50 protein-coding genes and 1 pseudogene are annotated in these 45570 nt (G+C 45.2%); 34 read left to right on the top strand and 17 right to left on the bottom strand.

The annotated features are described in order from the left end of the window. Positions 1-187 (top strand): annotated as a pseudogene (locus Q0230_RS19600) (hypothetical protein); the annotation flags it as partial. 1 nt (position 188) lies between these two features. Here the strand turns inward: Q0230_RS19600 and Q0230_RS19595 are convergent. Next, positions 189-665, bottom strand: coding sequence for a Crp/Fnr family transcriptional regulator (locus Q0230_RS19595; RefSeq protein WP_298613600.1), 477 nt, complete (start codon positions 663-665; stop codon positions 189-191). Between the two features lie 125 nt (positions 666-790). On the opposite strand from Q0230_RS19595, the gene Q0230_RS19590 reads away from it, so the two are divergent. From Q0230_RS19590 to glnA, 7 genes are all read left to right on the top strand, one after another. After that, the gene (locus Q0230_RS19590) at positions 791-1033 is read left to right on the top strand and encodes a BolA/IbaG family iron-sulfur metabolism protein (protein ID WP_298613597.1); all 243 of its coding nucleotides are present in this window, start codon (positions 791-793) and stop codon (positions 1031-1033) included. A 42-nt stretch (positions 1034-1075) separates the two neighbouring features. Beyond that, on the top strand, positions 1076-1801 hold the full coding sequence (locus Q0230_RS19585) for a TIGR00730 family Rossman fold protein (RefSeq protein ID WP_298613594.1): 726 nt from the start codon (positions 1076-1078) through the stop codon (positions 1799-1801). A gap of 2 nt (positions 1802-1803) precedes the next feature. Beyond that, positions 1804-2124: a hypothetical protein gene (locus Q0230_RS19580; RefSeq protein ID WP_298613592.1), complete on the top strand. Its 321-nt coding sequence runs from the start codon at positions 1804-1806 to the stop codon at positions 2122-2124. Between the two features lie 10 nt (positions 2125-2134). Then, a complete protein-coding gene (locus Q0230_RS19575; RefSeq protein WP_298613590.1) occupies positions 2135-3094 on the top strand; it encodes a homoserine kinase in 960 nt (319 codons plus the stop codon). Positions 3095-3128: 34 nt separating this feature from the next. Continuing rightward, the gene (locus tag Q0230_RS19570; protein WP_298613587.1) at positions 3129-3365 is read left to right on the top strand and encodes a sulfurtransferase TusA family protein; all 237 of its coding nucleotides are present in this window, start codon (positions 3129-3131) and stop codon (positions 3363-3365) included. Then, complete coding sequence (locus Q0230_RS19565) at positions 3362-4519, top strand: cation diffusion facilitator family transporter (protein WP_298613584.1); 1158 nt, start codon at positions 3362-3364, stop codon at positions 4517-4519. The genes Q0230_RS19570 and Q0230_RS19565 overlap by 4 nt, the downstream gene beginning before the upstream one ends. 173 nt (positions 4520-4692) lie before the next feature. Continuing rightward, positions 4693-6102, top strand: a complete 1410-nt coding sequence (glnA, locus tag Q0230_RS19560; protein ID WP_298613581.1) for a glutamate--ammonia ligase — start codon at positions 4693-4695, stop codon at positions 6100-6102. Between the two features lie 97 nt (positions 6103-6199). Here glnA and ntrC read toward each other — a convergent pair whose 3' ends face one another. Both ntrC and glnL read right to left on the bottom strand, forming a co-directional pair. Further along, entirely contained in the window at positions 6200-7621 is a 1422-nt protein-coding gene (gene ntrC, locus Q0230_RS19555) for a nitrogen regulation protein NR(I) (protein WP_298613616.1), read from the bottom strand. Continuing rightward, positions 7608-8699 (bottom strand): nitrogen regulation protein NR(II), encoded by a 1092-nt coding sequence (gene glnL, locus Q0230_RS19550; protein ID WP_298613578.1) that lies wholly within the window; start codon positions 8697-8699, stop codon positions 7608-7610. The genes ntrC and glnL overlap by 14 nt, the downstream gene beginning before the upstream one ends. A 248-nt stretch (positions 8700-8947) precedes the next feature. Here glnL and Q0230_RS19545 point away from each other — a divergent pair, with 248 nt between their 5' ends. From Q0230_RS19545 to Q0230_RS19495, 11 genes are all read left to right on the top strand, one after another. Beyond that, positions 8948-9769: a transglycosylase SLT domain-containing protein gene (locus tag Q0230_RS19545; RefSeq protein ID WP_298613575.1), complete on the top strand. Its 822-nt coding sequence runs from the start codon at positions 8948-8950 to the stop codon at positions 9767-9769. Beyond that, a complete protein-coding gene (cobU, locus tag Q0230_RS19540) occupies positions 9756-10289 on the top strand; it encodes a bifunctional adenosylcobinamide kinase/adenosylcobinamide-phosphate guanylyltransferase (RefSeq protein ID WP_367274155.1) in 534 nt (177 codons plus the stop codon). Before Q0230_RS19545 ends, cobU begins: the two co-directional genes overlap by 14 nt. A 413-nt stretch (positions 10290-10702) precedes the next feature. Next, positions 10703-11131, top strand: coding sequence for a nuclear transport factor 2 family protein (locus Q0230_RS19535; RefSeq protein WP_298613571.1), 429 nt, complete (start codon positions 10703-10705; stop codon positions 11129-11131). Beyond that, on the top strand, positions 11128-11856 hold the full coding sequence (locus tag Q0230_RS19530) for an SDR family NAD(P)-dependent oxidoreductase (RefSeq protein ID WP_298613568.1): 729 nt from the start codon (positions 11128-11130) through the stop codon (positions 11854-11856). Before Q0230_RS19535 ends, Q0230_RS19530 begins: the two co-directional genes overlap by 4 nt. Next, positions 11853-13106 (top strand): FAD-dependent oxidoreductase, encoded by a 1254-nt coding sequence (locus tag Q0230_RS19525; RefSeq protein ID WP_298613565.1) that lies wholly within the window; start codon positions 11853-11855, stop codon positions 13104-13106. Before Q0230_RS19530 ends, Q0230_RS19525 begins: the two co-directional genes overlap by 4 nt. Continuing rightward, positions 13103-13861 (top strand): DUF1365 domain-containing protein, encoded by a 759-nt coding sequence (locus tag Q0230_RS19520; RefSeq protein ID WP_298613562.1) that lies wholly within the window; start codon positions 13103-13105, stop codon positions 13859-13861. Before Q0230_RS19525 ends, Q0230_RS19520 begins: the two co-directional genes overlap by 4 nt. Further along, positions 13858-15126, top strand: a complete 1269-nt coding sequence (locus Q0230_RS19515) for a cyclopropane-fatty-acyl-phospholipid synthase family protein (protein WP_298613559.1) — start codon at positions 13858-13860, stop codon at positions 15124-15126. The genes Q0230_RS19520 and Q0230_RS19515 overlap by 4 nt, the downstream gene beginning before the upstream one ends. Further along, positions 15098-15625 (top strand): DUF2878 family protein, encoded by a 528-nt coding sequence (locus tag Q0230_RS19510; protein ID WP_298613556.1) that lies wholly within the window; start codon positions 15098-15100, stop codon positions 15623-15625. Before Q0230_RS19515 ends, Q0230_RS19510 begins: the two co-directional genes overlap by 29 nt. Next, a complete protein-coding gene (locus Q0230_RS19505; protein WP_298613553.1) occupies positions 15603-16124 on the top strand; it encodes a chalcone isomerase family protein in 522 nt (173 codons plus the stop codon). Before Q0230_RS19510 ends, Q0230_RS19505 begins: the two co-directional genes overlap by 23 nt. Positions 16125-16187: 63 nt before the next feature. Further along, positions 16188-16688 carry a DUF3833 domain-containing protein gene (locus Q0230_RS19500; protein WP_298613551.1) on the top strand — a complete coding sequence of 167 codons (501 nt, stop codon included), beginning with the start codon at positions 16188-16190 and terminating at the stop codon, positions 16686-16688. 50 nt (positions 16689-16738) lie between these two features. Then, positions 16739-17428, top strand: a complete 690-nt coding sequence (locus Q0230_RS19495) for a response regulator transcription factor (RefSeq protein ID WP_298613549.1) — start codon at positions 16739-16741, stop codon at positions 17426-17428. On the opposite strand, the gene Q0230_RS19490 is transcribed toward Q0230_RS19495, so the two are convergent. The 3 genes from Q0230_RS19490 to Q0230_RS19480 are packed head-to-tail and all read right to left on the bottom strand — an operon-like array spanning position 17379 to position 21185. Continuing rightward, complete coding sequence (locus tag Q0230_RS19490) at positions 17379-18695, bottom strand: HAMP domain-containing sensor histidine kinase (RefSeq protein WP_298613546.1); 1317 nt, start codon at positions 18693-18695, stop codon at positions 17379-17381. The two genes, Q0230_RS19495 and Q0230_RS19490, sit on opposite strands and share 50 nt — an antisense overlap. A 53-nt stretch (positions 18696-18748) precedes the next feature. Then, positions 18749-19711 carry an aldose epimerase family protein gene (locus tag Q0230_RS19485; RefSeq protein ID WP_298613543.1) on the bottom strand — a complete coding sequence of 321 codons (963 nt, stop codon included), beginning with the start codon at positions 19709-19711 and terminating at the stop codon, positions 18749-18751. A gap of 31 nt (positions 19712-19742) precedes the next feature. Further along, entirely contained in the window at positions 19743-21185 is a 1443-nt protein-coding gene (locus Q0230_RS19480; protein ID WP_298613540.1) for a cobyric acid synthase, read from the bottom strand. Between the two features lie 135 nt (positions 21186-21320). Between Q0230_RS19480 and cobT the strand changes: the two genes are divergently transcribed. Genes cobT through Q0230_RS19465 form a run of 3 tightly spaced genes read left to right on the top strand, consistent with a single transcriptional unit; the run spans position 21321 to position 23697 of the window. After that, positions 21321-22367 carry a nicotinate-nucleotide--dimethylbenzimidazole phosphoribosyltransferase gene (gene cobT, locus Q0230_RS19475; RefSeq protein ID WP_298613537.1) on the top strand — a complete coding sequence of 349 codons (1047 nt, stop codon included), beginning with the start codon at positions 21321-21323 and terminating at the stop codon, positions 22365-22367. Further along, on the top strand, positions 22367-22966 hold the full coding sequence (locus tag Q0230_RS19470) for a histidine phosphatase family protein (RefSeq protein ID WP_298613534.1): 600 nt from the start codon (positions 22367-22369) through the stop codon (positions 22964-22966). Before cobT ends, Q0230_RS19470 begins: the two co-directional genes overlap by 1 nt. Next, entirely contained in the window at positions 22963-23697 is a 735-nt protein-coding gene (locus Q0230_RS19465) for an adenosylcobinamide-GDP ribazoletransferase (RefSeq protein WP_298613532.1), read from the top strand. Before Q0230_RS19470 ends, Q0230_RS19465 begins: the two co-directional genes overlap by 4 nt. Here Q0230_RS19465 and cobO read toward each other — a convergent pair. Continuing rightward, positions 23692-24297: a cob(I)yrinic acid a,c-diamide adenosyltransferase gene (cobO, locus tag Q0230_RS19460; protein ID WP_367274154.1), complete on the bottom strand. Its 606-nt coding sequence runs from the start codon at positions 24295-24297 to the stop codon at positions 23692-23694. The genes Q0230_RS19465 and cobO overlap by 6 nt on opposite strands. A gap of 320 nt (positions 24298-24617) precedes the next feature. Here cobO and Q0230_RS19455 point away from each other — a divergent pair, with 320 nt between their 5' ends. From Q0230_RS19455 to Q0230_RS19445, 3 genes are read left to right on the top strand one after another with little or no spacing between them, the layout of a single operon-like run. Beyond that, entirely contained in the window at positions 24618-25391 is a 774-nt protein-coding gene (locus Q0230_RS19455; RefSeq protein WP_298613530.1) for a DUF815 domain-containing protein, read from the top strand. Between the two features lie 7 nt (positions 25392-25398). Then, complete coding sequence (locus Q0230_RS19450) at positions 25399-26127, top strand: ankyrin repeat domain-containing protein (RefSeq protein ID WP_298613527.1); 729 nt, start codon at positions 25399-25401, stop codon at positions 26125-26127. A gap of 44 nt (positions 26128-26171) precedes the next feature. Next, positions 26172-26540 carry a hypothetical protein gene (locus Q0230_RS19445; RefSeq protein WP_298613524.1) on the top strand — a complete coding sequence of 123 codons (369 nt, stop codon included), beginning with the start codon at positions 26172-26174 and terminating at the stop codon, positions 26538-26540. Between the two features lies 1 nt (position 26541). Here Q0230_RS19445 and xerC read toward each other — a convergent pair whose 3' ends face one another. Genes xerC through dapF form a run of 3 tightly spaced genes read right to left on the bottom strand, consistent with a single transcriptional unit; the run spans position 26542 to position 29001 of the window. Next, positions 26542-27438 (bottom strand): tyrosine recombinase XerC, encoded by an 897-nt coding sequence (xerC, locus tag Q0230_RS19440; RefSeq protein WP_298613521.1) that lies wholly within the window; start codon positions 27436-27438, stop codon positions 26542-26544. 4 nt (positions 27439-27442) lie between these two features. Continuing rightward, on the bottom strand, positions 27443-28165 hold the full coding sequence (locus Q0230_RS19435) for a DUF484 family protein (RefSeq protein ID WP_298613518.1): 723 nt from the start codon (positions 28163-28165) through the stop codon (positions 27443-27445). Next, positions 28162-29001, bottom strand: coding sequence for a diaminopimelate epimerase (gene dapF, locus Q0230_RS19430; protein ID WP_367274153.1), 840 nt, complete (start codon positions 28999-29001; stop codon positions 28162-28164). The genes Q0230_RS19435 and dapF overlap by 4 nt, the downstream gene beginning before the upstream one ends. A gap of 127 nt (positions 29002-29128) precedes the next feature. On the opposite strand from dapF, the gene Q0230_RS19425 reads away from it, so the two are divergent. The 4 genes from Q0230_RS19425 to Q0230_RS19410 all read left to right on the top strand — a co-directional run bounded on the left by Q0230_RS19425 (position 29129) and on the right by Q0230_RS19410 (position 31971). Continuing rightward, positions 29129-29359 (top strand): sulfurtransferase TusA family protein, encoded by a 231-nt coding sequence (locus tag Q0230_RS19425; protein WP_298613515.1) that lies wholly within the window; start codon positions 29129-29131, stop codon positions 29357-29359. A gap of 72 nt (positions 29360-29431) precedes the next feature. Further along, positions 29432-30592, top strand: coding sequence for an 8-amino-7-oxononanoate synthase (bioF, locus tag Q0230_RS19420; protein ID WP_298613512.1), 1161 nt, complete (start codon positions 29432-29434; stop codon positions 30590-30592). A gap of 127 nt (positions 30593-30719) precedes the next feature. Beyond that, the gene (locus Q0230_RS19415) at positions 30720-31298 is read left to right on the top strand and encodes a DUF1269 domain-containing protein (protein ID WP_298613509.1); all 579 of its coding nucleotides are present in this window, start codon (positions 30720-30722) and stop codon (positions 31296-31298) included. An 85-nt stretch (positions 31299-31383) separates the two neighbouring features. Continuing rightward, on the top strand, positions 31384-31971 hold the full coding sequence (locus tag Q0230_RS19410) for an HdeD family acid-resistance protein (protein WP_298613506.1): 588 nt from the start codon (positions 31384-31386) through the stop codon (positions 31969-31971). 58 nt (positions 31972-32029) lie between these two features. Here the strand turns inward: Q0230_RS19410 and truD are convergent, their stop codons facing one another. Beyond that, positions 32030-33073: a tRNA pseudouridine(13) synthase TruD gene (gene truD, locus Q0230_RS19405; protein WP_298613503.1), complete on the bottom strand. Its 1044-nt coding sequence runs from the start codon at positions 33071-33073 to the stop codon at positions 32030-32032. A 7-nt stretch (positions 33074-33080) separates the two neighbouring features. Beyond that, positions 33081-34019, bottom strand: a complete 939-nt coding sequence (locus Q0230_RS19400; protein WP_298613500.1) for a prenyltransferase — start codon at positions 34017-34019, stop codon at positions 33081-33083. Between the two features lie 63 nt (positions 34020-34082). Between Q0230_RS19400 and ubiD the strand changes: the two genes are divergently transcribed. Beyond that, the gene (gene ubiD / locus Q0230_RS19395; protein ID WP_298613497.1) at positions 34083-35546 is read left to right on the top strand and encodes a 4-hydroxy-3-polyprenylbenzoate decarboxylase; all 1464 of its coding nucleotides are present in this window, start codon (positions 34083-34085) and stop codon (positions 35544-35546) included. A gap of 62 nt (positions 35547-35608) precedes the next feature. Here the strand turns inward: ubiD and Q0230_RS19390 are convergent, their stop codons facing one another. The 4 genes from Q0230_RS19390 to Q0230_RS19375 form a co-directional block, all read right to left on the bottom strand. After that, positions 35609-36247, bottom strand: coding sequence for a hypothetical protein (locus Q0230_RS19390; RefSeq protein WP_298613494.1), 639 nt, complete (start codon positions 36245-36247; stop codon positions 35609-35611). A gap of 124 nt (positions 36248-36371) precedes the next feature. Further along, positions 36372-37001 (bottom strand): response regulator transcription factor, encoded by a 630-nt coding sequence (locus Q0230_RS19385; protein ID WP_298613491.1) that lies wholly within the window; start codon positions 36999-37001, stop codon positions 36372-36374. Positions 37002-37240: 239 nt separating this feature from the next. Beyond that, complete coding sequence (locus tag Q0230_RS19380) at positions 37241-38041, bottom strand: hypothetical protein (RefSeq protein WP_298613487.1); 801 nt, start codon at positions 38039-38041, stop codon at positions 37241-37243. Between the two features lie 31 nt (positions 38042-38072). Then, complete coding sequence (locus Q0230_RS19375) at positions 38073-38531, bottom strand: hypothetical protein (RefSeq protein WP_298613484.1); 459 nt, start codon at positions 38529-38531, stop codon at positions 38073-38075. 186 nt (positions 38532-38717) lie between these two features. Here Q0230_RS19375 and Q0230_RS19370 point away from each other — a divergent pair, with 186 nt between their 5' ends. Further along, positions 38718-39344 (top strand): hypothetical protein, encoded by a 627-nt coding sequence (locus Q0230_RS19370; protein WP_298613482.1) that lies wholly within the window; start codon positions 38718-38720, stop codon positions 39342-39344. Between the two features lie 6 nt (positions 39345-39350). Here Q0230_RS19370 and recQ read toward each other — a convergent pair whose 3' ends face one another. Next, positions 39351-41159 (bottom strand): DNA helicase RecQ, encoded by a 1809-nt coding sequence (recQ, locus tag Q0230_RS19365; protein ID WP_298613479.1) that lies wholly within the window; start codon positions 41157-41159, stop codon positions 39351-39353. 171 nt (positions 41160-41330) lie between these two features. Here recQ and Q0230_RS19360 point away from each other — a divergent pair, with 171 nt between their 5' ends. From Q0230_RS19360 to glyS, 3 genes are all read left to right on the top strand, one after another. After that, positions 41331-42278, top strand: coding sequence for a TerC family protein (locus tag Q0230_RS19360; RefSeq protein ID WP_298613476.1), 948 nt, complete (start codon positions 41331-41333; stop codon positions 42276-42278). A gap of 140 nt (positions 42279-42418) precedes the next feature. Then, entirely contained in the window at positions 42419-43333 is a 915-nt protein-coding gene (glyQ, locus tag Q0230_RS19355; protein ID WP_298613603.1) for a glycine--tRNA ligase subunit alpha, read from the top strand. 1 nt (position 43334) lies between these two features. Next, positions 43335-45401, top strand: a complete 2067-nt coding sequence (gene glyS / locus Q0230_RS19350) for a glycine--tRNA ligase subunit beta (protein ID WP_298613473.1) — start codon at positions 43335-43337, stop codon at positions 45399-45401. The last annotated feature ends 169 nt before the right edge of the window (positions 45402-45570 follow it).

Genomic DNA, 45570 nt, shown 5'->3' with positions numbered 1-45570 from the left:
TCCAGCTCCAGCTCCAGCTCCAGCTCCAGCTCCAGCTCCAGCTCCAGCTCCAGCTGAGCCTAAAGCTGCTGAAACGGTAAGCTCAAGTACTGCGCCTACAGCAACTGAAACCACTCAAAATAAAAACCAAGCTGAAGCCGCTACCCCCGCCGTTGAAGAGGAAGAAAAAGAACCCGACTGTGAGTGAATTAGCTTTCTAATAATTTTTTTAAATCAGCATGTTTAGCGCTTAATTCACGGACTAATTCATCAAGACTACGAATCACAAACTCCAAAAGATTAGTAGAAATATACGGCTCTTCAATCCGTAAGCGGCTATACATTTGGCGTTTAATTTCTAAGAGTTGCGCACCGGACTCGCCGGTTTTTAAACGTACCGTGCGGGGGCGACGATCAAAAAAGGACATTTCGCCCACTAAGCCACCAGGGGAAATAGTGCCTACCGCATACTCTGCATTACCATCCACTTGATATAATTGGATGGAACCACCAATGACCATATAGAAACTCGCACCAACATCTCCAATATCCGCGAGCATTTCATTAGCGCCTAACTCCACAAAGCGCATATAGTGGACAAACTTGCTAACCTCATCTTGTGTTAAGGCAGCACAAAACTCCACACAGGTATTCTGTACCTGTCTGATTAAATCGTCGTTAGACATGATACTCCCTGACTTCCGAACAGTAGACTCAGGGCATTATATGCGCTATAAGCGAGAAAAGAGCAAGCGCTGGCTATTAGCCTTGCTAGATCAAACTTTTGAGCGATTAAAGGCATAGATTTTTCATGACTATTAGTAATGAGGCCGTCACACAACTCATCCAAACTCGGTTACCCGAGGCACAAATTACGGTGCAAGGTGATGGTTATAAATATCAAGCAGAAATTGTCAGTACGAGTTTTCAGGGCTTGAGTAAAGTAAAACGGCATCAACTCGTTTATGCAGCAGTGAATGAAGCCATTACTTCGGGGCAATTACATGCTTTGACCATAGTGGCTTATACACCCGAAGAGAAGGCTAGTTCTTAAGCATTAACGACTTCATCAATTTGAGACAAGAAGAATAAGGCTATGGATCAAGAAACACGCGCCCACCACCCCGTCTTACGCCCAATTGACGATAAGGAATTAGCCCGCGAAAGCTGGAAAATTTTCCAAATCATGGGTGAATTTGTCGAAGGTTTCGAGCGCCTAGCCCGAATTCGTCCTTCGGTTAGTATCTTTGGCTCAGCACGCACACCACGCGACCATGCCTTGTATCTATTAACCGTGGAGATTGCCCGCAAACTCTCCGACGCAGGCTTTGCCGTCGTCAGTGGTGGTGGCCCGGGTTTAATGGAAGCCGCTAACAAGGGTGCTCAAGGTGGTAAATCACCTAGTATTGGCTTAAATATCCAATTGCCCAAAGAACAAAGCGGCAATGCTTATCAGGATATTTCCTTGTATTTCCGCCATTTCTTCTCGCGCAAAGTGATGTTTGTTAAACATGCATCCGCTTATGTGGTAATGCCGGGTGGCTTTGGAACTTTAGATGAGCTAGCAGAAATCCTGACTTTAGTCCAAACTGGAAAAACCCAACGTATTCCCATTGTGTTGGTACATACGCCTTTTTGGGAAGGTTTGATTGAGTGGTTCAAAGCGACCTTAGTAGCGGAAGGTACCATCTCGCCACAAGACTTAGATTTATTTGTGTTACTTGATGATGCTGACGCCATTGTCGATTACATTTTCCAACATTATGAGCGCAATGTTTCTGGTCCCTCGGCTGAAGAAAGCGCTAATTATATGGAGCTATAATAATGAAAAATAACCGCTTAAAGTATTTGTTAGCCCTTAGCTTTCTAGCTAGTTTATCAGTTGTGCATGCTGAAACTGATGCCAGTGTCACTGAAGAAGTGAATGGCAAAGTTAAACTACAAACGATTCGTACTCAAGATCGTTTCGCTACCATTGAAGAAGAGCGCGTACAAGCGATTGCTAGTACCGTCCAGTATTTACCTGCCGATGGTGGAGCAGGTTATAGTTTAGTCGGCTCAGATATGGGTTCAACATCGGTAAAAAGCGCACATAGCGACAGCGATGAGATGATGATTCCTAGCTGGAAAGTTTTCTCTTGGTAAACGCTTAAGCATGTCTGTGTTTACACCCGTGACTACTCAAGAGCTGCAAGCCTTCTTGAGTCAATATGCTGTGGGCGAACTACAAGATTTTGTAGGTATTGAAGCTGGGGTAGAAAATAGTAATTTTTTTGTAAATACCAGCACAGGGCACTATGTCCTTACTTTGTTTGAGCAGCACTCCCCGAATGAGCTAAGTTATTTTCTAGCCGTCATGCGGCATATGGCAGGTGCAAACCTACCGATTGCTGCTCCGATTCCAACGCAAACAGGTGCACTGCTTAGCGAATGTAAAGGTAAACCTGCCGCCCTAATTACACGCTTAGCGGGTGAAACCCTTCTACAAGCCAATTTGCAGCAATGTGCCGCGATGGGTGAGCTGCTTGCTAAAATCCATTTAGCTGGACAGAGTTTTCGACTAAAGCGTGCCCCTGATCGTGGGCATATTTGGCGGATGCAAACGGCTGAGCGTTTACTGCCTTTAGTCGAATCCGAAGATCGAGTTTTATTAAGTACCAGTCTACAACGTCAGCAAACCCTGCAACTAGCTGATTTGCCGCAAGGTTTAATTCACGCTGACCTGTTTCGTGATAACACTTTATTTATTCACAATCAGCTGAGTGGTGTATTAGATTGGTATTACGCTTGCCATGACTGTTGGTTATATGATTTAGCGATTGTGGTGAATGATTGGTGCTGTTTGGAAGCAGGTGCTTTAGATCCTGAGCGACTTGTCAGTTGTTTAAGTGCTTATCAACAGATTCGTCCTTTTACTCAGTTAGAGGCCAAACAATGGCAAGTTCTCTTAGAAGCAGCCGCTCTGCGCTTTTGGCTCTCAAGACTAGTCGCTATCCTTGAACCGCGTGCTGGTAGCCTCGTTTTACAAAAAGATCCACTTGAATTCCGGCACAAGTTAGAACAGCGTCAAACCGAAGCAGCTTTGATTCGCGCTTGTTGGCAAGCCGCTGTATAATCCACGGCTTATTTAGTTTTAGCCTGAAGTTCGTATGCCCCAAACCTTCACTCTGGATGCACGGCGTTTACTTTGCCCTTTGCCAGTCATTCGCGTCCAACAAGCCATTGAAAACTTAGCTGTAGGTGATACTCTCACCGTGTATTGCACTGATCCAGGTGCTTTACATGATGTACCCGCTTGGGCGCGTATTCATGGGCATACTGTCTTAACTACTCACACTGAAGATCGGGACTATCTTATTAGCTTACAAGTGGGTATACCGACATGAACTCCGTTCCTATGCAAGCGGCTGACACCACTGACAATGCCCGTCAGAAAATCACCCAACGTGTTGCCTTTGTAGGTATGGGTGTCAATATTGTATTGGTGATTGCACAAATCATTGGTGGCATTCTCACCCATTCGCAAGCTTTGATTGCTGACGCGATGCATACTCTCTCTGATTTAGTCGGAGACTTCATCGTATTCTTTGCGGCACACCATGCTGGTAAGAAAGCGGATGCGAATCACCCTTACGGACATGGGCGCATTGAGACCTTAGCCACGGTAGTCTTAGGCTTGCTGCTGGGTGGTGTAGCCGTTGTTATTCTGCTGAAAGCGTGGGGGCGCTTAACAGGGGATGCGCCTTTAGTGATTCCGGAAGCTAGCGCAATGTTTTTTGCGGCCTTAGCCATTTTTGGTAAAGAGGCGTTGTATCAATATACTGTACGCATCGCCCAGAAGATTCGTTCTCCGATGCTCAAAGCGAGTGCTTGGCATCATCGCTCGGATGCACTCTCGTCGGTATTAGTTCTTGCTGCGATTGGTGGTGCACAACTCGGTTATGCTTGGTTGGATGCTGTAGCTGCCATCATTATTGCTGTGATGATTTTCTATATGGCGGTGCAATTGCTATTAGAAAGTACCAGCGAGCTGGTCGATACCGGCTTATCCACCGAAGAATCGAATAAGATTATTGATTACATTCATACCCTACCTGGCGTTAAAAATGTGCATATGCTGCGCACCCGGAAAATGGGCGGGAATGTTTTTGCAGACGCACATATTCAAGTTTCTCGGCATATTAGCGTATCTGAAGGGCATAAAATCGCTGAATACGTGACCCACCAGCTCGAGAATCATTTTCCAGAGGTTACTGATGTCACTGTACACATTGATCCAGAAGATGATGAAGAAGGTGAGGTCAGTATTGAGTTGCCTAGTCGCCAAGAACTCGTTGAAGCTTTAGAAGCTAACCCTTTATCCCAACCGCTACAAGTGCAATCACTTAAACTCGGCTTGCATTATTTAGATGGCAAAATCGAATTGGATGTTTATGTGCACCCAAATGCTAGTCCTGCACTGTTAAATGACTTTAGGCAAGCCTGTGCACAGCTGGGCTATATAGGCGCTGTGAAATTTTATACCGAGATAACACAATAATGGTGCATATTGATTTAATTTGCACCATTATTGTGCTTTTGCACAAAAATAGTTTCCCATTTATGCTAGAAAACAAGCCATTAGCAAATGGCATAGTGTTTGCATATCATACACACAGTTTTTCTGGTTTATTTGACCATTGACCCATTTCTGCAATTTCAGGAGACAACAACATGTCTGTACAAGACGTCATGAACCTCATTAAAGAAAAGGATGTCAAATACGTTGACTTCCGTTTTACTGACACTCGTGGCAAAGAGCATCACGTGTCTGTGCCGATCAGTGAATTCAATGAGGACATTTTCGAAGACGGTAAAATGTTCGACGGTTCATCGATTGCTGGTTGGAAAGGCATTAATGAGTCAGACATGATCCTGATGCCAGATTCAGAATCTGCTTTCATCGATCCCTTCTTCCAAGATGTTACCTTAAATATTACTTGCGGTATCGTGGACCCAGCGACCATGGAAGGTTATGAGCGTGATCCACGTTCTATTGCTCAACGCGCTGAAGCTTACTTAAAATCAACAGGTATTGCTGACACTGCTTTCTTTGGTCCAGAACCAGAATTCTTCATTTTCGATGACGTTCGCTGGGGTGCAGATACGAGCGGTTGCTTCGTGAAAGTTGACTCTGTTGAAGCGGGTTGGAACTCTGGCAAAGAATATGCTGATGGCAATATGGGGCACCGTCCCACCATTAAAGGTGGTTACTTCCCAGTTCCACCGGTTGATTCTTTCCAAGACATTCGTGCCACCATGTGTAACATCCTAGAAGAAGTGGGTGTTCCCGTTGAAGTTCATCACCATGAAGTTGCCACCGCAGGTCAATGCGAAATCGGTACTCGTTTCTCTACGATGGTGAAACGTGCAGATTGGACTCAACGTCAAAAATACGTGATCCACAATGTTGCGCATCAATATGGCAAAACTGTCACTTTCATGCCTAAGCCTATCGTTGGTGATAATGGCTCTGGTATGCACGTGCACATGTCTTTAGCCAAAGACGGTACTAATACTTTCGCCGGTGAAGGCTATGCAGGTTTGTCTGAAACTGCACTGTATTACATTGGCGGCGTGATTAAGCATGCAAAAGCACTGAATGCTTTCTGTAACCCAGGCACTAACTCTTATAAGCGCTTAGTTCCAGGCTTCGAAGCACCTGTTATGTTAGCTTACTCAGCGCGTAACCGTTCTGCTTCTATCCGTATTCCTTTCGTCTCTAGCCCGAAAGGTCGTCGTATCGAAGTTCGCTTCCCAGACCCAAGTGCTAACCCCTACTTAGCGTTCGCAGCGCTGATGATGGCTGGCTTAGATGGTATCAAAAACAAAATCCATCCAGGCGAAGCAATGGATAAAGACTTGTACGATCTTCCTCCTGAAGAAGACAAATTAATTCCAAAAGTTTGTCACTCTTTAGACATGGCTTTAGATGCACTGGATAAAGATCGTGAGTTCTTATTAGCAGGCGGCGTGTTCTCAAATGACATGATCGACGCTTATATCACTCTGAAAACTGAAGAAGTCACTCGTTTCCGGATGACGACTCATCCAGTTGAATACGATATGTACTACAGCTGCTAATTCTTAGCCTAGCTCAGTATAAAAAAGGCCAGCAATGCTGGCCTTTGTCATTTTAAAGCTTTTACGCGACCCTAGGTTGATTTAGGGTCACTTATACTTAATGCCCCTCAAATCCTAGCTCTTTTAATTTACGAGTTAAGGTATTCCGCCCCCAACCTAGTAATTCAGCTGCTTCAATTTTGCGTCCACCAGTTTTATCTAAAGCCGCTTGGAGCAAAATGCGCTCAAAAATTGGATACATTTCATCCAAGAATGCGGTGGAGCCATTGGCTAAGCGATGCGCTGCAAATTGAGCTAAAGCCTTTTCCCAATCTCCCGGAATTTCTGCTTTAGCTTGCTCGCGCTCTTGCAATTCTGAAGGCAAATCATCCATCACCACTTCTTGACCAGAAGCCATCACCGTAAGCCAACGGCAAGTATTTTCGAGCTGACGCACATTACCTTGCCAAGTTAAACCTTGTAGATAGGTCGTCACTGCAGGCGATAAAACTTTAGCATCCACATGCAGCTCTTCTGCCGCCCGCATTAAAAAGAACTTGAGCAAGAGCGGAATATCTTCGCGACGCTCGCGCAAAGGTGGATTATGGATACGAATCACATTCAAACGATGGAATAAATCTTCACGGAAAGAACCCTTACGCACTAATTCCTCAAGATTCTGATGCGTCGCTGCAATAATGCGCACATCCACCTTAACTGGTGTATGCCCACCTACACGATAAAAAGTCCCCTCAGCTAACACCCGTAACAAACGGGTTTGTAGCTCTGCAGGCATATCGCCAATTTCATCTAAGAATAAAGTGCCGGTATCCGCTTGCTCGAACCGCCCTTTACGCTGCGCATAAGCGCCGGTGAATGCACCTTTTTCGTGCCCAAATAATTCCGACTCTAAAAGTTCACTCGGAATCGCTGCGGTATTCAAGGCAATAAAGGGTTTATTCGCACGTGGACTGTGGGTATGTAAGGCTTTGGCGACTAATTCTTTGCCTGTTCCCGACTCACCCGTGATTAAAACCGTAATACTCGATTTAGATAAGCGCCCAATCGCCCGAAATACTTCCTGCATCGCGGGTGCTTTACCAATAATTTCGCCAGCAGCAAAAGCACCATCAGCTGTTAATTCGCCGACCACATGGGTGCGACTTTCTTGGCGCATTCGACAAGCACGGCGGACTAAATCAACCGCTTCATTCACATCGAAAGGCTTAGGCAAATACTCAAAAGCACCACCTTGATAAGCAGAAACGGCGCTATCTAAATCCGAATGCGCTGTCATAATAATTACCGGTACATCCGGATGACCGCTTTGCATTTTGGAGAGGAGCGTCAGGCCATCTGTGCCGGGCATACGAATATCGGTTAGGAGTACGTCAGGTTCTTCTATGCGCAAAGCATTCAAGACCTGATCTGCGCCTTCAAAACTGCGTACTTTAATCCCCGCTTTTTGCAAAGCCCGCTCTAAGACCCAGCGAATCGAACGATCATCGTCCGCTATCCAGATATGCTCAGCCTGGTTCATTTCCATCAGGACCCTCTCCTCTATCTAGGGGGATTAGAATTGAAAAACAGGTGTACCCCGGCACCGACTCACACTGAATCAAACCACCATGTTGACGCAGTAAAGATTGAGCAATCGCAAGGCCAAGACCGCTGCCATCCGCGTGCCCACTCACCATCGGTAGAAATATTTTATCGATTAAATGCGGGGGCACCCCTTCACCGTCATCACAAATATCGGTACGTAGTACCAACCTATGCCGGTGTTGTTGAATCGTAAATTGACGTAATACCCGAGTACGCAGCCAAATCGTGCCACTCTCACCGACTGCACGCACTGCGTTATTCACAATATTTAAGCAAACTTGTACGAGTTGACCGCGATCACCTAATAACTCCGGAATACTCGGGTCATAGTCACGAATAAAGCGCACATTCGCCGCACCCTCAATCTCGACTAAGTGGCGCACATATTCCAAGACTTCATGAATATTCACTGGCTCACGGCAAGGCAATTTACCCGGCCCTAACATGCCATTAACTAAGCGCTTGAGACGGTCAGCTTCGGAAATAATAATCTGCGTATATTCTTTTAATTCAGGGTTATCTAGCTCAGCCTCAAGCAGTTGCGCGGCACCGCGTAAACCACCTAAGGGATTTTTAATCTCATGCGCAATCCCACGCACTAATTCATGCACCGCTTGCTGCTGATTGAGAATTTGCTTCTCACGCACAATCCGCATTTGCCGATCAACCCGCTGAAGCTCAAGCAAGAGGCCAGTAATTTTGCGCGGCTCATATTCGTAAACCGGCGTAATAATGCAATCGACCGTGACTTGTTGCTCATCCAGCAAATACATGACTTGCTCACGCACCGCTTGTGGGTCATTCATTTGCCAAGCGAGCCTTAATTGGGCATGAAAGACATCACTATGCACCAAATAAGTGATACTAGCTCCACGCATGCGCTGCAAACTCTGCCCAAATAGCATCTCGGCAGACTGATTCATATAGGAAACGCATAGATTTTTGTCCAGCACGACCACCGCGCAGGCCATAACATCCATTAGATTATCGTAATTCATGCGTATTTTTTCCATGCTGGTTAGACTGCAAAATTAATGCCAAACAATAGAGCATTTAGGCTTAGCTACTAAGAAACGCATTATCCGTCTAAGTTTCAACGCACTAAAGCAGTGCGATTCCTTAGCCGACTCGTTTGAATAACTTGTACTAGACTTAGTGGACTAGTAGACCTCGACTCACTAGAAATACCGCTACTTTGTTTCTTTTTAGCTAAACTTAGGCACAATAGCGCCCATTACTTACAATAAGCACTGATACCTTTATGTCTTTACTATCCAAATCCTCACTTGCGACCGCTTTAATCCTACTCAGCCTAAGTGTTATGCCCAGCTTATCTGCAGCTGCAGGAGCGAATTGGCAAAAAGCGCTGCCTGCCCCAACCAAACCCAGTTTGAGTAATGTAGCGGCTTATCAACATGATTTATTTCAGTATTTTTTGAGTCACTCTTTAAGCGGTAAGGGTAAGCAAAGCTTTCAGAAAGTCAGTAAACGAGTCGCAAATAATATTACTTGGCGAGATAGCAAGGGCAGTAATGCTTATTTACGTGCCTATGCCAACTCGTATGCCTTTATTAAGAAGGTGGATTTACAGCAAATGCCTGCGACCATTCTGTTGATTCCGTATTTAGAATCGCAATGGCATGGGACTAGTGGCACACCTTCGGGTGATTATGGCTATTGGCAAATGGTGCCCGAAGTTGTGAATGAGATTCGTACCTTAGAACACGCGCCCAGTGCAATTAAAAAATCTAGCGCGAATACAATCCGTAGCAAGGCGACGCTAAGTACACAAGCTGCTCAACTGCATTTACGTCGGTATTATTTCTATTTTGCGAAAGTCGCAAAATATTCCGAATCTGATTCTTGGCTACTAACCATTACCGCTTATAACTGGGGTGCTGGCAATGTGAAGCGCTTAATGGAAGAGCTGAAAGCTAAAGGCATTAAGCCTAACTATGCTAATTTTTATCATGCTTTGTATAAAAAACAGCAGGCTAACCCGTCGGATATCTCCTTACGCGCAGCTGTCGAATATGTGCCGAGTCTCTGGCATATTGCGCAGATGATTGATGACACTTACTAAGCCTATGCAAACTTTAATTCTTGGTGGTGCACGTTCGGGTAAAAGTCGCTATGCCGAGCAATTAGCCCTGCAAAGTCAAAAATCAGTGGTGTATATCGCTACGGCACAGGCACAGGATGCAGAAATGCAAACTCGCATTCGGCATCATCAAGCCAGCCGCCCGCTTGAGTGGCTGACGATTGAAGAACCTTTATCTCTAGCCGCCACGCTTGAACAATATGCCCAACCTGAACGTCTGCTATTAGTCGACTGCCTTACCTTATGGCTTACCAATTTACTCTGTCTCGAAGAGAGCGAGCAGCGGTTACTGGCTGAAACCAATGCCTTATACGCAGCACTGCCTAACCTAAACAGTGAGGTGATTCTAGTGAGCAATGAAACGGGTTTGGGGGTAGTACCTTTAGGCGAACTGACCCGGCGCTATGTCGATGAAGCAGGGCGCCTGCATCAGCGTTTAGCCGCACAAATGCAGCAAGTGATTTTTATGCTTGCAGGGTTGCCACAGATTTTGAAAACTTAGCAATTCAAAAATCTCACCCTAATTAAACAAGACGCATGGGAAGAGCAAGAATAGCTTAAAGTGCGCAAGAAGGTATTAGCCTCAGAACTCATTACTTAAAGGAGAGGGCTTTCTATACCGAACCCATTTAATTTATGTATCTGATTATTGATTATCTGTGTAGCAATGGCATCTGAGAACCCTCAGCTTATTCCAAGCCCTTTTACTAGTCTGCACCCCGACGGTACGGTCGATTCATTTGAGCAAAAACCCCCTCAAACAATAACCCAAAGTTTAAACAAGTCAGCCAAAGTCACTTAATACGGCACTATGTCTGAATTCTAATTTAACCCTCTTCCTCACTCACTCTTCACGTTACTTTGACATAAGCCTTGCTACGGTAACTCTCACTAAAACCATGAGTGTGACGCAGCATGAGCGCAGCCTTAGATGATTTTGTCAGGGTTTACCAGCAACTAGGCAAGGATAATCTCGTAAGCTTAGCAGAGGCTTATAGTCCTGATGTGATCTTTCAAGACCCTTGGCACAAACTGCAAGGCTTAGCTGCCTTACAAGCTTATTTTGCCAATCTATACACCAACCTCAGCTATTGCCGCTTCACGATTCATCAGGTTCAAGAAAATACCACTGATGCTAATGCCTTTGTCTTGTGGCAGATGGATTACGCACACCCACGTTTAAACAGTGGCAACAATATTCAAGTTGATGGGGTCAGCCACTTACAGTTTGCCGAGAAAGTCACTTACCAGCGTGATTATGCGGATATGGGGCAGATGCTGTATGAGCATGTACCCCTGCTGGGTGCGGCGATTCGTTTCTTAAAACGGAGAGCAACCGCATGAAACAGGTATTAATCACAGGTGCAACTTCAGGTATAGGGCAACAATTAGCACTGAATTATGCGGCTCAAGGCTATCAGGTTTGGGCGTGCGGGCGTAATCAAGAAAAACTCGCTGCACTCAGCCAACAATCGCCCCATATTCAAAGCTTAGCTTTCGATGCCACCCAACGCGAGCAAGTGCTAGCTGCGGCTCAGCAGCTCAACGATCCGCTGGACTTGGTTATCTTAAATGCAGGGAATAGTCGCTATATTGACGATGCTTTGCACTTCGACAGCTTGCTATTTGAAGACCTAATCCGTACCAATCTGCTCAGCGTGGCTTATTGCTTAGAAGCCTTTAACGCCAAGATTAAACAGGGCGGACAATTGGCTTTAATGGGTTCTAGTGCAGCCTTTTTCCCGTTTACCCGTGCTGAAGCTTATGGCAGCAGCAAAGCCGCTATTAACTATCTCGCATCCTGCTTAAGTGTGGATCTCAAAGCGCATCAGATTGATGTTAGCTTGATTACCCCGGGTTTTGTAAAAACCCCGCTCACTGATAAGAATGATTTTCCTATGCCCATGCGTATTTCGGTCGAACAAGCCGCCGAGGCGATGATGCAAGGCTTGGCAAAACGTAGAAAACTGATTTACCCACCACGCTTATTTGTCGGCACACTCAGTCTGTTAAACAAACTGCCGTATGGTTTAAAAATCTGGTTGGCGCAAAGGATGGTACGCACATGATGAATATAGCGATTATTGGCTCAGGCATTGCGGGCTTGACCTGTGCGCATACCCTGCATCCCCAGCATGCGATTCAAGTCTTTGAAGCCAATGAGTATATTGGTGGGCATACGGCGACCATTGATCTCGAATTGCAGGGCAAGGCATGGGCGATTGATACAGGGTTTATTGTCTTCAATGACCGCACCTATCCACGTTTTCAAGGCTTATTAGATAAGCTCGGTGTCCCTTATCAGGCCACGGAAATGAGTTTCAGCGTTAGCAATGCACAAACCGGTTTGATCTATAATGGGCATTCGCTCGCGACTTTATTTGCGCAAAAACGCAATCTACTTAGCCCTAAATTTTATGGATTGTTGGCAGATATTCTGCGCTTTAATAAACAGTGCAAAGCCTTATATGACACCGATATTCCTGCTGAGCTAACTCTAGGCGATTATTTACAGCAACAGCAGTTTTCTGCCTATTTTGCCGAGAATTATATTCTGCCGATGGCAGCAGCAATCTGGTCAGCTAGTTTGGGAGAGATTGAGCAGTTTCCGCTTAAGTTCTTTATTCAGTTCTTCCACAATCATGGTTTATTAAACGTCAGTGACAGACCGCAGTGGTATACCATTCAAGGTGGTTCTAAACAGTATATTCCTTACTTCACCCGTGGCTTAGAGGATCGTTTACACGTCAATCAGGCGGTGCAAAGCGTGCAGCGTTCAGAGCAAGGTGTGGAACTGCTATTTAAAAACGGCGAACGCCAACACTTTGATAAGGTGATTTTTGCCTGCCACAGTGATCAGGCTTTGTCGCTATTAGCACAAGCTTCTGCGCTTGAACAAAGTGTATTAGGCGCAATTCCTTATCGGGACAATGAAGTGGTGTTGCATCACGATGCCAAGCTGTTACCGCCCATTCCTGCCGCTGTTGCCAGTTGGAATTATCACCTAGATAGCAATAAGGCTAAGCCTGCCTCGGTCACTTATAGCATGAATATCTTGCAGAACCTGCCTGCTGATGCGCCGAGCTTTTGTGTCACTTTGAATAATACCGCTGCGATTGATCCTAATAAAATTCTACGAAAATTCTGCTATAGCCATCCTGTGTTTAGTCAAGCCATGGTCGCTGCTCAGCAAAGAAGAGTTGAGTTACAAGGTCAGCAACACAGCTATTTTTGTGGGGCATATTGGTATAACGGTTTCCATGAGGATGGCGTGCGCAGTGCCTTAGAGGTGTGTCAGCACTTAGGAGTACAGCCATGAGTACCACCACCAGTTTAAACAGTTGTCTTTATTCAGGTGAGGTCGGGCATTTTCGCCATACGCCTGTGAAGCATGGCTTTCAGTATAAGATTTTCCTGTTTTGCTTGGATTTGGATGAGCTAGACAAGCTACCGAGCTTAGGCTTCTGGTTTAAGGTCAATCGTGCTGCATTGATGAGCTTTAGAACCCAAGATTATCTGTATCGGGATGGCAAACTCACTAGTGAAGCGGTTTGGCAAAAGGTAGAAACCTTAGGTGGCGTGAATCAACAAGGTAAGGTGTTATTCGTAGGGCAGGTGCGCTGTTTGGGGGTGTATTTCAGCCCTGTGAATTTCTATTACTGCCATGATCAGCAAGGTGAATTGCGCTATTTATTGGCGGAAGTCAGCAATACCCCGTGGAATGAGCGTCACTATTATTTAATCGATGCCAAACACCAAACACCAATGGATAAACAGTTTCATGTTTCCCCGTTTATGAATTTAGATATGCAGTATCACTGGCGCTTTTCTGCGCTGACTGAACACTTGCAACTGCATATTAGCAATCAAAAATCAGGACAAAAACTATTTGATGCCACGCTCCAAATGGAACGTAAGCCCTTGACTCAACAGTCTTTACGCACCCAATGGTTACGCATCCCTGCGATGACGATTAAAACGGTGGCAGCGATTTATTGGCAGGCTGCCAAGCTGTATTGGAAAAAAGTGCCTTATGTTCCTTATGCGCGTCCTACACAGGAGAGTTCACCATGAAAACCGTTGAGACTAGCTTAACACAGGAAAACACATCACTGCGTTGGCGTGATCAAGTTGCGCAGAAAGTCTTATTTAAGCTGTTAAGCCAACTGCAACACGGTTATTTAAGTATTCAGGATCAAGAGCAATTGTATACCTTTGGGCAACAAGGACAGGGTCTACAGGCGCATATTAGCGTGCATAATCGTGCGATTTATAGCAAGGTCTTGCTTGGTGGTGGCTCTTTAGCCGCAGGAGAAACTTATGTGCAAGGCTGGTGGGATAGCCCTGATGTCACCAAAGTGATTCGTTTACTGCTTCGCAATCGTGCAGTATTAGACCGTCTGGATCATGGATTTTCTTTCTTCAGTCAGTGGGGGCATCGCATCGCCCATACCTTTAAGCCCAACTCTAAGCAGGGTGCTAAGAAAAATATTGTCGCGCATTATGATCTGGGCAATGAGTTTTATAAACTGTTCCTTGATCCCACCATGATGTATTCCAGTGCGATTTTCCCCAAGGCGGAAATGAGTTTATATGAGGCGCAGGTGTATAAATTGGATAGCATTTGCCAACGCCTTGCCCTCAAACCCAATGAGCATTTATTAGAAATCGGTACGGGGTGGGGTGGCATGGCGGTGTATGCGGCAGAACATTATGGGGTGAAAGTCACCACCACCACGATTTCAGAGGCGCAATATGCCTATGTACAGCAGTTAATTGCCCAAAAAGGCTTGCAAGATCGTATCACTTTACTCAAACAAGATTACCGCGAGCTGACAGGGCAATATGACAAATTAGTCTCGATTGAGATGATCGAAGCCGTCGGGCATCAACACTTGCCGACCTTTTTTCAGCAATGTCAGCGCTTACTTAAACCCCACGGACGCTTATTGATTCAAGCGATTACCATTGCCGATCAACGTTATGATCGTTATCGCCATCAAGCTGATTTTATTCAACGTTATATTTTCCCTGGTGGTTTCTTGCCGTCGATTCATGCGATGAGTGAACAGATCATGCGTCATACCAGTTTAAAAATTACCGGCTTGCATGACATGGGTTTGGACTATGCGCATACCTTGAAACTCTGGTCACACAACTTACAAGCTCAACAAGATCAACTCGCCGCACTGGGCTTAGATCATGCATTTTATCGTTTATGGCAATTCTACTTGCATTACTGCGAAGGCGGTTTCCGTGAACGCCTAATCAGTACGGTGCATTTGGTCGCAGATCAACCTGAGTATGCTTATGAACACCCGACCTTATGTTTGGATTGACGCGCTGTGGTTTCAAGCCCTGTGGTGGCTGATCGCCTTACAGCGTGATCAAGCAGGCTTGCCGATCTTAGCTTTATTACTGCTGCATCTCATGTTATTTCCACAGCGTCGTTTAGCTTTAATTAGCGCACTCTTATTAGCACCATTAGGTTATCTGACTGATGTGGTGTGGGTACAGAGCCAACTATTGAGTTTTAATAGTGCTTATCGCGTTCCGCTTTGGATGTTGGGCTTATGGGTTGGGGTGATTTGGAGTCTGTCATGGAGTTTGCACTGGTTGAAACACCTCGCAATCTATTGGCAAGCCTTGATCGGTGCACTAGGGGCAGCCTCTAGTTATTACGCCGCTGCACAGCTGGGTGCTTTACAGTTTGAAACAACTCTTTGGAACAGTTTGTTCTGGATTACAGTGATGTGGGCGTTGCTGTTGCCCAGTTTAATGTATGCGATGACTTATTTAGAGAGGAGATTCATGGATGTACAAACCTCAATATCTTAATTATTTGAAGGCTTTAATCATTAGTCTGTTGCTACTTGGCGCTACAGTACAAGCTAATCCACAACGCTTAAAACCTGTGGGTGAGGCTACCATGACATGGTGGGGTTTTCCACTGTATCAAGCCACTCTAAAAACCCCGACTGGCGAATATCAAGAGCGCAAATACCCGCTTTATTTGGAATTAAGCTATGCACGAAAAATTAAGTCTGAGTGGATTTTGCAAGCCACCGATCAACAATGGCAACACTTAGGGGTAGCTGAGGAAAAACGCCAAGCATGGTTAAGTGACTTAGCCGCCTTATTGCCTGATGTGCAAACCGGTGATCGTTTAGCCTTGTATATGCCGTCTGCCCAACAACATCAGTTTTATCACAATGGCAAAGTGCTAGGGCGGGTGAATGATCCTGCCTTTGCCGAACAGTTTTTAGCAATTTGGTTGTCCCCGCGTACCAGTCATCCAGAGATACGCGCCCAATTGATTCAAGCCGCCCATCCCTAAACAGGAGTCCTTATGAAATCGCTCTATCAACGCTGGCTTATCGTAATTACAGGAGTAATTGTTATGTTAGGACTGAGTAGTTGTAGTCATCTCAATCTTGAACAAGCCCCGACGAATGACGAAAAACTATTATTAGAAGACTATTTCAATGGTAAAACCCGCGCACATGGCGTGTTATTAGATCGCAGTGGTGCACCACAACGTTATTTTGTCGCCGATATTCTCGGTACATGGAATGCACAAACGCAAACCTTGGTTTTAGATGAATCCTTTGTGTTTTCCGATGGTGAACGCAGTAAAAGGCTGTGGACGATTAAAAAAGTCGGTGCGAATCAATACACAGGCGGTGCAGCAGACGTGGTAGGCGAAGCACAGGGCAAGATCAATGGCAATGTGTTTAATTGGACTTATACCCTCCAAGTACCCTACAAAGGTCGCACGGTTAATGTCGATTTAGATGATTGGATGTTCTTAAGCAGCAATAATGTGTTATTAAACCGTGCGATTATGACTAAATTTGGCTTCAAAGTGGGTGAATTAGTCTTGAGTTTTGAAAAATTATAAATCCGCCCTACTATAACACTATCATCCCCACTGAATGTCATGCAGCACCCATGTTAGTGTTATTGGTTGAAGATCATCGTTTACTGGCACAAACCATCATCGACTACCTCAATAGTGAGCAGATTGAGGTAGACTATGCTGCCCACGGCTTACAAGGTTTACACCTTGCCACCACTAACACTTACGATGCGATTTTATTAGATATTAACCTACCTGAAATGGATGGTTTTGAACTCTGCCGCCAGCTACGTCAGCACTTTGCGATTGATATTCCTATTCTAATGCTCACGGCGCGTGATCAACTGGATGATCGACTCACGGGTTTTGAGCAAGGCGCGGATGATTATTTAATTAAACCTTTTAATAACAAAGAGTTAGTGGCTCGACTCAAAGCCTTAATCAAACGTTATCGCGGGGAGGTTGCGCCAAAACGCTTGCAATGGGGCGATTTAGTGTTAGATACCGGCACACAACAAGTGTGGCGCGAAGGTAAGGAAGTCATCTTGTCACCGACCTGTTTTAAGATTCTACGTATTCTCATGCGTGAATCGCCGCAAGTGGTGAGTCGCGAACAGCTACATAATGAGTTATGGGGGAGTGATACCCCTGATACCGACTCGTTACGCAGCCATATTTATAATCTACGCAAAGCGCTCGACCAACCGTTTCAAGCCGAACTGATTCAAACGGTTAAAGGCGTTGGCTTGCGTTTATTTGCGCCGGTGCAAAACGCACCTTAACACAAGTCCCTTGTTGAGGTTGGCTTTGAATAGAAAGCTGCCACTGATAACGTTCACACAAGCGTTTCACAATATCCAAACCTAAGCCATAACCTTGTTTTTCTTGGGTTTTCGGTAAGCGCTCAAAGGCTTGCTGCGCGACAATAATCTCTGCTTCACTCATCCCTAAGCCGGTATCACATACCTCTACTGCATCGGCTTGAATATGCACAGTCACACTGCCTTTGGGCGTATAATTGCAGGCATTTTGCAGCAGATTGCCTAAGACAATATTCAATACTTGGCGTGGCGCTTGCACCACTAAATGATACTCAGCCTTGAGTTGCAAACGAACTTGCTGTTGAGTGAGATGATGAGTTTGCGTGACTTGCTCTAAGAGTGCGGCGGCTAACTCATTGACTAAGACATTTTCTTCGGCGGCATGATTTTCTTCCCGCGCGAGTAACAATAAGGTTTCAATCAAGGACAGCATGTCGTCACTGGTACTTTGCATCCGCTCAATCACCCGTCGCTGCAAGGGTTCTTGCGCTTGCTTTTCCAATAGTTCCAATGAACCGCGAATCACCGCTAAGGGTGTGCGCAACTCATGGCTAACATCGCGGGTAAAGGCGCGCTCACGCTCCAATTGACGCTTCAGGCGCTGGGTAAATTCTTGTAGCGAATCGGCCAGAATACGTGCCTCATCATTCAGCGCTAATTGATTATAGCCCTCTAACTTTAAGGCATCCGGTTGATCACGGCGCACATCAAAGTCTCGCACGGTTTGCGCCAGCGACACCAAGGGCGACAAACTGTTTTTCGACCAACGATAAGCTAACCATGCTGATACATAAATCACCATCAAGGCAAGACTTAATGGCACAACACCAAAATAGAACGATAGTTTGCCCACACTTTGTTCATCAAACACCAAGAACAGACGGTCGCCCTGTTTTTCCTCCACATATACAATCGGATGGCGACCCTCAAAACTAATCCGCCTAAACCCCAAAGGTACAGCCTTTAAGCTAGCAGGCACATGGCGATAATCCCCCTGTTTGGCTATATAACCCATCAGATTATCTGTGTCGGGGGTAGGATGATTAGGGTCTTGTTGTAATAGATTCCAGTAATGAATCGCCTCGCCTTCTAAGGCGGTTTTAATCATCACTTTTTCCACAATCGTGGCAGCAATATACACACCCAAAACCGTAATCGCGCTAATAAATAGCATTTGCAGAACAAATACTTTGACCAGTTTGCGATAAATTCCACTGGTTTTGGGCATAGATTAACCCCTATCTCCTTCCTAACCTACATGCTCTAAAAGCTTAGGTGCTTTCATACTTGACTAAAACAATATCGAGTCACCTGCCGATAACTCTGCTTCGGCTCAAGTTCAGCACTGGGGAAATGCGCATGATTGGGCGCATCTGGCCAAGCTTGTGGCTCTAAAGCTAAGCCTGCATAAGCAGGATAAACATCTAAATGCGCACCATCATAGAATTGCAAGCCAGGCTCGGTCGTTGCTAAGCGCATCCTTATTCCCTTTTGTCCTTGGAGATAAGCGACTGGTCGTAGGATTTGTTGGGAGTGAGCTGTACAAAAATTATGATCGTAGCTAGAGCCTTGCCAATTAACTGGCTTAAGCTCGCGAAAGTCAAAAGCAGTATTTTGTACAGAGGCCACTTCACCTGTTGGAATGGCCTCTGCATCAACGGGCAAATAGTGCTCAGCCTGAATTTGCAAATGATGATTCTGAATACTATCTGTGCCATCTAAATTGAAATAGCTATGATGCGCAAAATTACAGAGTGTAGGTGCGGTAGTCGAGGCTAAAAACTCCAGCTCTAAACAGGCAGAAGCTAATAAACGGTAATGCAGGGTCACGGTCAGTTCCCCTGGAAAGCCCATCTGCCCATCTGCTAAAACTAACTTTAAGCTCAAACTATTTTCTGTGTAAGCTGTGACAGTCCAGACCTGACGATCAGCACCTGCACTCCCTCCATGCAGTAAATGTTTACCTAAAAAATTAGTATCGAGTTGATAGCTGTGCCCTGCAATCGAGGCACGTCCATGAGCAATCCGATTGGCAAAGCGCCCGACATTGCCGCCAATATAAGCGGTAGAATTTAAGTAGCCCGCTAAATCTGGAAAATTTAGGACTAAAGAATAAGGCACACCCTCCAAACGCAAATCTTGCAGAATGCCACCCCAAGTCAACACGCGCGCATTCAAACCTCCACCGGCTAATTCAAAACGATGAATAGTTTGACCTTCAGGTGTAATTCCGAATACTTGCATGAATTCCTCCACTGCTAAGCTCACTCATAACTCAATGCATTAAACCTAGGATGCGTTCAATCTGCAAATCTCGCTCTAGGGTATCGGCTAAACGCTCCAATTGCTGCTCACGAATCGCATTAATATCAATAGTTTGTTCTACTGCTAAGCCAGCCCAAGTTAATAGCGCAGTTAATGCAGCCGGTTCGTCAAATAAGCCATGTAGATAGCTTGCAAAGATTTGCCCATCTTTAGACAAAGCACCATCAGCTTCGCCTTCTAAGTAAGTAGCGGGTTGATCTAAGGCCTTGCCTACACTTATCCCACAGTGAATTTCATAACCTTGGAGCTGAATGTTTGGGTCAAAGGCCAAAGTCCCATGACGATTGGTTAATTGCTTTTGCGGATGCAAAACGGTTTCAAGCTCCAATAACCCTAAACCTTGATGATAAGATTCAGCACCTTCAATCCCATGTGGATCATAAATACCGGTTCCCAGCATTTGTAAGCCGCCACAAATACCAATCAGCTTACCACCATAGCGTAGATGCTTTTGAATAGCCGCCTCCCAACCTTGAGATTTAAGCCATTTCAAATCAAAACCAGTGTTTTTACTGCCCGGAAGAATGATCAAATCGGCAGCGGGAATCGGCTCATGATGCCGCACATAGCGAAAATCAATTTGTGGGTGTAAACGTAGCGGCTCGAAGTCAGTGTGATTGCTAATATGTGGCAATACCGGTACGACTACGCGAAAGCGCGCTTTAGATTTTTGTTGCTCCGGTATGGCATCTTCAGCATCTAAATGCAAACCATGCAAATACGGTAAGACTCCTAAAACTGGCTTGCCAGTATGCGCCTCTAGCCAATCTAAGCCGCCTTTTAGCAAGCCAATATCGCCCCGAAACCGGTTGATAACAAAGCCTTTAACCCGTGCTTGCTCGGTTACAGAGAGTAGCTTGAGTGTACCTACTAAGTGCGCAAAGACCCCACCACGGTCAATATCTGCAATTAAGATCACTGGGCAATCGACCTCTTCCGCAAAACCCATATTGGCAATATCGCCTTCGCGCAGATTAATTTCCGCGGGGCTACCTGCACCCTCAACGATAATATAGGGGTAGTCATCCACCAAACGCTGATAAGAATCGAACACCACTTCAGCTGCTTTAGGTTTATACAAGTGGTAAGCCAAAGCCTCTAAATTCACCAGTGCTTTGCCCTGCAAAATCACTTGCGCGCCAGTGTCTGTATTGGGTTTGAGCAAAATCGGATTCATATGCACGGTCGGTGCAAGGCCCGCTGCTTGGGCTTGTAAGGCTTGGGCACGGCCAATTTCGCCACCATCCGCCGTGACTGCGCTATTTAAAGCCATATTCTGCGGCTTAAAGGGGGCGACCTTGAGTCCACGCCGTTTAAAAACTCGACATAAGCCAGCGACTAAGGTGCTTTTCCCGGCATCCGAGGTACAACCCTGAACCATCAGTGTTGGCATTCCCACTCCTCAATCCTAAAAAATCAACAGACAACTATAGCAGAATTTTTCACACTAAAACGGTTACTCAACGGTACATTGCTTTCAGGGCTGTAAGCTGCCAACATGCAAAATTTACTTCCACTAGGATAGCTTATGGATTGGCTGACTGCGCCTTGTGTTACCCCGAATCAAGCCATGACTGAAATGGCAAGCCTCCGTCAAACACAACTGACTAAACCTCCCCAAGCTTTAGGCGATTTAGAAGCAGTAGCTATTCGTTTGGCCGGACTCCAAGCACGCGAATACCCGAGCATTGATCGTGTACATATCAGTATTTTTGCTGGTGATCATGGTGTAGTTGCAGAAGGTGTCTCCGCCTTCCCCCAAGCCGTCACCCAGCAAATGGTGGCAAATTTCCTGCAAGGCGGCGCTGCCATTAGTGTGCTCGCAAAATCCTTACAGGCTGACTTAGAAATTGTTGATACTGGTATTCTGGAACCACTACCTGCTCGAAATGGTTTAATCATTCAACGCGCAGGAAACGGTACAGCCAATAGCGCGCAAACTGAAGCGATGACGCAAGCCCAATTGCAACTAGCGCTACAAGCAGGCTATGAAGCTGCTGAACGTGCATCTGCCAGCGGTGCAGATTTATTCATTGGCGGCGAAATGGGCATTGGTAATACCACGCCTGCTACAGTCTTATATTGTGCTTTACTGAAGCTTAGCCCAGAGACCATGACGGGCGCTGGTACAGGCTTAGATTCAGCAGGGATTGCGCATAAAACGCAAGTCATCAAACGTATTCTGCAACGTCATGCAGCCTGCTCAGAGGACGCTTTAGCGTGGTTACGTTGTGCGGGTGGCTTTGAACTTGCCGCTTTAACGGGTGCTTATCTGCGTGCTGGTCAATTAGGCTTACCCATTTTATTGGATGGCTTTATTACCACCGCAGCAGCTGTAGTAGCGTTGCACTTACAACCAACACTGAAAGACTGGCTGTTTCTCTCGCATGCCTCCGCCGAGCGTGGGCATAAACAAGCGATTGCCAACTTAGGTTTGCAGCCTTTATTAGATTTAAATTTGCGCTTAGGTGAAGGTAGCGGTGCCGCGATTGCTGTGCCCCTCTTAAGACAAGCTTGCCTATTACATAATCAAATGGCGACTTTTGCCGAAGCTGCAGTGGCTGGCAAATTGTAATGAGTGTGACACAAATTGATGTGCTCCGGCATGGACGGGTATTAACACCTAATTTATTTTGTGCGCCCTCCACTGAGCCTTTAAGCGAGACAGGTTGGCAGCAATTAGTAGCTGCAACCACTGAGTATAAGCCTGACCAAATTCTTAGTTCACCTAGCCTGCGTTGCGCTCAATTTGCCAAAAATTTTAGTGAAAAATGTACAGCTCCTTTACAACTTGAGCCACGTATTCAAGAAATGAATTTTGGGAGTTGGATAGGGAAAAGTAGTCAAGCCATCTGGGAGATGGATCAAGCCGGTCTACAACAACTCTGGTCTGATCCACTGAGTTTTACCGCGCCACAAGGTGAAAGTATGCAAGCTTTTATTCAGCGCGTTACTGAGGCTTGGGCTGAGTTCACTCAGCTTTATGTCGGTCAACGAGTGTTATTGATCACGCATGGCGGAGTGATTCGCGTTTTGTTAGCTAGAACCTTGGGGATTGGCTATGCACAAACTTTGCGGTTTGAATTGGCTTATGGACAAGCCGTGCGTTTTCGCGTGTATGCCGATGGTACTAGCAGTGTGTATGGTCTAGGTTTGGAGCGCTTAATATCTTGAAACAATTTACCACCGCATTCTTGTTAGCTATCTCACTCCTGACACGTATTCCCATCCCTAACTTACCTACGCTGTCAGATTCGGATTTTGGGCGTTCTACCTTATTTTACCCTCTAGTCGGTTTAGTCATTGGGGTGCTTTTATGCTTACCTCTTTGGCTGTTTCCTCAAGCTGACCCACTGGTGTTAGCCGCTCTGGTCACCGTGCTTTGGGCAGCCATCACCGGAGGTTTACATCTCGATGGAGTAGCAGATGGCGCTGATGCGTGGCTGGGTGGCTTTGGCGATGTGGAAAAAACCCATCGTATCTTAAAAGACCCTTTAGTCGGTGCAGCCGGTGCGATTGCCTTAGTTGCCGTGCTCTTACTCAAATTTGCCGCTTTGACTGTATTAATTAAATATCATTTGGTATGGCTGATTTTATTTGCACCTGCACTAGGACGTAATTTTGTTTTGTTACTCTTTCTCACCACTGAATATGTGCGTGCTAGTGGCTTGGCGAGTGCTGCTGTGAAAACTTTGCCTGAAAAACCTGCCTTTTGGTTAGTTCTCTTGGTTATTGGAATAGCCGGTTGGTTAGCTTGGCAAGGCTTAGTCTTAGCCTTGCTTAGCTTTTGGTTGCTGCGCCGTTTAATGCTACAACGCATAGGCGGCTGTACGGGAGATACAGCCGGTGCTTGTGTCGAATTTGGCGAAGCAGCTTGGCTAATCGGAATTGCGCTAAGCTTATAAATCCACACCCTTTTGTGCCTGCACACCGGCACGATAAGCATGTTTTTCATCATTGATTTCAGAAACGGTATCCGCTAACTCACGTAACTCGGCCGCTGCTGCTCGCCCTGTTACCACCACGTGTTGCCTAGCAGGTCGATGTTCTAAGGCCTCATACACACGTTCTGCATCCAGATATTTATAATTAATTAAATAGGTCAACTCATCCAACACGACTAAATCATAACTAGGGTCAGCTAGCATTTTTTCTGCAATCAGCCAGCCGCGCTCTGAGGTCGCAATATCCTGAGCACGATCTTGCGTATCCCAAGTAAAACCATCCCCTAAGACATGCCATTCCACATTATTTTGTTTACTGAAAAAGGCTTCCTCACCCGTATCCGTTCTACTTTTAATAAACTGAGCAACACCTACTTTCATCCCATGCCCTAAGGCTCTTGCTACCATTCCAAAAGCAGAACTGGACTTACCTTTTCCGTTGCCTGTAAGCAACACTAATACACCTTTTTCCTGACTAGCTTGCGCAATACTGGCATCAATTGCCGCCTTTTTGCGCTGCATGCGTTCCTTATGTCGCTGATTTTTCTCTAATTCGTCCACGATTTTCCTCCTATTAGCTCAATGTCAACGTTTATACAGATTCACTCGTTTATATTCTGTTGGGTAATATAAACTTTTGCGGAAAAGCTACAAAGTTGTTAATGTGCAAATAAATTAAGCGTAGATTCATTCAAGTCAGTAGCTAGCAGGCTCCACAACCTGAAGCTTCGAGTGTTCTGTATTAGAAGCTGCCCTAATTTTAGTATGCATTAAAATGATTCCCCCTCATTTTAAAACACTAAAAACCTTTTAACGGCAACTTTTTACATTAACAACTAAACTTTGGAATGATGGGGTAATAATCCTGTCAAGGAGAAGGTATGGCATTTGGTAAAACAGGCATAGATTGGCGCTCAACGATCGCAGCTGTGTGGCGATCCAACCGACATTTCCTGAAGCCAATTACTCAGGTCGAGTTAATCGCACCGGATAGCCTGCTAGGCATTGATGAGCAGAAAGCCTTGTTATACAAAAATACTGAGAACTTTCTGCGCGGAAAGCCTTCAAGTCATGCTCTTTTATGGGGAGCACGAGGCGTCGGTAAAACCTCACTAATTAAGACTTTACTGACCCGTTACCACAGCTATGGTTTAAGGATTATTGAGATACCCAAAGCAGACCTTCACTTACTTCCGGATATTACTGATGACCTGCGTGAGCATCATCATCATTTTATCCTTTATTGTGATGATTTGACGTTTGAAGAGGGACAACGCGAATACAGTTTACTGAAAAGCACTATGGAGGGAGCACTCGAAACGCCCCCAACTAATGTGCTGATTTATGCTACTTCGAATCGCCGTAGTTTATTACCCGCACAATTTGCTGCTAATTTTAATCGAGATTTACGCACCGATTTAGCACAAAGTGAGGTAGATGCTGAATTTTCCTTAGCAGATCGATTTGGTTTGTCACTTTCTTTTGAGGTCATGGATAAAGAAATTTATTTAGCGATTATTGATCAGCTTTTTAAAGGCAAACAAGTCGATCGTAATGCTTTACATGAGGAAGCGTTAAGTTTTGCAGGCGAACGAGGGGGATACAGTGGACGTACCGCACGTCATTTCCTAACCCACTACCAAATATATATGTAAGAAAACTATGAAAACTACACATTTACGCTTATCGGTAACGGCGCTTTTAGTTACCGCTTCAGTCGGTACAGCTTTTGCTGAACCTGCCGATGTTTGGTCTTCTGGTGCACCTACAGTAGCTGCAGCTGCAAAGGCCATCGCTGCAACACCTACCCCGGCTCCTGCACCTATTGTGATAGCACCTTCAGCTGCACCTGCTGTTGTGCAACCTGCTGTAGCCACTGCTCCTGCCACAGTCATGCGTTCTAGTTACCGCTATGATTCAGGTTCAACGGCTGGTTCGGTGTTACCCAATGCAGCCAGCTCAGCGCCTACTGTTGCTGTGGATAAAACACCTGTACCACAAATGAGTCAACGTGATCTAGACGAGAAATTATGGTTGTCTGCTCTAGCTGGTAACTTAAGTATGGTTATGGATCTCGTCAACCAAGGTGCAAATCCACGCATTACCACCCGTTATGGTGAAACAGCTATTCATGCCGCTGCTGCACGTGGACACATGCAAATTATTGATTTTTTAGTAAAACGCGGTGTTAGCATTAATGCACGTACTAGCAATGGTTGGACGGCTTTACATCATGCAGTGCGTTTTGGTCATGCGAATGTTGCTAACTATTTGATTCAAGCGGGTGCAAACCCTCGTGTTCAAACCAGTGATGCAGGTCAAAAAACTCCAATTGACATCGCAATGGATAAAAACGACTTAAGAATGGCGCGAATTTTGGGGTATCAATAAGAGCTGCTAAACTGATACTTTCCAAATAACCAAAGAGTCTGGATATGCGAAGTATCAGTAAAGCACTGCTAACCCTGTCTGCTGCTAGCTTGTTAATGGTGGGCTGCACCCAAGAAACTCAAAACCAAATTGGGCGAGCCATTAACAACTGGACAGGCACTAATGGCGTACTAGAAGTCTATAGTGGCGGCAAATTGATGAGACGCTTTGTTAAAATCGACAAATTGAGCACAGCAACAGGTACCGACTCTAATTCTGATCGTCCCTATCGGTTTGGTAATGGCTATTTAGATGCCAATCTAAATGGTGTTGCAGATAACAATGAAAGTTATGTTTACTTTGAAATTAGCGACTACTCAACTGATTATGTATTCTATGAGGCTCCCAAAGTAATGCCTCCTAACCCACTCTAATCTAAGGTTTTTTATGCGCTCGCGGATGAGCCTTATCATAAACCGCAGCCAACCGCTGAAAATCTAAATGAGTATAAATCTGGGTTGTGCCAATATTGACATGACCCAGTAATTCTTGCACAGCGCGCAAATCGCTGGACGACTCCAATAAATGACTGGCACAAGAATGGCGTAATTTATGTGGGTGCAAACGTTGCACTAGACCACGTTTTTCCTGCCAATAAATAAGTCGTGATTGGACATTACGCATACTAATGCGTCGCCGCTGCTGACTAACAAATAAAGCTTGCTCTTCGCTATCGCATAAATCAGAGCGCACGCTTAACCAAGCTCGCAAAGCTTCAACTGCCTGTTGCCCAATGGGTACATCGCGTTCCTTACCGCCCTTACCATAGACGCGCATCATGCCTTGGTTTAAATCTAGATTATTCACATTTAAACCAACAAGCTCTGCCAAGCGCACACCTGAGGAATAAAATAACTCCATCATCGCGCAATCACGCAGCTCCAAAGCACCTTCTGGATCAGCCGCTAGCAAATACTCCAGCTGATCGGCATTTAAAATTTCGGGTAAATGTCGAGGTGTTTTTGGGACAGGTACATCAAAGCAAGGATTAGAGTTAACTAAGTTTTCGCGTAATAGAAATTGATAAAAGCGGCGCAGGGAAGATAGCTTGCGTTGCAAACTACGGCCTTCGAGTCCGCGCCGCCGCAAAGCACTAATCCAATCACGAATATGGAAAGCTTTGACTTGAGTAACGGCAGGTGCGTGTTTGAGCTGCTCTAACCATTTAACAAAATCACCTAAATCTTGTTGATAGGCAGACAAAGTTAGAGGCGAATAACGCTTTTCGCTCTGCAAATAATGTTGATAACGCTCAAATACCTCTAAATCCATAGTCCTAAGAATGACTCGACTCAATCGAGGGGTCAACCCAAGCCTCTAAATGTAAGGATATAGCTCGCGATACTAAATCACCCAATTGGCTAATAAATAAAGTACCCATCCCTGGATGGAAGCGATCTTCGTGCTCACTGCCTAAAGCCAACACGCCAATATTGCGTGCTTCAAATAAGGGAATCAGTACTGCTGATTTAATCGCCGTATTTTCCTCACCAAACAAGAAGATTTGTTGTTTAGGGCGTAAGCGTCCACAAACGGGTTGGCGTTTCTGGAAAAGCCCAGCCATTTGCTTTAAAGCACGATCATCGGGATCAATAAAATGCAAACTGCTATCACCCGATTGACCCCGACCAATGAGACGTAAGACCACACTATCAGCCTCAAACTCCGAACACATTAAATCGCGGCAGGTTGCAACTACATCATCAAGGCTATCGCAACTCATTAGCTCTAAAGCCAAATGATGCAAACTAATAACAACACGTTCGCTTTCACGTGCAGCCCGCAGCATATCTTCCATTTGCCTTGAGAGTTGTGCTTGTCGATCCCGTTGGCGCTGAACTAAGTGTTCTAGTAAAGAGATAGCATCGCCCGTGTGGCGGTGCGGGATAAACAAGCCATCTAAAAGATCGCCTTGTTCGAGGAAAAAATCAGTATTAGTCCGGAGGTAAGCGGCTACCTGCTCGGCAGTTATGTCATGTTCTTCTAATGGAGTGCTCATACTGTCACTGTACCTGTATAAACGGTCGTTGCAGGCCCTGTCATATAAACGGGCTGTCCTTCGCCCTGCCATGCAATTTGCAAACGTCCACCAGGTAACTCTACTTGTACTTTTTCAGCGAGTAAGCCTTGTAAACGTCCTGCTACCACAGCAGCACAAGCACCTGTTCCACATGCCCGAGTTTCACCAGCTCCCCGCTCGAAAACGCGTAACCGAATGTGATTAGGATCTAGCACTTGCATAAATCCGACATTGACGCGTTTTGGAAACAGAGGATGGGATTCTAAGATTGGTCCTAACGATTCGACCGGTGCTGTTTCCGTATCTGTGACTTGTAGCACAGCGTGTGGATTGCCCATTGAAACTGCTGCTAACTGCACAGAATCTTGCCCTATCTCCACAGTATAGAGCATTTGGCGCTGTTGGAAAATGAATGGAATTTCAGCAGGCTCTAACCGAGGTATACCCATATTAACGGTAACTTGCCCATCTGCGGTTAAATCTAAGACAATCCGTCCAGATTCGGTCATAACTGGAATGTTGGTCTTCTGAGTTAGACCTTGTTCGTAGACAAAACGCGCAAAACAGCGCGCTCCATTCCCACAATGCTCGACTTCACTGCCATCCGCATTAAAAATACGATAACGGAAATCAGCCTCCCCACCTGTATAAGACTCCACAATCAAGAGCTGGTCAAAGCCAATGCCTTCATGTCGATCAGCAAGGCGTTTTACTAAAGCGGTATCAAAATTAACGGCTTGAGTAACTGCATCAAACACTGCGAAATCATTACCTAAGCCATGCATTTTAGTGAACCGGATCGACTGCGCTAGCATGTATGCCCCTTGTCTCAGTAAGTATATTAGTATACAAATATATAGCGATAAAGCGATATTACTGCTATATTAGCAATATATTATATAGTACTTTACCGATCATCTTAATCGAAATCAGGAGAGGAAAATGACCGATTTCAACACAGAGTTGGATGCCCGCGGCTTGAATTGCCCTTTACCCATTCTGCGCACCAAAAAAGCAATGACAAGCATGGCCGCTGGTGATGTCTTAAAAATAGTCGCAACTGATCCCGGTTCTGTCAAGGATATGGAAGCTTATGCTAAGCAAACAGGTAATGAATTAGTGGCTAGCTCAGAAAATAATGGCGAATATACTTTCTATATTAAGAAAAACTAAGGTTCTAGTGTTCAGTTCATGATTTAAAAGGCACTCACAGTGCCTTTTTCAGCTGAGGCGTTATAATGCAGCATGAATAAATATATGCGCCTCCGTCAGCTACTAGTTGCACGTAAAGCCCAGCATCTCTATCGCCGCCCTCGCATAACTGAAAGTCCTCAACAGCCCGTTATGCAAGTGAATGGCAAAACCATGCTGACTTTTTGCAGCAATGATTATTTAGGCTTAGCCAATCACCCCACTGTCATTCAAGCTTTCCAGCAAGCGGCTAATCAGTACGGCGTGGGTAGCGGTGCCGCGCATTTAGTTAATGGGCATTCATGCCTGCATCAACAGCTTGAAGAGGCTTTGGCTGAATTTACTAAGCGTGAACGTGCCTTATTATTTTCAACGGGTTATATGGCGAATTTAGGCCTCACCAATGCACTGGCTGAACGTCATGACACCGTTTATCAAGATCGACTTAATCACGCCTCCCTGTTAGATGCTGCTTTATTATCCGGCGCAAAACTTGTCCGTTATGCACATAATGATACTGAACAACTGAGCCAGCGCTTAGCTACACAACCGAGTGGGCAAAAACTGATTGTGACCGATGGTGTGTTTAGCATGGATGGTGACACAGCACCAGTTCAAGCTTTAGCAGCTTTAGCCCATGCTCATGACGCTTGGTTGATTGTAGATGATGCCCATGGTTTCGGGGTGTTAGGGTCAACAGGCGCTGGTTTATTAGAAGCAGACAATCTAAATCAAGAAGATGCGATTTTAATGGGTACCCTAGGCAAAGCCTTAGGAACTGCGGGGGCTTTTGTTGCCGGTAGTGCTGACCTCATTGAATGTTTAATTCAAACCGCCCGCCCTTATATCTATACCACGGCACAACCACCAGCGCTGGCGGCTGCTACCCTAGCTAGCCTAAAAATAGTCCAAACTGAAACTTGGCGACGTGAACATTTGCAACATCTCATCCAAGTTTTCCGTGTAGGCGCAGCACAGTTAGGTTTAAATTTAATGCCTTCACAGACAGCCATTCAACCGATTTTAGTAGGCGAAAATGCTAAGGCCTTAGCCATCAGCCAGCAGTTAGAACAACAAGGTATTTTAATTACCGCAATACGTCCGCCGACAGTCCCGATTAATACAGCACGCCTAAGAATCACCTTATCTGCTGCTCATACTGAACAACAAGTTGAGCTTTTATTAGACAAGCTAAATCAGGTTATTCTCTTATAGGCTAAATTTAAGTTTAAAAATTCGTTACTAAAGACTATTTACAAAATCCTAAAAGCAGACTAAACCACTAAGACAGCACAAGCTTGCGTGTGCCTTTATCTATTAGCCTTATCTTCAGGAGATTTCTATGAGCACTTTAGTGGCTATCGGTTTTGATGACGAAAAGACTGCCTTTGCAATGCGCGAAAAACTCGTTTCAATGCAAAAAGAATATTTAATTGAAATGGAAGATGCAGTCGTTGTCACTAAAAGTGCCGAAGGCAAAATTAAATTACATCAGGCTGTCAATTTAACAACCGCAGGTGCCGTAGGTGGTAGTTTCTGGGGGATGTTAATTGGTATGTTGTTTTTAAGCCCCTTATTAGGCGCAGCCGTAGGAGCTGGGACGGGTGCGTTAACAGGTGCACTGAGCGATATTGGTATTGAAGATAACTTCATGAAAGAGTTGGCAAGCTCCATGCAAACCGGCCAAGCCATGCTGTTCGTTTTAGTACGTCGTGCTACGACTGATAAAGTATTGGAGGGTTTAAAAGGTTTCCACGGCCGCATTATTCAAACTTCCTTAGCCAAAGACCAAGAAGATCAACTACGCCAAGTGTTATCCGCACCCGCTATTCAAGCACATATCGAAGCACAACAACAAGCCGCTCCAGCCGTTACCACACCTGCTGAAACGAGTACACCCAGTATTAATCTCAATCCCTAGTAACTTAATAACCGTCTTACTAGCTTGGTAGGGGAAAAGGACTTCCCCTGAAATTGTCTAAATTTTTTATTAAGAGTAAAAATTTATGGGTACGCTCTTGGCAAGTGCACTCGCTGAAACGAATGCGAAAATAGTGCGGGTCACCTCCAATTGGTATTGGTTTGTGATAGCAGGGCTAGTTTTTTTAATGGGTGGTTTTATTGCTATCTTTAGACCCGTCCTAGCTTCTTTCACAGTTGAAACGCTAATCGCCCTATTCTTCATTGTGGGTGGTATTTTACAGACCCTACAATTACTCCGTGCGGCTCGCAGCAGCTCATTTATTTGGTCTTTATTGCTGGGTATCTTATTTATTGCCCTAGGCGTTATCTTACTAACAAACCCAACCGCTGGTTTATCGAGCCTTACTTTACTAATAGTAGTTTTACTAGCTGCCTCGGGTATTACTAAAATCATTTATGCCTTTAAACTGCGCCCCCTGAATGGTTGGATATGGATGCTTATTTCTGGCTTGATCTCACTGTTATTAGCTTTTTTGCTAATGAACCATTGGGCTGCCAGTGTAGCGTTGACCTTAGGTGTCTTATTGGCTATAGAGCTGGTTAGCAGCGGTCTTTGGCTGCTCCTCATTGGATTTAGCTTTAGAAAACTCTATACAGAAATTCGCGCTTAAGGAGGATTCAAAATCCTCCTCACCTTATTACTTAATAACTAAACACTAACAATAAAGTTTAAGTAATTTTATCAGTGGTGCTGAACTGGCCTAATTGTTCTAATAAAATCGTCGCATAAGCCCCTGCAGGCAGGCTGAAACTTAAACGCAGAGTTGTTTCAGCCAACTGCTTAAACTCTAAATTAGCTACCTTAATCCGTAAAGCACGGCGCTCTTGTTTAAGTCCTTGCTTCTCTAAACCTGTACAGAAAATAGGAAATAAAGCAGCTTGTTCTAGCTCCAATTCGCGCACAACACCTTGACTCGCTAGCTCACCCCGCCCCCACAACACGCCAGTCGGATGCAAATCTAAAGCGGCTAAACGCGCTGCTAATTCAGGGCTAGCATCATCCGCAAACCAAGCACTACCCCCTTCAAACATGAACACATCACCTGTTACCCGCTGATCCCACGTATTCTGCTGAATTCGTGCTGAGAGCACATGATTAAAAATCCATGAGCGCGCTGCTGATAAGTACAGACTACGTTGATTGCGCTGCTTAGGTGTAAAACTACCTTCGAACCAGCATTGGGCTTTAGTTAAATTCCCCATATTATGCCCAAAGCGCTGCTCACCATAATAATTCGGTAAGCCACGCTGACTAATCTCAGCACAAATCGCGGCTGCAGCGGCAAAATCACCTGAACAATTGCGTAAACTCAGAATAAACTCATTGCTCAGCAAAGCACCACGGCGCAGTTTTTTATCGTGACGTTGCTGCTGAAGAATTTCAATTTCGGCTGGTAAATCAGCAAAACTAGGATCCGCTTTGCCTGGCAATTGCACACTAAACCATTGCGTAGTAACAGCGTGTCGATCTTTTAAACCTGCATAGCCCACTTCACTAGCTGGCACTTGCGCACAGCGAGCAATCTGCCCCGCAACCCAGTCGGTATTCGCACCAGTTTTACGGATTTGCAACCATAAATGCTCACCGCTACCCGATAAATCAATATCGATATGCTCATTAACAATAAAATCTTCGGGCTGCTGGCGGAATTGTCCAGTTAAAGGCGCAGCATAAGCGCGGGCGAAAGTCGCCATAGTAAAATTAGTAGTCATCTGCAAACTATACCAGCGCTAAACTTAAAGTTAACAGGCAGCCATGCAAAATTACGCTAGCAATGGTCATTTTGATAGCGGGTACTAAGCGTTCGGTTTGCACGGCATAGCGTTTTAATAAGAAAGCTGCGCTTAGGCTCAGCCCTAAAGGCAAAGCACTCACTAAAGCCAGGCTAGGCAAGCAACCGAAGATGACTAAGCATATTAAAATCAGTCCCGCTAGCAAAACATTACTTAGATAAATCCAAGCTGCTGTTTGCACACCAAAGCGCACTACCCAATGGTGCTTACCACTAGCTGCATCCGCTTTAGCATCAGGAAACTGATTAATCAGCAAAATATTCATTGCGAGTAAGCCTAAGGGTAAACCAATAAGACTTGGATACTCAGCAAGATCACTCGTTTGTACATACCAAGCCCCCAAGGGAGCCAGCACGCCAATACTGATAGCCACAGCAGGCTCCCCTAAACCACGACTATTCAATTGCAAGGGAGGCGCTGAATATCCCCAACCGATTAAGCAACCAGCCAAGCCAATCCAAAGTAAATCCAGCCCTGTTTGCCACACCAACAGTAAGCCTAGCAAAATCGCCGTTCCCAATAAACTCCACGCAAAAGCAAAGGTTTGCTCTGCACTCAAGACCTGATTTTGAATAAAACGACTCCCACCGGTGAAAGGATAAAGCCGTTCTGTATTCAGCCGGTCAGTACCGTTTTGCTCATCGTAATAATCATTAATCACATTCACACCAGCATGAATTAAGAGGATCGCTAACAGACTTAGCGCAAATAAACCGACTTGAAACACATAGCCTTGATAAATCGCTGCTGCAGTTCCCACACAAACCGGCATGAGGCTGGCTAGCAAAAAAGCTGGGCGAGTGGCTAGGCTGTAACGCACTAAAGGTGATTGTTGCAATAAAGCAAGGCTTGGTTCTTGTGGCATCGACTACTGATAAACTGAGTAAGAACATAGCGACTTTAAGCTATTTTCCGCTATTATCGCCTGATGAAATATCAAGACTTACGTGATTTTATCCAGCAATTGGAAAAAATGGGTGAACTCAAGCGGATTAAAACCGAGGTTGACCCACATTTAGAAATGACTGAGATCGCTGACCGTGTATTACGCGCTGGTGGCCCTGCACTTTTATTTGAAAACCCTAAAGGCTATAGCACTCCGGTCTTAGCTAACCTATTTGGCACACCCCGCCGTGTTGCCTTGGGCATGGGTGAAGAATCGACAGCGGCTTTACGCGAGGTAGGCACTTTACTCGCAGCACTTAAACAACCCGAGCCACCCAAAGGTTTGAAAGACGCTTGGAATGCTTTACCCGTTTTCAAAAAAGTGCTGGATATGGCACCCAAGCAGGTCAGCCGTCCCGCTTGCCAAGCAGTCGTCTTAGAAGGCGAGCAAATCGATCTTGGCCAATTGCCGATTCAACACTGCTGGCCGGGTGATGTAGCACCTTTAATTACTTGGGGTTTAGTAATCACCAAAGGCCCAGAGAAAAAGCGCCAGAATTTAGGGATTTATCGCCAACAAGTTTTAGGCAAAAACAAAGTCATTATGCGTTGGTTATCCCACCGTGGTGGGGCTTTAGATTTCCTTGATTGGCAGCGCAAACATCCGGATGAGCCATTTCCGATTGCTGTGGCTTTAGGTGCTGATCCTGCAACGATTTTAGGCGCTGTCACTCCAGTCCCTGATACTTTATCGGAATATGCTTTTGCAGGCTTATTACGTGGCTCACGCACTGAATTAGCTAAAGCCTTGCTGTCTGATTTGCAAGTACCCGCTGCCGCTGAGTTTGTACTCGAAGGTTTTATCTATCCGAATGACTATGCACCCGAAGGCCCTTATGGTGATCATACAGGCTATTATAATGAAGTGGATACTTTCCCTGTTTTCACGATTGAGCGTATTACCCATCGCAAAGATCCGATTTACCACAGCACCTATACAGGCCGCCCACCGGATGAGCCAGCCATTTTAGGGGTGGCTTTAAATGAAGTATTTGTGCCGATTCTGCAAAAGCAATTTCCCGAGATTGTAGATTTCTATTTACCGCCTGAAGGCTGCTCCTATCGAATGGCAGTGGTAAGTATCAAGAAGCAATATGCTGGGCATGCCAAACGCGTGATGATGGGCGTTTGGTCGTTCTTACGCCAGTTTATGTATACCAAATTTATTATTGTGGTAGATGAAGATATTAATACACGCAATTGGCAAGATGTTATTTGGGCAATGACTACCCGTATGGATCCGGCTCGAGATACCGTATTGATTGAGAATACACCAATTGATTATCTCGATTTTGCCTCACCCGTTTCTGGGCTTGGTTCAAAAATGGGCTTAGATGCCACTAATAAATGGAAAGGTGAAACCTCACGCGAATGGGGAACCCCCATTGTGATGGACCAAAAAGTCAAAGACAGAGTGGATGTGATCTGGCAGGAGTTAGGCTTATAAGTAAACCTCAAAAAGCCACGTTATTTGAATCTAAGCGTGGCTAAAACTTTTACAGGACACTGCTAGTCAAAGAAATACATAATAAAATCGCCTTTGTTATAACTAGATTTCCCCCACCAATTGCAGCCTTTGTAATTATCATAACCAGTTGAATACATATGCTGTATCCCGCCAGTATAAACATAACCTACATTTGTCCAAGAACCATTGTATTGCACTTGACCATACCATGAGCCACTTTGTACCCGTGCAAAACATACGGCCGTATTACGATAGTAGTTGTAGGCATAAACTTGCCCATTATAACCAACAACTTGATTCCAACGTGTTACCACTGTATACAAGTTGACGCTACCACTTGTTGATTTAGTAGCCGTTTTTTCACCTAAACGACTGACATCTAAGGAAATACTAGCCTCTGGATAAAGTTTAAGCCTTAACCTGTCCACAGACTCTGAAACTTTTGAAAAAACATCTTGGGAATACTTCATATCTGTAGGAATAGCATTTAACAACTGCTGAGCATCGACCGAAGCTGGAGCCGCTAGATCAACTTTAAACCCATCAAACATTTTGGTGGTTTTCACTAAATCAGTGCCAGTACTATGACTTGGAGCCGTATCAGCGGCTACTAAACTGTTGGTTGCTAATAAGCCCAGAGTAGCTAAGGCTAACTTAGCTAATAAATATTGTTTCTTCATCACTTGCCTCGCATTAAATAGATTTTTCAATAAATTTAAGCGCCTCCCTTATAAAGAACAATATGGACGAAGCTATAAGTGAAAACTCAGCTATATGAATAAGTACATATATATAAAGTACTAATCAAAAGGTGGAAATAAGCCCTGCCTTCGCTGCATATTTAATTGCACAAATTCGATTATTTACTTTAAACTCCTTTAAAATAGCGCTTACATGCAATTTAATAGTTCCATCAGTACACTTCAATTGACTAGCAATAGCTTTGTTAGAACAACCTGCGGCTATTAACTTCAATACTTGAAGTTGTCGAGGTGTCAAAAGACTTTTTATAGACGACTGAGTATGGGCTAGAGATAACTCAAGGTCGAGCGTTGGATGTGCCACTAGTAGGCTAGGAGAAATATAGCATTCACCCATTAGAATCAGCTTTAATGCATTTTCTACCTCATGAATATCAGCTGACTTTTCTAAAAACCCATCAACTTTAAGTTGTTGATTAAGCTGTTTAAGCAACTGATTTTTTTCTAAAATAATTAAAATTTTTAGCTCAGGTAATCTGTTTCTAAGTTGCTCTAACCATTGATGCTCCTCTACGTGCTCATCAATACAACAAATTGCTAAATCAAAATTAGTGGGGATTTCTAATAGGGCAACTGCCTGTTCGGGCGTAGCTGCTTCAAAGATGGAGGCCTGTTTAACCACTTTTAGCAGCTGTGACGCAATAGCCTCTCTGAATAGAGGATAATAATTCATGATCAGAACTCGCATTTCTAATCAACCTCGCTATAAAATATATGACCTAAGTAGTACCCTTATCCTTTTCCTATGCTTTTAGTTATGAGTATAGAATATATATTTGGTTATTCTTTGGATTGCTATTTTTAGGAAAGATTCAAAAAAATTAGCACTAGAAGAGCAAACATTGCTTATGAGTTGTACAAATTAATGATGCACTAGTAAACTGTGTAAAAAACGATCTAAATCTTATCTTTTTAGGGAAGACGATTCAAAGACTGGCCGTCTGCCGCGATATAGACTAACCAACCTGAGCCATCCGGTTTAGGTACTGTCATTACTTCAGTGGACTCTGGAAATACATTCTGTTCCCACAAGGCTTGTAAAGGATCGACACCAGTTGGAACTTGCCCTTGGATATCTAATTTACAAAACCCCTGCCCGCACTCAGCACGAGTTTGTAACAGATTGCTTAACTGTGCTTGATTGAACGCATCTTCTGCTTTTTGCTGAAAAACACTTTGACGTGCTACATCGGGGGTATCGGTTTGGAGTTTAAGATCCAGCTGGCTCACTTGAGCCTTTAAGCTGCGTTTCGCTTGCTGTGCTTGATTTTCGAGAAGCTGCTCAGTAGGCGGTGGCTCAACTGCTAGTGCCACAGTCGTTGTTTGTTCAGCATTAGGGATCTGCGTAGATGCAGAAGGATTAGCTTGAATTTTTGCCAAAACTTGGGCTTGCTGCTGCTTCAATTCATCAACTTGCTTTTGTAAACCAGCTAAAGTATTGACTTGTTGAGTTTTCAGCTCTTGCAAGCGTGCTTCAAAACTAGTTTGTAGGCTTTGGAGTTGCTGACGAATTAATTGAGTCTCTTCAGCAGGCTGCATAGTAGGGGCTTTAACATCGGGAAAGCGCAACTGCTCCGCTGCTACTGACATGGGAGCAGTTGGCTGTACAATTTGGGTTTCAGGAACTTTTTGATGGCTGTCGCTCCACCAGTAATAACCATAAAAGGCTGCTAAAACATACAAAACCGCGACTAATGCCAGCACAATACGCATGGACTGAAACCCTGATGATTACTTAGCTTACTTAATTATCTTGCCAGCTCACGCCACGTATGGTGGTGCCTTGAGCCACATTGCAGCTTACACTGTAGGTGTCATAATTCGCCATAGTACCCAAATTGCTAGTATTGAAGGCTGCTACTACATTGCCTGTACCACGCGCCACCACAGAAATTGAGAAACCCGCCCCTGTTAAATAATCACTATGTACGACTTTACAAGTGGTTTCACGTGCACCAGGATGGTTTAAATTCACATATAAGGTTTGACGTACCAACATAGTACGTTGTATGGGACATGCAACCCAGGCGCTACCTGCACCAATCCGTGCATAACCAGTATCACCGACTTTATTAAACTGAGTAGTTTGATTTCCCAAGAGTGGGCTACAAGCCGCGCCAGGAATCGATTGCCAAGCTGCTTGAGCAGTGGTTGATAAAACGGCTAATAAAGCTGTGGAAGCTAAGACAGAACCTAAACGCATTGCTTACTCCTCTTCAATTTAATTCAATTCAAACGGTTTAGACTGTTTGCTTATACTGCAAGTTTCACAGTTTTACTAGTACACCGTTTACACATCTACCCTTCGCCGAACATCTGCAGACTCAGGCTAATGAATTTAATTTCTGGCATGATTTTGAGAATTAATAAAAAAATGGAATGAGGCATCATGCAAGAAATCTCTCTATTTGATTGGCGTGACAATAAAGACGCTTGGATTAAAAAATATATCGCCCCTGGCATCCGTACTGGAGATGTTGATCTAATGATTGATGAGCTTGGGCCTGATATTTATTGTTTCCCTTTATTTACGGATACCTTTTGCTATGAGGTTGTCGAGCAAGCAGAACGCTTAGGGAAATGGACGACTGCACGCCATGAATACTACCCCACTACGGATGTTTTATTACAAGACTTAGGCTTAGCGGAAATGTATCACCAAGTGATGCATACTTTCTGCCATCCCATCGCCCGCAAAATTTGGCGCTTAGAGGGGCGGCATTGGGAGGAGATGGTCGAAGAAAGTTTTATGGCGCGCTATCGGTCTAATGAACAAGTGCTGCTTTCAGTCCATCAAGACTATGCGGATTATACCTTCACTGTAGGCTTGAATAGTGGCTTTGAAGGTGGCGGTACTTGGTTTGTGCGCCAAAAGATTTTAGGCAACCCAAAAAGTGGCTATTGCACTCTGTTTCCATGTATTACCCACCCTCACGGTGGTCGCCCGACGACTAAAGGCACACGTTATATTGTAGTGTCATTCTGCCGCCGTCGGCATTTATATGAACATGGCTAAAACTCGTTAGTGTTGTAGCAGCTCATCTAAAAACACTTGCCCATAGCTCGCTAATTTACGCTGGCCGATGCCACTGAGCAAAGCCAGCTCGGCCAAACTTCGCGGACGCTGCTGAAGCATTTCACGCAAAGTCGCATCGTGGAAAATCACATACGGTGGCACACCATGCTCTTTAGCTAATTGCGCGCGCACGCGGCGTAAACCATCCCAAAGGGGTTGATCAGTCCAGCGAATCGGTTGTTCCGCACTAGCTTTAAGCTTAGCTTTTTTCTTTGCGGTTTTACGCTCACGACGGAGAGATAATTTAGTTTCACCACGCAATAAAGGCCGTGCTTGCTCAGTGAGATATAAAGCGCCATACCCTTCTAAGTCGACATTCAAATAACCTAGAGCAATCAGTTGGCGAAATAAGGTACGCCATTCATTGCTTGAAAGCTCTTTTCCAATCCCAAAGGTGGATAATTTGGTATGCCCATTATGCTTGATGCGTTCTTCATCTTTGCCAAGCAATACATCAATCACATAAGTGACACCAAAACGTTGGCCGGTACGATATACACAAGATAAAGCCTTTTGCGCGGCTAGTGATGCATCCCAACTTTCTGGGGCTTGCAGGCAGTTATCACAATTTCCACAAGGCTTAGAGCCAGTTTCACCGAAATAATCTAACAGGGCTTGGCGACGACAGGTAATGAGTTCGCATAAGCCGAGCATTGCGTCTAATTTGTGATACTCAATACGTTTTTGCTGCTCTGGCAAATTAGAAGTTTCCATCATTTGCCGCAAGCTAATCACATCTTGTAGGCCATATGCCATCCATGCATTCGCTGGCTCACCATCACGTCCAGCCCGTCCGGTTTCTTGGTAATAAGCCTCAATACTTTTCGGCAAACTTAAATGCGCGACAAAACGTACATCAGGCTTATCAATCCCCATCCCAAAAGCAATCGTTGCGACAATAATCACCCCATCTTCCCGCAAAAAGCGCTCTTGATTCACTCGCCGCACTTCAGCACTCAAACCGGCATGATAAGGTAGCGCAATCCGCCCTTGTTGAGCTAACCAAGTCGCGGTATCTTCAACCTTTTTACGTGAGAGACAATAGACAATCCCCGCGTCTTCAGGATGATTCGTCTCCAAAAAATCCCAAAGCTGCTGACGGGCGTTTTGCCCATCTTGAATTAAATAGCGAATATTCGGACGATCAAAGCTATTAATAAAGACCGCTGCCTGATCCAGCTTGAGCTGGCTGATAATTTCTTGGCGAGTGCGCAAATCAGCGGTAGCGGTCAAAGCCATCCTTGGTACGTTCGGAAAGCGCTCTGCCAAGATATACAGCTGTTGGTATTCAGGGCGAAAATCATGCCCCCATTGCGAGACACAATGCGCCTCATCAATCGCAAATACGGAAATACCCACCCGCGCACGCGCAATCTCTAATAAATTCAGCATCCGATCAGTCACTAGACGCTCAGGCGCAACATAAAGTAGGTCTAATTCACCCGCTAACAGGGCTTTTTCAATGCGCTGCACTTCGTTGAAGTCGAGGGTAGAATTTAAGAATTCAGCACGAATCCCCAACTGCTGCAAAGCCACTACTTGATCGTGCATCAGAGCAATCAGCGGTGAAACTACAATCCCTACCCCTTCACGCACCAAGGCCGGAATTTGATAGCAAAGCGATTTGCCGCCACCGGTGGGCATTAACGCCAAGACATCCTGACCTGCCAGCAACGCCGCAATAATCGCCTGTTGATTGAGGCGAAAATCGGTATAACCATAAATAGTTTTGAGGATTTGTTGAGCGCGTTGCATGTAAAGATTATGCCATGCTTCTAGTTTTGACTCAGCTTAGATTCATCAAACGCACAATCCAAACTGTGTTTATTCGCCATCATGACTGTCCTTGTTTTACAGTCACAACATCAATTCCTACTAAACTACTAGGCATTGACTTCAGATTACAACTATTAGGAGTGACTCACCGTGGAGACCATTGGCACCCCGTGGATGTGGGCAGTTTTTTTTGTCTTTGTGGTTGCCATGATTTTGGCAGACTTATTTCTACTTGGAGGCCGTAAAGCACATAAGGTCTCTTTCAAAGAAGCAGCTATTTGGTCGTTGGTTTGGATTACGATTGCCCTGCTATTTGCACTGGGTCTTTGGTGGTATTTATCTGAAACCCAAGGTCGAGCACTGGCTGATACCAAAGCACTTGAGTTTATTACGGGTTATTTAGTAGAGAAATCCTTAGCAGTCGATAATATCTTTGTATGGTTAATGATCTTTAGCTATTTCTCTGTACCCATCGAATATCAACGCCGAATTTTGCTGTATGGTGTGCTAGGTGCTCTGGTCATGCGCACAGTGATGATACTAATGGGCGCGTGGTTACTCACTCATTTCCATTGGATACTTTATGTGTTTGGTGCTTTCCTTGTATTTACAGGGATTAAAATGCTTTGGGCTTCTGAACATCAGCCTGACCTTGAAAACAATAAACTAGTACGCTGGATTCGCGGACATATGCGCATGACCACCACTCTGCATGAAGAACGCTTCTTTGTGATGCAAGATGGCTTGCGCTATGCAACTCCTTTATTTTTAGTGTTAGTCTTAGTGGAAATCACCGACTTAATTTTCGCCGTAGATTCGATCCCAGCGATTTTCGCGATTACTTCTGATCCCTTCATTGTGTTAACTTCGAATGTCTTCGCAATTCTAGGTTTACGCGCTATGTACTTCTTATTAGCGGATGTAGCTGATCGCTTTGTCTATTTGAAATATGGTTTAGCCTTAGTCCTGCTCTTTATCGGCGCGAAAATGTTGTTACTCGATGTATATAAAATACCGATTACTTGGTCTTTAGGGGTCGTCGCTAGCTTAATTGCAGGCTCGGTGATTCTTAGCCTTTTACGCACGCGCACTGCCTAGTCAGAATTGAAAGCAAGGGTAGGAACTCTACCCTTCTTTCTATTCCCGCCACTCATCTCGTTTTCGTCTGCTGGCTGCTGCTAGCTTAATCAATGTGCAGTATACTCGGCGCTTTCTTGGCAAAAATTACAGAATCAACAATGGCTAACTACGACTTATCCACCTTTCAGGGCATGATTCAAGCACTGCAAGCGTATTGGGCTGAGCAAGGTTGTGTGTTAATGCAGCCTTATGATATGGAAATGGGCGCTGGGACTTTCCATCCTGCCACTTTCTTACGAGCAGTCGGCCCTGAGCCTTGGCGTGCTGCTTATGTACAACCTTCACGCCGCCCTACCGATGGTCGCTATGGTGAAAACCCGAATCGTTTACAGCACTACTATCAATTCCAAGTTTTGCTTAAGCCCTCGCCACCCAATTTCCAAGAGCTGTATTTAGGCTCACTCAAGGCTTTGGGGTTTGATCCTTTAGTGAACGATATTCGCTTCGTGGAAGATAACTGGGAATCACCCACTTTAGGCGCTTGGGGCTTAGGCTGGGAAATTTGGCTGAATGGGATGGAAGTCACTCAGTTTACCTATTTCCAACAAGTCGGTGGCTTAGATTGTCGGCCAGTCAGTGGTGAAATCACTTATGGCTTGGAACGCTTAGCCATGTATATGCAAAACGTCACTAGTGTTTACGATTTAGTCTGGGCGCGTGGCCCTCAAGGCATCGTAACTTATGGGGATGTCTACCATCAAAACGAAGTTGAGCAGTCGACTTATAACTTCGAGCATGCAGATACTGAGGCACTGTTCCATCAATTCAATGTGGCTGAGCGTGAAAGCCAGCGGATGAGTGAATTAGGTTTACCGCTGCCAGCGTATGAGCAAATGCTCAAAGCCTCACATACCTTTAACCTCTTGGATGCGCGCAAAGCTATCTCTGTCACTGAGCGCCAACGCTATATTTTGCGCGTGCGTACTTTAGCGCGGGCAGTAGCAGAAGGTTATTACGCCACCCGTGAGAAGCTCGGTTTCCCGATGCTGCAATCAGGACAAAAGGTAGCTTAAGATGACAGACAAAATTGATTTACTGGTAGAAATCGGCACCGAAGAACTACCACCGAAAGCTTTAAAGAAACTTTCTGATGCCTTCACCGATGGTATTGTAGCAGGCTATCAAACAGCAGGCTTAGCTGCTGAGGAAGTGATTGCTTATGCCGCTCCGCGACGTTTAGCGGTTTGGTTGAAAGGCATTCCAGCCCAACAAGCCGATCAACTGGTTGAAAAACGTGGCCCTGCAGTCCAAGCAGCCTTTGATAAAGACGGCAAGCCGTCTAAAGCAGCCCAAGGCTTTGCGGCCTCTTGTGGAGTGGAGTTTGCCGCCTTACAGCGTTTGGAAACTGATAAAGGTGCTTGGCTGGTTTTCCGCCAACAGCAAGCCGGACAGAAAACCGCAGAGCTATTCCCAACAATGGTCGATCAATCCTTAGCGAATTTACCGATTCCCAAACGCATGCGCTGGGGCGATGGTGAGGCTGAGTTTGTGCGCCCCGTGCATTGGATTGTGATGTTAGCGGATGAGCAGGTCATCGATGCTGAAATCCTCAGCATTAAAACCGGCCGTGAAAGTCGTGGTCATCGTTTCCATGCCCCTGCACTAATTAATATTCGTAAACCGGCTGATTATGCAGTGCAATTAGGCGAAGCTTATGTCGTCGCACGCTTTGAAGCGCGTAGCGAAATGATCAGCAAACGTGTACACGAACTTGCGACTGAACTCGGTGGCAAAGCCATTATGCCGGATTCCTTACTGGATGAAGTGGCTGCTTTGGTCGAATGGCCTGTCCCCATTGCTGGGCGCTTTGAAGAAAAATTCCTCGATGTGCCACAAGAAGCACTGATTCATACCATGCAAGGTGACCAGAAATATTTTGGTCTGACTGATGCTAATGGCAAGTTAATGCCGAACTTCATCACCATCAGCAATATTGAAAGCAAAGACCCGAGCAAAGTCAGCGAAGGCAATGAGCGCGTAATTCGCCCCCGCTTTAGCGATGCGGCTTTCTTCTGGGAACAAGACAAAAAGCAAGCTTTGGAAGCACGTCGTGACAAGTTGAAAACCGTTGTGTTCCAACAGCAACTCGGCACATTGCATGACAAATCAGCGCGCGTTGCTCAACTAGCAAAATATATCGCCCAGCAACTGAAAGCCGATGAAAGTTTAGCGGTGCGTGCTGCTGAATTAGGCAAATGCGACTTAGTCACCAATATGGTGTTTGAGTTTACTGACCTGCAAGGCACGATGGGACGCTATTACGCCCAACATGACGGCGAAGCAGCAGAAGTCGCGCAAGCTTTAGAAGAACAGTATTTACCGCGCTTTGCTGGTGATCAACTCCCGAGCACTGCAACCGGACGCATTCTGGCCTTAGCTGAACGAATTGATACCCTAGCTGGTATTTTTGCTATTGGCCAAAAGCCGACGGGTACTAAAGACCCCTTTGGTTTACGCCGCTTAGCAGTGGGTGTCTTGCGTATCCTGATTGAGCAAAAACTTCCTTTAGATCTAGCCGATCTCCTCGATCAAGCTGCGAATAATCTAACGGCACAATTAGGCCAAAAGCCGGACATGCAAGAAGCGCTCGATTATATTCTGGAACGCTTGCGGGCTTACTACCAAGAACAAGGTATTAATGCTGAACTAGTGGAAGCAGTTGCTGCATTGAAACCGACTCAACCTTTAGACTTTGATCAGCGTTTGAAAGCGGTGGTGTCTTTCCGCCAGTTGGCAGCTTCAGAAAGCTTAGCGGCTGCGAATAAGCGGATTAGCAATATTCTGAAGAAAGTTGAAACGACGATTCCAACTGAAGTCAATCTGAGCTTGCTCAAGGAAGGTGCTGAACAAGCCTTGGCTGAAAGCTTACAAGCTCAGCAAGCCAAAGTGTTGCCTTTATTTGCAGCGGGTGATTATGAGCAAGCCTTGTTATCGCTAGCGCATTTACGTGAGCCTGTTGATACCTTCTTTAATGATGTGATGGTCAATACTGAAGATGAGGCTTTACGGAATAATCGCTTGGCTTTATTAAATCAATTGCGCGGACTGTTCTTGCGCGTGGCTGATTTATCAGTGTTATAGATGATGGATGGGCTAGGCAGGTTCATAAAACTGCCTAGCTTAGAAGCGACTTAATCTTCCTCAGCAGCGGGTGCAGGCTGTGGCGCAGCAGGAGCCACGGGTTGAGGTACAGCTGCTGGAGCTGGAGCTGGAGCTGGAGCTGGAGCTGGAGCTGGAGCTGGAGCTGGAG

The organism is uncultured Thiothrix sp., assembly GCF_937876535.1.
Taxonomy (GTDB): domain Bacteria; phylum Pseudomonadota; class Gammaproteobacteria; order Thiotrichales; family Thiotrichaceae; genus Thiolinea.
The sequence above is the reverse complement of the archived record's forward strand: the minus strand, read 5'-3'. Positions and strand labels throughout refer to the sequence as shown.

What these genes read in the sequence shown, in the direction of transcription:
- Q0230_RS19595 (WP_298613600.1), bottom strand. Translation starts at nt 665, where the DNA reads ATGTCTAACGACGATTTAATCAGACAGGTACAGAATACCTGTGTGGAG.
- Q0230_RS19590 (WP_298613597.1), top strand. Translation starts at nt 791, where the DNA reads ATGACTATTAGTAATGAGGCCGTCACACAACTCATCCAAACTCGGTTA.
- Q0230_RS19585 (WP_298613594.1), top strand. Translation starts at nt 1,076, where the DNA reads ATGGATCAAGAAACACGCGCCCACCACCCCGTCTTACGCCCAATTGAC.
- Q0230_RS19580 (WP_298613592.1), top strand. Translation starts at nt 1,804, where the DNA reads ATGAAAAATAACCGCTTAAAGTATTTGTTAGCCCTTAGCTTTCTAGCT.
- Q0230_RS19575 (WP_298613590.1), top strand. Translation starts at nt 2,135, where the DNA reads ATGTCTGTGTTTACACCCGTGACTACTCAAGAGCTGCAAGCCTTCTTG.
- Q0230_RS19570 (WP_298613587.1), top strand. Translation starts at nt 3,129, where the DNA reads ATGCCCCAAACCTTCACTCTGGATGCACGGCGTTTACTTTGCCCTTTG.
- Q0230_RS19565 (WP_298613584.1), top strand. Translation starts at nt 3,362, where the DNA reads ATGAACTCCGTTCCTATGCAAGCGGCTGACACCACTGACAATGCCCGT.
- glnA (WP_298613581.1), top strand. Translation starts at nt 4,693, where the DNA reads ATGTCTGTACAAGACGTCATGAACCTCATTAAAGAAAAGGATGTCAAA.
- ntrC (WP_298613616.1), bottom strand. Translation starts at nt 7,621, where the DNA reads ATGAACCAGGCTGAGCATATCTGGATAGCGGACGATGATCGTTCGATT.
- glnL (WP_298613578.1), bottom strand. Translation starts at nt 8,699, where the DNA reads ATGGAAAAAATACGCATGAATTACGATAATCTAATGGATGTTATGGCC.
- Q0230_RS19545 (WP_298613575.1), top strand. Translation starts at nt 8,948, where the DNA reads ATGTCTTTACTATCCAAATCCTCACTTGCGACCGCTTTAATCCTACTC.
- cobU (WP_367274155.1), top strand. Translation starts at nt 9,756, where the DNA reads ATGACACTTACTAAGCCTATGCAAACTTTAATTCTTGGTGGTGCACGT.
- Q0230_RS19535 (WP_298613571.1), top strand. Translation starts at nt 10,703, where the DNA reads ATGAGCGCAGCCTTAGATGATTTTGTCAGGGTTTACCAGCAACTAGGC.
- Q0230_RS19530 (WP_298613568.1), top strand. Translation starts at nt 11,128, where the DNA reads ATGAAACAGGTATTAATCACAGGTGCAACTTCAGGTATAGGGCAACAA.
- Q0230_RS19525 (WP_298613565.1), top strand. Translation starts at nt 11,853, where the DNA reads ATGATGAATATAGCGATTATTGGCTCAGGCATTGCGGGCTTGACCTGT.
- Q0230_RS19520 (WP_298613562.1), top strand. Translation starts at nt 13,103, where the DNA reads ATGAGTACCACCACCAGTTTAAACAGTTGTCTTTATTCAGGTGAGGTC.
- Q0230_RS19515 (WP_298613559.1), top strand. Translation starts at nt 13,858, where the DNA reads ATGAAAACCGTTGAGACTAGCTTAACACAGGAAAACACATCACTGCGT.
- Q0230_RS19510 (WP_298613556.1), top strand. Translation starts at nt 15,098, where the DNA reads ATGAACACCCGACCTTATGTTTGGATTGACGCGCTGTGGTTTCAAGCC.
- Q0230_RS19505 (WP_298613553.1), top strand. Translation starts at nt 15,603, where the DNA reads ATGTACAAACCTCAATATCTTAATTATTTGAAGGCTTTAATCATTAGT.
- Q0230_RS19500 (WP_298613551.1), top strand. Translation starts at nt 16,188, where the DNA reads ATGTTAGGACTGAGTAGTTGTAGTCATCTCAATCTTGAACAAGCCCCG.
- Q0230_RS19495 (WP_298613549.1), top strand. Translation starts at nt 16,739, where the DNA reads ATGTTAGTGTTATTGGTTGAAGATCATCGTTTACTGGCACAAACCATC.
- Q0230_RS19490 (WP_298613546.1), bottom strand. Translation starts at nt 18,695, where the DNA reads ATGCCCAAAACCAGTGGAATTTATCGCAAACTGGTCAAAGTATTTGTT.
- Q0230_RS19485 (WP_298613543.1), bottom strand. Translation starts at nt 19,711, where the DNA reads ATGCAAGTATTCGGAATTACACCTGAAGGTCAAACTATTCATCGTTTT.
- Q0230_RS19480 (WP_298613540.1), bottom strand. Translation starts at nt 21,185, where the DNA reads ATGCCAACACTGATGGTTCAGGGTTGTACCTCGGATGCCGGGAAAAGC.
- cobT (WP_298613537.1), top strand. Translation starts at nt 21,321, where the DNA reads ATGGATTGGCTGACTGCGCCTTGTGTTACCCCGAATCAAGCCATGACT.
- Q0230_RS19470 (WP_298613534.1), top strand. Translation starts at nt 22,367, where the DNA reads ATGAGTGTGACACAAATTGATGTGCTCCGGCATGGACGGGTATTAACA.
- Q0230_RS19455 (WP_298613530.1), top strand. Translation starts at nt 24,618, where the DNA reads ATGGCATTTGGTAAAACAGGCATAGATTGGCGCTCAACGATCGCAGCT.
- Q0230_RS19450 (WP_298613527.1), top strand. Translation starts at nt 25,399, where the DNA reads ATGAAAACTACACATTTACGCTTATCGGTAACGGCGCTTTTAGTTACC.
- Q0230_RS19445 (WP_298613524.1), top strand. Translation starts at nt 26,172, where the DNA reads ATGCGAAGTATCAGTAAAGCACTGCTAACCCTGTCTGCTGCTAGCTTG.
- xerC (WP_298613521.1), bottom strand. Translation starts at nt 27,438, where the DNA reads ATGGATTTAGAGGTATTTGAGCGTTATCAACATTATTTGCAGAGCGAA.
- Q0230_RS19435 (WP_298613518.1), bottom strand. Translation starts at nt 28,165, where the DNA reads ATGAGCACTCCATTAGAAGAACATGACATAACTGCCGAGCAGGTAGCC.
- dapF (WP_367274153.1), bottom strand. Translation starts at nt 29,001, where the DNA reads ATGCTAGCGCAGTCGATCCGGTTCACTAAAATGCATGGCTTAGGTAAT.
- Q0230_RS19425 (WP_298613515.1), top strand. Translation starts at nt 29,129, where the DNA reads ATGACCGATTTCAACACAGAGTTGGATGCCCGCGGCTTGAATTGCCCT.
- bioF (WP_298613512.1), top strand. Translation starts at nt 29,432, where the DNA reads ATGAATAAATATATGCGCCTCCGTCAGCTACTAGTTGCACGTAAAGCC.
- Q0230_RS19415 (WP_298613509.1), top strand. Translation starts at nt 30,720, where the DNA reads ATGAGCACTTTAGTGGCTATCGGTTTTGATGACGAAAAGACTGCCTTT.
- Q0230_RS19410 (WP_298613506.1), top strand. Translation starts at nt 31,384, where the DNA reads ATGGGTACGCTCTTGGCAAGTGCACTCGCTGAAACGAATGCGAAAATA.
- truD (WP_298613503.1), bottom strand. Translation starts at nt 33,073, where the DNA reads ATGACTACTAATTTTACTATGGCGACTTTCGCCCGCGCTTATGCTGCG.
- Q0230_RS19400 (WP_298613500.1), bottom strand. Translation starts at nt 34,019, where the DNA reads ATGCCACAAGAACCAAGCCTTGCTTTATTGCAACAATCACCTTTAGTG.
- ubiD (WP_298613497.1), top strand. Translation starts at nt 34,083, where the DNA reads ATGAAATATCAAGACTTACGTGATTTTATCCAGCAATTGGAAAAAATG.
- Q0230_RS19390 (WP_298613494.1), bottom strand. Translation starts at nt 36,247, where the DNA reads ATGAAGAAACAATATTTATTAGCTAAGTTAGCCTTAGCTACTCTGGGC.
- Q0230_RS19385 (WP_298613491.1), bottom strand. Translation starts at nt 37,001, where the DNA reads ATGAATTATTATCCTCTATTCAGAGAGGCTATTGCGTCACAGCTGCTA.
- Q0230_RS19380 (WP_298613487.1), bottom strand. Translation starts at nt 38,041, where the DNA reads ATGCGTATTGTGCTGGCATTAGTCGCGGTTTTGTATGTTTTAGCAGCC.
- Q0230_RS19375 (WP_298613484.1), bottom strand. Translation starts at nt 38,531, where the DNA reads ATGCGTTTAGGTTCTGTCTTAGCTTCCACAGCTTTATTAGCCGTTTTA.
- Q0230_RS19370 (WP_298613482.1), top strand. Translation starts at nt 38,718, where the DNA reads ATGCAAGAAATCTCTCTATTTGATTGGCGTGACAATAAAGACGCTTGG.
- recQ (WP_298613479.1), bottom strand. Translation starts at nt 41,159, where the DNA reads ATGCAACGCGCTCAACAAATCCTCAAAACTATTTATGGTTATACCGAT.
- glyQ (WP_298613603.1), top strand. Translation starts at nt 42,419, where the DNA reads ATGGCTAACTACGACTTATCCACCTTTCAGGGCATGATTCAAGCACTG.
- glyS (WP_298613473.1), top strand. Translation starts at nt 43,335, where the DNA reads ATGACAGACAAAATTGATTTACTGGTAGAAATCGGCACCGAAGAACTA.